Annotated in this window: 35 protein-coding genes and 2 pseudogenes; 26 read left to right on the forward strand and 11 right to left on the reverse strand. The window is 68.9% G+C overall.

The features are described 5' to 3' along the window. A partial coding sequence (locus ACZ4QV_RS40445) for a helicase associated domain-containing protein (protein WP_467764340.1) occupies positions 1-966 on the forward strand: 966 nt, incomplete at its 5' end. A 2-nt stretch (positions 967-968) separates the two neighbouring features. Here the strand turns inward: ACZ4QV_RS40445 and ACZ4QV_RS40450 are convergent. Together ACZ4QV_RS40450 and ACZ4QV_RS40455 are read right to left on the reverse strand one after the other, a co-directional pair. After that, positions 969-1,907, reverse strand: coding sequence for an abortive infection family protein (locus ACZ4QV_RS40450; protein ID WP_467764341.1), 939 nt, complete (start codon positions 1,905-1,907; stop codon positions 969-971). A gap of 35 nt (positions 1,908-1,942) precedes the next feature. Further along, positions 1,943-2,863 carry an abortive infection family protein gene (locus tag ACZ4QV_RS40455; RefSeq protein WP_467764342.1) on the reverse strand — a complete coding sequence of 307 codons (921 nt, stop codon included), beginning with the start codon at positions 2,861-2,863 and terminating at the stop codon, positions 1,943-1,945. Positions 2,864-4,014: 1,151 nt separating this feature from the next. On the opposite strand from ACZ4QV_RS40455, the gene ACZ4QV_RS40460 reads away from it, so the two are divergent. The 16 genes and pseudogenes from ACZ4QV_RS40460 (at position 4,015) to ACZ4QV_RS40535 (ending at position 30,190) form a co-directional block, all read left to right on the forward strand. After that, a complete protein-coding gene (locus ACZ4QV_RS40460; protein WP_359329200.1) occupies positions 4,015-4,569 on the forward strand; it encodes a GNAT family N-acetyltransferase in 555 nt (184 codons plus the stop codon). A gap of 299 nt (positions 4,570-4,868) precedes the next feature. Continuing rightward, on the forward strand, positions 4,869-5,849 hold the full coding sequence (locus ACZ4QV_RS40465) for a DNA-binding protein (RefSeq protein ID WP_467764343.1): 981 nt from the start codon (positions 4,869-4,871) through the stop codon (positions 5,847-5,849). A 451-nt stretch (positions 5,850-6,300) separates the two neighbouring features. Next, positions 6,301-7,290 carry a TnsA-like heteromeric transposase endonuclease subunit gene (locus ACZ4QV_RS40470; RefSeq protein ID WP_467764344.1) on the forward strand — a complete coding sequence of 330 codons (990 nt, stop codon included), beginning with the start codon at positions 6,301-6,303 and terminating at the stop codon, positions 7,288-7,290. Beyond that, positions 7,287-9,455, forward strand: coding sequence for a Mu transposase C-terminal domain-containing protein (locus tag ACZ4QV_RS40475; protein WP_467764345.1), 2,169 nt, complete (start codon positions 7,287-7,289; stop codon positions 9,453-9,455). Before ACZ4QV_RS40470 ends, ACZ4QV_RS40475 begins: the two co-directional genes overlap by 4 nt. 41 nt (positions 9,456-9,496) lie before the next feature. Continuing rightward, positions 9,497-10,504 carry a TniB family NTP-binding protein gene (locus ACZ4QV_RS40480; protein ID WP_467764370.1) on the forward strand — a complete coding sequence of 336 codons (1,008 nt, stop codon included), beginning with the start codon at positions 9,497-9,499 and terminating at the stop codon, positions 10,502-10,504. 159 nt (positions 10,505-10,663) lie between these two features. Then, entirely contained in the window at positions 10,664-14,074 is a 3,411-nt protein-coding gene (locus tag ACZ4QV_RS40485; protein ID WP_467764346.1) for a helicase associated domain-containing protein, read from the forward strand. Positions 14,075-14,126: 52 nt separating this feature from the next. Next, entirely contained in the window at positions 14,127-14,480 is a 354-nt protein-coding gene (locus ACZ4QV_RS40490) for a hypothetical protein (protein ID WP_467764347.1), read from the forward strand. After that, entirely contained in the window at positions 14,473-15,330 is an 858-nt protein-coding gene (locus ACZ4QV_RS40495) for a hypothetical protein (protein WP_467764348.1), read from the forward strand. The genes ACZ4QV_RS40490 and ACZ4QV_RS40495 overlap by 8 nt, the downstream gene beginning before the upstream one ends. After that, positions 15,327-17,807 (forward strand): Mu transposase C-terminal domain-containing protein, encoded by a 2,481-nt coding sequence (locus ACZ4QV_RS40500; protein ID WP_467764349.1) that lies wholly within the window; start codon positions 15,327-15,329, stop codon positions 17,805-17,807. Before ACZ4QV_RS40495 ends, ACZ4QV_RS40500 begins: the two co-directional genes overlap by 4 nt. Beyond that, positions 17,804-18,862 carry an ATP-binding protein gene (locus tag ACZ4QV_RS40505; protein ID WP_467764350.1) on the forward strand — a complete coding sequence of 353 codons (1,059 nt, stop codon included), beginning with the start codon at positions 17,804-17,806 and terminating at the stop codon, positions 18,860-18,862. The genes ACZ4QV_RS40500 and ACZ4QV_RS40505 overlap by 4 nt, the downstream gene beginning before the upstream one ends. Positions 18,863-19,080: 218 nt before the next feature. Further along, the gene (locus ACZ4QV_RS40510; RefSeq protein ID WP_331786455.1) at positions 19,081-20,913 is read left to right on the forward strand and encodes a coiled-coil domain-containing protein; all 1,833 of its coding nucleotides are present in this window, start codon (positions 19,081-19,083) and stop codon (positions 20,911-20,913) included. Positions 20,914-20,990: 77 nt separating this feature from the next. Further along, a complete protein-coding gene (locus ACZ4QV_RS40515) occupies positions 20,991-23,237 on the forward strand; it encodes a hypothetical protein (RefSeq protein WP_467764351.1) in 2,247 nt (748 codons plus the stop codon). Between the two features lie 243 nt (positions 23,238-23,480). Continuing rightward, positions 23,481-24,788 (forward strand): annotated as a pseudogene (locus ACZ4QV_RS40520) (helicase associated domain-containing protein); the annotation flags it as partial. Between the two features lie 809 nt (positions 24,789-25,597). Then, complete coding sequence (locus ACZ4QV_RS40525) at positions 25,598-26,965, forward strand: DNA-binding protein (RefSeq protein WP_467764371.1); 1,368 nt, start codon at positions 25,598-25,600, stop codon at positions 26,963-26,965. A 145-nt stretch (positions 26,966-27,110) separates the two neighbouring features. Beyond that, entirely contained in the window at positions 27,111-28,049 is a 939-nt protein-coding gene (locus ACZ4QV_RS40530; protein WP_467764352.1) for a TnsA-like heteromeric transposase endonuclease subunit, read from the forward strand. Continuing rightward, on the forward strand, positions 28,046-30,190 hold the full coding sequence (locus ACZ4QV_RS40535) for a Mu transposase C-terminal domain-containing protein (RefSeq protein WP_467764353.1): 2,145 nt from the start codon (positions 28,046-28,048) through the stop codon (positions 30,188-30,190). Before ACZ4QV_RS40530 ends, ACZ4QV_RS40535 begins: the two co-directional genes overlap by 4 nt. Before the next feature lie 943 nt (positions 30,191-31,133). Here the strand turns inward: ACZ4QV_RS40535 and ACZ4QV_RS40540 are convergent. Further along, on the reverse strand, positions 31,134-32,351 hold the full coding sequence (locus ACZ4QV_RS40540) for an IS110 family RNA-guided transposase (RefSeq protein WP_467764354.1): 1,218 nt from the start codon (positions 32,349-32,351) through the stop codon (positions 31,134-31,136). A 320-nt stretch (positions 32,352-32,671) separates the two neighbouring features. Next, entirely contained in the window at positions 32,672-32,893 is a 222-nt protein-coding gene (locus ACZ4QV_RS40545; protein WP_467764355.1) for a hypothetical protein, read from the reverse strand. Here ACZ4QV_RS40545 and ACZ4QV_RS40550 point away from each other — a divergent pair. Further along, complete coding sequence (locus ACZ4QV_RS40550) at positions 32,882-33,145, forward strand: hypothetical protein (protein ID WP_467764356.1); 264 nt, start codon at positions 32,882-32,884, stop codon at positions 33,143-33,145. The genes ACZ4QV_RS40545 and ACZ4QV_RS40550 overlap by 12 nt on opposite strands. Positions 33,146-33,534: 389 nt before the next feature. Here ACZ4QV_RS40550 and tpg read toward each other — a convergent pair whose 3' ends face one another. Next, a complete protein-coding gene (gene tpg / locus ACZ4QV_RS40555) occupies positions 33,535-34,125 on the reverse strand; it encodes a telomere-protecting terminal protein Tpg (protein WP_467764357.1) in 591 nt (196 codons plus the stop codon). A gap of 791 nt (positions 34,126-34,916) precedes the next feature. On the opposite strand from tpg, the gene ACZ4QV_RS40560 reads away from it, so the two are divergent. Next, a complete protein-coding gene (locus ACZ4QV_RS40560; RefSeq protein ID WP_467764358.1) occupies positions 34,917-35,162 on the forward strand; it encodes a hypothetical protein in 246 nt (81 codons plus the stop codon). A gap of 36 nt (positions 35,163-35,198) precedes the next feature. Here the strand turns inward: ACZ4QV_RS40560 and ACZ4QV_RS40565 are convergent, their stop codons facing one another. From ACZ4QV_RS40565 to ACZ4QV_RS40580, 4 genes are all read right to left on the reverse strand, one after another. Beyond that, a complete protein-coding gene (locus ACZ4QV_RS40565) occupies positions 35,199-35,699 on the reverse strand; it encodes a glutathione peroxidase (protein ID WP_467764359.1) in 501 nt (166 codons plus the stop codon). Positions 35,700-35,709: 10 nt separating this feature from the next. Then, a complete protein-coding gene (locus tag ACZ4QV_RS40570) occupies positions 35,710-37,722 on the reverse strand; it encodes a hypothetical protein (RefSeq protein WP_467764360.1) in 2,013 nt (670 codons plus the stop codon). After that, the gene (locus ACZ4QV_RS40575) at positions 37,715-40,741 is read right to left on the reverse strand and encodes a glycine--tRNA ligase (RefSeq protein ID WP_467764372.1); all 3,027 of its coding nucleotides are present in this window, start codon (positions 40,739-40,741) and stop codon (positions 37,715-37,717) included. Before ACZ4QV_RS40575 ends, ACZ4QV_RS40570 begins: the two co-directional genes overlap by 8 nt. 181 nt (positions 40,742-40,922) lie before the next feature. Then, the gene (locus ACZ4QV_RS40580; protein ID WP_467764361.1) at positions 40,923-41,123 is read right to left on the reverse strand and encodes a hypothetical protein; all 201 of its coding nucleotides are present in this window, start codon (positions 41,121-41,123) and stop codon (positions 40,923-40,925) included. A gap of 239 nt (positions 41,124-41,362) precedes the next feature. Between ACZ4QV_RS40580 and ACZ4QV_RS40585 the strand changes: the two genes are divergently transcribed. The 5 genes from ACZ4QV_RS40585 (at position 41,363) to ACZ4QV_RS40605 (ending at position 46,023) form a co-directional block, all read left to right on the forward strand. After that, the gene (locus tag ACZ4QV_RS40585; protein ID WP_467764362.1) at positions 41,363-41,713 is read left to right on the forward strand and encodes a hypothetical protein; all 351 of its coding nucleotides are present in this window, start codon (positions 41,363-41,365) and stop codon (positions 41,711-41,713) included. A 106-nt stretch (positions 41,714-41,819) separates the two neighbouring features. Beyond that, a complete protein-coding gene (locus ACZ4QV_RS40590; protein ID WP_467764363.1) occupies positions 41,820-43,139 on the forward strand; it encodes a radical SAM protein in 1,320 nt (439 codons plus the stop codon). Next, the gene (locus ACZ4QV_RS40595; RefSeq protein WP_467764364.1) at positions 43,139-44,032 is read left to right on the forward strand and encodes a radical SAM protein; all 894 of its coding nucleotides are present in this window, start codon (positions 43,139-43,141) and stop codon (positions 44,030-44,032) included. The genes ACZ4QV_RS40590 and ACZ4QV_RS40595 overlap by 1 nt, the downstream gene beginning before the upstream one ends. Then, positions 44,029-44,868 carry an aldo/keto reductase gene (locus tag ACZ4QV_RS40600; RefSeq protein WP_467764365.1) on the forward strand — a complete coding sequence of 280 codons (840 nt, stop codon included), beginning with the start codon at positions 44,029-44,031 and terminating at the stop codon, positions 44,866-44,868. The genes ACZ4QV_RS40595 and ACZ4QV_RS40600 overlap by 4 nt, the downstream gene beginning before the upstream one ends. A 441-nt stretch (positions 44,869-45,309) precedes the next feature. Next, on the forward strand, positions 45,310-46,023 hold the full coding sequence (locus ACZ4QV_RS40605) for a phytanoyl-CoA dioxygenase family protein (protein WP_467764366.1): 714 nt from the start codon (positions 45,310-45,312) through the stop codon (positions 46,021-46,023). A gap of 72 nt (positions 46,024-46,095) precedes the next feature. Here ACZ4QV_RS40605 and ACZ4QV_RS40610 read toward each other — a convergent pair whose 3' ends face one another. Beyond that, positions 46,096-46,965 carry an LmbU family transcriptional regulator gene (locus ACZ4QV_RS40610; protein WP_467764367.1) on the reverse strand — a complete coding sequence of 290 codons (870 nt, stop codon included), beginning with the start codon at positions 46,963-46,965 and terminating at the stop codon, positions 46,096-46,098. Between the two features lie 238 nt (positions 46,966-47,203). Here ACZ4QV_RS40610 and ACZ4QV_RS40615 point away from each other — a divergent pair. Next, a protein-coding gene (locus ACZ4QV_RS40615; protein WP_467764368.1) for an IS5 family transposase occupies positions 47,204-48,045 on the forward strand; the annotation gives its coding sequence in 2 pieces (ribosomal slippage) (positions 47,204-47,584 and positions 47,587-48,045; 840 coding nt in all). Here ACZ4QV_RS40615 and ACZ4QV_RS40620 read toward each other — a convergent pair. Beyond that, positions 48,037-48,662, reverse strand: a pseudogene (locus ACZ4QV_RS40620) (nucleotidyltransferase family protein). The gene ACZ4QV_RS40615 and the pseudogene ACZ4QV_RS40620 overlap by 9 nt on opposite strands. A gap of 315 nt (positions 48,663-48,977) precedes the next feature. On the opposite strand from ACZ4QV_RS40620, the gene ACZ4QV_RS40625 reads away from it, so the two are divergent. Then, positions 48,978-49,820: an IS5 family transposase gene (locus tag ACZ4QV_RS40625; protein ID WP_467764369.1), complete on the forward strand. Its 843-nt coding sequence runs from the start codon at positions 48,978-48,980 to the stop codon at positions 49,818-49,820. The last annotated feature ends 153 nt before the right edge of the window (positions 49,821-49,973 follow it).

The raw sequence follows: 49,973 nt of genomic DNA on the forward strand, positions 1-49,973 counted from the left end.
CGTGTCATCCGGCCCCAGTCCCTCGTCTGGCTCGAGGGCTACCAGGCCCTCATCCGGTGGCGGAAGGAGACCGAGATCACCGGCCTGTACGCCGTCCCCTACGACACCGAGACCGAGGTCGGGACGACGAAAGCGTTTCCGCTTGGGCGATGGGTCCACCAACAGCGGAAATCACTGCGGGCCGGAGAACTCGACCCCCACCGCAAAGAACTCCTCGACGAGGCCGGGATGGTCTGGGAACCCGGCGACGAAGCGTGGGAGAACAAACTCGCCGCGTTCCGGTCCTACCGGCGAGCCACCGGGCACCTCGCACCCCGACAGGACGCCGTCTGGGGCGAGGGCGAGGCGATGGTGCCCATTGGGCAGCACTTGGCGAACCTCCGGCGGAAGGGGCCGAAGAACAGTCTGGGCAAGGACCCGGAGCGAGCGGCGGTGCGTGCCGAGCAGTTGGCGGCGATCGACCCGGACTGGAACTGCCCCTGGCCACTCGACTGGCAGCGGCACTACCGCGTACTCGCCGACCTCGTCGACGCCGACGGGCCCACCGTCCTGGCCGAGATCCAACCCGGCGTGCTCTTCGACGGTGACGATCTCGGGCGGTGGCTGGAGCGGCAGGCGAACGCGTGGGCGGAGCTGTCGGAGGAACAGCAGCGGCGGCTGTCCGAGCTGGGCATCAAGCCGTTTGAAGCCCCCTCCCCCGCCCCGGCGGCTGCGCGGTCCACGAAGGGTATGAGCAAGACGCAGCAAGCCTTCCAGCGTGGCCTCACGGCCCTCACACAGTGGATCGAACGGGAAGGCCAACGGCCTGTGCCGAGGGGGCACGCCGAGGAGATCTCGGTCGACGGCGAAGCAGACCCGGTGACCGTCAAGCTAGGCGTATGGATCTCCAACACCAAAACCCGGCGCGACAAACTCACCCAGGAACAGCTGGACGCGCTGCGGGAACTGGGCATGGAGTGGGCGTAACGCTATTGAGAACGAGGCGGGAGTTTCCCTCGCTCGATGCGATCCTGCCAAGTGTCAAGCACGAACTCCGTCACGGTCACCGTGCTGTTCAAAGCCAGCCGGGCGTGGCGGGTAAGTGCCGGGCTCGGTGCGGTTCGCCCGTGGCCGAGTCCTAGCTGGTTACGCAACTCGGCCAAGCCCTGCACCGTCGTGGTGAGGGTGCGTAGGAGCTTGACCACCGTGGCGCTGGCCTTGGCGTGGTCGGCGACGGCGTCGGCGTTCAGGCCCAGCAGCGTCGTGACGCGCTTGAACAGCGGTGGCAGGTCTTCTCCTGGCGGGAACTCGATGTCCTGGTGTTCCAGGATGATCTTGCAGAGGCTTTCGACGAGTTCTTTGCAGGAGGCGATCGCTGCGGCGGGGTCGCGTTCCAGGCCAGCCCTGATGCGCTCTTGGTGTTCGTGGAGCACGCGGGGGTCGGTCAGTAGGGGGCGTGCTTCGAACTTCAAGTCAGGTCGGGCGCCGTGGAAGGACGCGCGGGGGCCGCCGGCGTAGACCGGCAGCCCGCTGATGTATCCGGTCGGGTAGAGCTCGAAGCCGTCCTTGGCAGGGATGCCGTTGAGCTTCTCGGCCAGGCGTTCGACTTCGGCCGGGTCGCGTCGCACCACGGGGTGGAGCATTTCGGCGAGGAAGTTCAACAGCGGCTGCGGGGAGGGGCCGCTGAGCCCGAAGCGGGCGTCGGTGAACACCCATCCGGGCGGCCAGTCGTCGTTGTTGATGCAGTGCTGCCAGATGTCTTCCCTGGCCGTAGGACGCCGGTAGCCGTCGCCTTCAAGGACGTCCAGGTCGTACAAGCGCTCCAGGAACCTCACCTCGTCCAGAGCGCCCCACCACCAGATCTTCTCGACGACCAGTAAGTCGAGGAGGCGCTGGCGAGTGACGACAGTGAGCTGCTGTGGTGCCACCGGCTGCCCTTTCCTGTGTTCCAGCTTGTGCGGGCTCAGAGCGAGGCTGCGGGCTCGCTGTCCGCAAGCGGGGCTGGTGTCGAAGGAGCCTTGCGCCAGGGGGCATTGGGGTCAGCGAGGGTGTCGAGCATCAGCTCGCACCAGGTGGCGGCCGTGCCGACGGCGAAGCGGGCGTGCCGGGATCCGAGGCCTGTGGGTGCGGCCAGCCGTCCGTGTCCGGTCCCGTAACGGTTGCGCAGTTCGGCGACGCCGATGGCAGCCGAGGTCAGTGCGCCCAGGATGCGCTTGATGCTGTCGGCGTTGTCCGGGCTGCCGCCGGTGCGGGCCGGCGGCACTGCCGCAGGGTGAAGGTGAAGCGCTTGCTGCGCCTGCTTGATCAGCGCGGGGAGGTCCTGACGCTCGTCGACCGGGAGGTTCCGCTTGAGCAGTACAAGCTTGGCGGTCGCCTCGATGAGCTGCTTAGCCGCGCCGATCGCGTCATCGGGGTAATCGGCTCCGAACCTGCGCACCCGCTCCAGCTCGGCCTGGATGCCCGACGCCTCAGACAGGGCGTCGGCATGGACAACCAGATGGGCGACGCGTGCCGTGTGCAGGCGTAGCTCATCATCCAGGCGACAGCCGTCCCGCGCGAACGCCTCCCGCAGATCCGCCACCGTGTCGGCAGGCAAGCCATCCCCGTCGTACTTCCGGCTCTCCCGGTCCAAGCGGCGCAGCATGCTTTCGAACACCCTCAGGGCCCGGGTCACATGGTCGTGGTCGGTCCAGTCGACGGACGCAGCGTAGGAGTCGAAGAGCTGCTTGCGGACCCCGCCCTCGCCGGGAATGAAGCCAGGGGCCGGGGCGAAGTGCTCGTTCTCCCAGTACTCGCCGATCGCCCCCGCCACGAGACCGCTCATAAGCCCCCGGACAGCGTTACGGGCAGTCCGGGAGAGCAGTTCACGATCAGCAGCGGCCATGTAGGCAGATTACGGGGCTGGCGGTAGAACGAGCCGGCATTTTCTACCTTGCGGCTCCAGCAGCGTAGGCATGGAGGCGTCGGTCCAGGATGGGCTTGTGGCGTCCGGCCCGACTCTCCAGGATGTGTTCGCATGTTCGGGCTCCCGCCGTGAACTCGGCGCCGGTGCGCGCCGACACCGCTCGGAAGAATGCCCGGCCATCCGGGGACTGGCTGCTCGTCGTCCACCGGTAGCCGGGACCCTCCATGAGTGCCCTGTCGATGAGGAGTGTGCCGAGACCTTGCCGCTGCACTTCTGGGGAGAGTGAGATCTTCGAGATGACGCCGCGCTTGCACTCGTGGCACACCTTCCACACGAGCCGCGCATCGGATATTCCATCACGTCCGTAGACGCGAATGTCCTGGAAGCCTGCAGGCCGCGTCGCGGCATGCAGCAGAAAAAACCTCTCGGTCCTCGGGTGACGGACAAGCATCCACCGCCAGCGCCATTCGTCCAGCCCGTCAGGTGTCCTCACCAAAGCCCCTTCGCCCGTCTGCAGGAAGCCCTCCGCTCACGACGCGACGTAAGCACCGCCGCGCACCCACACTGCCCGCCGATGTCACCTCCGCGGAAGGACTGCCCATGCACGCCACCCCACCGGACACGACAACTTACGCGTACCGTCGTATTCTTGACGAAGCCACCCTCGGGCAGAGCCATCGGGTTCCACAGGGACGACGTTCTCAATTGCGGAGGCGTCGGGAAGACAGCCGACCGCGCGGTGACCACCCCCGCGGACGACGGCCACCACGCCGTCCACCTCTGCTTCCCTTCCTCTTGCTCGAAGGAGCATCCCCATGTCCCACAGGGACGACACCGCAGTCTCCATCCCGCCTGCCCGCGACGAGCCTCCCCAGCGCCCGGAACACGGCCGGCGGAGCGCATGACGGTCCAGTAGGGCGCGACCTCCGACAGGGCCTCGCCCACAGCGCGGGGCTTCACCTCGGCAACGCGCTCGTGCACGTCTTCAGAATCTGGCTCGGTGTCTAGGAACAACTGGCCGGTCATACGGCGTTCCCGTCCAGGTACTCAGCGCGAGCTCGGCCGGACAGCCTTGGCCGTTGGTTCTGCATTGCCAGCGAGGTACCGCAGTTGCCCTACTCTGGGGCCGCATGAGCACTGCAGTGGCGATATCTGAGGCGATAACCGACGCCCAACGGGCGGAGGCGCAGGCGCTGTTTGAGGGTTCGTTCAATGACATCGCCCCGACTGCGGTCCCGAGGGTGAAGCACGATCCCCTCTACGCGCCACTGGTGCTGTGTTACCGCGACCCCGGCACCGGCGAGCTCGCAGGGGCCGCCCTCACGTGCAGGTCACAGGTCGCAGTCTCCATGACGATGATGCGGCGACCGGAGTACGCGCCGGTCATGGACCTGCACAGCGAACTGGACCTCATGGCAGTCGTGCCCGCCTTTCGGGGGCGGGGCATCGGGGGCATGCTGATCCGGGCAATGGAGGATCGGCTGAGGCAGCGGGGTGTCCGGAGCTGGTTCGGCAACGCCACGAGAGATCTGGAGACCGCGAAGCTCCGCGAGTTCTACACCCGGCACGGCTTCACGGTGCTCCCCGACGGGCAGCCCCTGCCTGACCTGCTGGGCAGATCGTGGGCGCTTCCCACCGCCGAACAGCCCGCGTTCTTCTTCTACAAACAGATCAAGAGGGGCTGAGACCGTGGACTGCCTCTCCGTCGTATCCAGCCTCGTTGCCCCCCACTCAGAATCGAGTGGCTGTCCGCTGTGGCCGCACAATCCATGAACCCGTTACCGGTGTAGCCGGTGGTCGGATATTTGAGGATGCCACGCCCAGGGGCGCTCCGAGTCGCTCCGGTCGCCGCGCAGACGACGTGGTCATACCTGTCCCGAATCGCTGGCCGCTACGGCTTGGACCGCGGCGCACTGCTGTCGCTGTGGACTTGGTCAGGTTCGCGGCCGCGGGACGAGGCCGGTCCGCGCGAGGATGCCGAGTGATGCTGAACCCGGTCGGCCGGCAGTTGCTGGCCCGACTGGGCGGGGTCGACGAGCAAGTCCTGTTCCGGGCGCTGCCCGCGTTCGGTGACGGGCCGCATCCGACCCCGCCCGGCATGCCGGCCGGGCCCGGTGAGGCTGCGTGGCCGGACACAGCGGCAGGACGGTGGAAGGTCGCGTCGGCCGGAGAGTACGGGCCGGTGGCGTATGGCTGTCGGCTGTGCACGGCGGCGCGCACCGGTCACGACACCGTGGTGGTGCGGTACGTGGCACCGTGGCAGCGGGTCTGTGCCCGCCATCAGAGGTGGATGCAGATCTGCGGGGACAGGCACCGGCACCGCAACCTCGACCTGCGGGCGAGCCCGGAGGTTGCCGCGGCGCAGCGGGTCTGGCCGAAGGTCGCCCGGACCGCGGCCGCGGCCGGCGCCGATCCGGGGCGGGTGTTCGCTCTCACCCACGCGGTGGTGTGTGCGTGGTGGGAGCAGGCCCTGGGGTGGGAGCGGGAGCGGATCTGGCCGGCCCGGCTGCATGCGGTCGCCGGAGGTGACGCGGGACCGCGGTTTTGGTGGTGGCGAGTGGTCGCCCGCGACGCGGTGACGTTCCCCGAGACCGTCACCCTCGCCGCCGTGCTGCTCGACCCCGGGATGCAGGAACGGATCTGGGACGATCACGGGCGCGGCGGACCGGTACGGCCCTTCCGGCCGGACGGGACGTTCTTCCGCGAACTCGCAGTACTGCTGGAGCGGCCCTGGCTGGCCGACTGTGAACAGGCTGCGCGGCGTGGGCTGGCGCTGGAAGGCCCACTGCATGCCGGGCCGCTGCTGGACTGCATGGGCGCATTCACCCGTGTCCGGCGCGGACAGCAGCACCCCAACCGGTACGGGCTGGATCCATGGTGGCTGCGCGCGGAGCACCGCCCCGCCTCGGCGCGGGTTCAACTGCGCGCCCTGGCCGAACGAATTGGCCGCACGCCGCGCCGGTGAGGACCGCGCTGCCCGGCCCGGTGGCGGTACGTTTGCGGCCCGTCGGCTGTTCCGCGACCGGTACGGGCGCGCGACCACTGCGTACTACCGCGCCCGGTGACCGTACTGGTCCCGGCGCGGCTGGCGGAGCGGGCTCTCACTGCCCCGTCGGCGGAGCCGCAGCCGGCACAGCGACGGCCCGGGCCGCGGCATGGATCACGCGTTCATACTCCTCGTCGCCCAGGAGGATCGGGAGGCCGAGCATGGTGGCCCAGCGACTTTGACCTCTTCGGGCGCGTCGTCGCCGTGCCGCCGGTACAGCGCCCTTCCCCGGGTAACCGGAGTGAAGATCATGCGGCCGGATGCGCGCCCGGTCGGCAACGTCATCGGAGGAGCGAGGCGAGGCGCTGCGCGCTGTGGAGGTTGGCTGATTTCGGCGGTTCGCGCGCGTGGGCGCGCTTGAGTGGAGCGCATGATCGACGAGCATCACCCGCCGGCCGCTGGCAGCACTGCCTTGCCCGCATCGCCATGGCAGAGCGCGGGAGCGCAGGGTGGTGCGCGGGCCGCAGTGGAGACAGGTACTCAGGTATCCGGTCCGGCAGACGGAGGATGTGACCAGTCGCCGCTCGTGGCGGTCCGAAAGCCGGCTGGTGCATCCGGGGACTTCGCCGGGCTGCCGGGCGAACTGTCGGATGGTGAGACGACCGCGGATTTACCGGTCGGGATCGGCGACCGGCTGGAGGCTCGGTTCGTTGACCAGGCGGGAACCGAGCAGCGGACGTTGTGGCTGGAGGCCGCGCGTGGTGTCTGCTTGGAGGAGTGCGTCCCGGTGCGGAGGTTCCCGGTGCGGCACGGCAAGCGGATGGCGCCGGGGTGGTGGTGGTCGGCGACCAACGGACGACTGGTGCACTACGGGTCCGGGGTCATGCGGACCCAGGTGATGCTGCTGGACTGGGATTCTTCGGTCGTGGCCATTGCGTGCCGCCCGGTGGAACTTGCCTGGTCTGAGCGTGACGGGGGCTGGGTGCGGCACTCACCGCATCTGATGGCCCGGCTCGCGGACGGCAGGGGTCTGCTTGCGGACTGCGCAGGGCACGGCGACATCTCTCCGCGCCTGTCCTGTCGGGCGGCGGTGATGGAGGCTGCCGCCGCGGCGGCGGGGTGGCAGTACCGGGTTCTGCGGCCCCCGGATCCGGTTCTGGCGGCCAATCTGCGCTGGCTGGCCGGGTACCGGCACCCCCGCTACAAGGGCGGAAAACTGGCCAGGCGCGCGGCCGAGGCATTCCGGCTGCCGCGGCCCCTGATCGAGGGGGTGCATGAACTCGGCGACCCGATCCAGGTCTTCCCGGTGGTCTTCCACGCACTGTGGCACGGCGACTTGTCGGCTCCACTCGGCGTGCCCCTGCACGAGCGGGTGACCGTGACGGCGGTTGCCCGAGGGCGGGGGCGGGGGCAGGGATGAGCGGCACGGTACTGGAGCCCGGAGCTCAGGTGCGCTTCGCGAAGCGGACCTGGACGGTCGTCATGCTGGAAGGCCTGTCCGTAAAGCTTATCGACGCGGACAACTCCGTCGCCACGGTCCTGGTGAACTACCTCTTCGCCGACCCCGACTTCGAAGTGGTGGGCTCCCCGCGGCGCAGCGTGCCGCCGTTCGGGCTCCTGGAGGAACTGCCGGAGCACGTGCGCGAGCAGGCGTACGCCTGGGAGCGGCACGTGCGCGAGGTGGAGACCGGGTACCCCGTTCCGGGACAGGACCAGGTGCCGCGGGCCGAGTTCGATCCGGCCCTGCGCAGCATGGCGGAGCGGGAGGAGGCCAAGGCCGCCGAGCTGACGGCGGCCGGGCAGCCGGCCAGTGCGGTGACGGTGCGGCGGATGCGGGCTCGCTACCGGGAGCAGGGCCTGTGGGGGTTGGTGGACGGCCGGGCTGCCCGGCGGCGCTCGCCGGTGGGGCGCGCGGACGAGCGGGTGGTCGCCGCGATCGAGCAGGCACTCCAGGCTCAGCGGGAGCGGTCGACCGGGACGCTGAGCCGGCTGCGGCGCACCGTCGGCTGGATCCTGGAGGACGCCCACGGCGCGGGGGCGGTGAAGGTACCGCCTGCCTCGACGTTCAACCGGCTGGTGCACGCCCTCGCAGACCGTCAGGGGCTGCTGGGAACCGCGGCGCAGCGGCGCCGTCATTCCTCACGGCCGGCTCCTCCGTTCACCCCGACGGTGGCGTTGCGGCCCGGTGAGCTGGTGATGCTGGACAGCACGCCTTTGGACGTGATGGTGGTCCTGACCGACGGGGTGGTGGGTAAGGCCGAGTTGACCATCGCGCTGGATGTGGCGACGCGCAGTATCTGTGCGACCGTTCTGCGGCCGATGGGCACAGGGTCGGTGGACGCGGCGATTCTGCTGGCGCAGATGGTGACGCCCATGCGGATGCGCCCTGGGTGGGAAGAGGCGCTGGCGATGTCGCGGTCGGTCATCCCCTACGAGCGGCTGGTGTCTCTGGACGCGCGGCTGGAGGGGGCGGCGGCCCGTCCGGTGATCATGCCGGAGACGGTGGTCGTCGACCAGGGCCGGGTGTTCGTCTCCGCCTCGTTCGTCGCGGCGTGCGACAGCTTGGGGGTGTCGGTGCAGCCGGCGCCTCCGGCCAACGGCCCGGCCAAGGGAAATGTCGAGCGGATGTTCCGCACCATCGGCGACCGGTTCTCCCAGTACGTGGCCGGTTACACCGGCTCCGACGTCACTCAGCGCGGCTCTCACGTCGAGGACGAGGCGTGCTGGACGCTGCCGCAGGTGCAGGATCTGCTGGAGGAGTGGCTGGTCGCGGACTGGCAGCACCGTCGGCACGCATCCCTGCGTCATCCTCTGGCCCCGAAGCTCGCGGTGTCGCCGAACGAGATGTGGGCCGCGCTGGTCGGCGTGACCGGCTATGTGCCGGTACTGCTCAGCGAAGACGACTACGTCGAGCTCATGCCGGTCAAGCGGGTGGGCATCAACGACTACGGCATCCGCTTCGACTATCGCACCTACGACCACGAGGTCCTCAACCCGCACCGCGGGCGCAGGTCGACGGCCCCGGACGGGGTGTGGGAGGTGCACCACAACCCTTATGACCCCCAGCAGATCTGGGTGCGGCTGCCTGGCGGCTGGGAGGAGGTGCCCTGGATCCACAAGGGGCGGGTCAGCCTGCCCTTCACCGACTTCACCTGGCGGCACATCCGCGCGACCGTCGAGCGCCGCGGCGACCGCGATGAGCACGAGCAACAGCTCGCCCAGGCCCTGGACGGTCTCCTGCGGCGGGCCGGTAACGGGGAAGGCACCCGCCGCGAGCGGACCGTCGCGGCACGCGCCAGCGCCGCAGCATCCCTCGCCGGGCCCGCCCCAAACCAGCAGGAGCCGCCCGACCCCCTCACCGCCCCGACCCTCTCCTACGGCCTGGTCGGCGCCTTCACCCCAGCGGACCTGGATGAGCCCGACGACGAAGAGTTCGAGGACGGCTGGGACGAGGACGAAGACCCGCTCGGCACATCAGACGATGCCGGCGACGGCCCCGCCGGAGACGAACACCCATCCGGGCGGGCCGCAGTCCCCCGCCCGTCGCGGATCTACGATGCCCGCCAGGAGGCAACCCAGTGGTAGCAGTCCCCGAAGCCGGTTCCGTCCCGGACGAGGAGCAGCAGATGGCGGCCTATGCGCCGCCGACCACGCGGGAGGGCTGGCAGCAGTTCGTCGGCACTCCCCCACTGCAGCCCCCAGGCGCCGGCGAGGACTGGTCGCTTGAGGAACGTCTGGACTACCACTCCCGGTTCGTCGTCCTGACCACCCCGGCCATGGAACGCATCTCGCTGTCGGTTCGGCGGTTGATGCTCCTCAACCGCCGCCAGCAGGGCACCGCGCGCCGCGGACTGATCGTGTCCGGGCCGCCCACCACCGGCAAGACCACCACCCTGCTGGAAATGGGCCGCACCTTCGAACTCGCCGAACAACGCCGCCACCCCGGCCGCACCGACCGCCTGCCCGTCGCTTTCCTCGCGGTGCCGCCCGCCTCCACCCCCAAGATGCTGGTATCGGAGTTCGCCCGGTTCCTCGGCATCCCCATCGCGAACCGCATGAACCAGGCGCAGATCACCGACGCCGTCTGCCACCTGCTGTGCCAGCTGGGCACCGCGCTGGTCCTCGTTGACGACGTCCACCTGCTCGACACCCGCACCCGGTCCGGCGCGGAGACCTCCGACCAGATGAAGCACCTAGGCGAGAGGATTCCGGCGACCTTCGTCTACGCAGGCGTCGACGTCGAGGCGTCCCCCCTGCTCAACGGGCCGCGCGGCGCACAGTTGGCAGGCCGCTTCGCCCTGGTGCGCAACACCGCCCTGTCCTGCGGCACCGCCGAACAGTGCGCCGTGTGGCTGGACCTGGTCACCGACATGGAAAACGCCCTCCGCCTGCGCCACCACACTGGGGGCACTCTGGCCCGGCACGCCGACTACCTCCACCAGCGCACCGGCGGAGTCATGGGAAGCCTCTCCCACCTCATCCGTGAAGCCGCTCTCACCGCACTCCTCGACGGCAGCGAAAAGATCACCAAACGGCTCCTGGCCAGCATCCAGCTCGACATCCGCGCGGAGCAGCAAGCCCGCCCGCCCCGAAAACGCCTCCCGCGCCCCCGCAACAACGGCACTGGATCCTGACGAGGCGGACCAGCCGTGAAGAAGACCACCAGCCCTTTAACTGCCGCCAGGGATTATTCGCAGCCACCACAGCGCGGGCAGAACGAACTCCCCCTGCACAGATCGCCTTTGGGCGCGGTACGTGTCGCACCGTTGAACGGTGAGACGACGCTGTCGTTCATGAGCAGAGTCGCCTCCCGGTACAAGCTCACGGCCAAAGAACTCATCGGCGCGCTCGTGGACGTGGGACGGCGGCCCAATCTGTTCACGGTGCGGCCCGACGGGGAAGTGGTCTTCAACGCCGAGGCCCGGGCGGTGGTCGCCGCCTTCTGCCGCACGCCCGAAGAACATCTGCACCGTGCCCTGCCGGCCTGGGGCAGGGACGTCCCTTTGAGCAGGCTCGGCAGCGGGCCGGCCGCCTGGGTCCGCACCGCAGCCACGATCCCGCCGACCGGCCCCGGATGCCGGGCCTGCACCGCGACCGCCACACGAGGCCGGGAGGAAGCACGCCGCTACCTGCTGCCGCACGGCCGGGTATGCATCAAGCACCAGTGCTGGATGCTGGAAGCACCCGTCGTCGACGGGGCAGCGGCCGTCCTCGGGCAGTTGGACCTGCGGTATGTGCCGCAGACCGGGGCGGCCCAGCGCCGTCATGTACGGCTGCTGCAGCGCAGCCCGCACGCCGGCGAAGCGTTCGCTGTTGCCCAGGCAATCATGGCTTCGTGGTGGGACGAGCCCTGGCCGGAAGAGATCCTCTGGCCCGAGCGGCTGCGGCTGATGGCACCCGGCAACGGCCTCGCTTGGCGTGCCGCGGCGCGGGATGCGGTGACCTATCCCGAAGCCGTCACGCTGGCCGCAGTTCTCGCCGACCCAGGCCTGCAGCAGCGGCTACTCGACGACGCGGGGCGGCATCAGCCGCACGCGCTCGCCGATGTCCCCAGCCTCGTGGACGAACTGGCTCGGCGCCTTGAGCGGCCATGGCTCGCCGGTCGCCTCAGCGCCATCACGACAGGCCCGCTGAACGCCTGGGTGCGCGCCTGCGTACGCACCCAGGCCGGGCACAAGCCGAAAACACGCAGCATGTGGCACGTCTCCCCGCCCCACCGGCCCGCACCGATCACCCGGCTCCTGGCCGAAACCCGGCCCGTCGACGAAGCGCCCGGAAAAACGGAGTCGGAGGGGTCGTCGGCCTCAGACGTGGCCGAGACCGCCAAGGGGTTCGCGCGCGGCCTGCGCCACGCCCGCACCTACGCCACCGAACACGGCCACCTCTGCATCCCTTACCGGCACGAGAAGGACGGATTCCAACTCGGCCTGTGGCTGGCCAACCAGCGCGCCGCAGGCCCTCAGCTCTCCCCCGAGCGCAGCCAGGCCCTGGCCGCTCTTGACCCGTGGTGGAATCCTGCGTGGAGCACACTGTGGCAGCGCATCTACCTGCGCGCACGACGGCTGCTGGACTCAGGCACCGACATCAGCCCCAAGCAGGGCTTCCCCGGCACCAGCGAGAATCTCGGCACCTGGCTGTACCGGCAGTGCCAGGTCTACAGCAGCCTCCACCCTCAGCAGCGCAGACTACTGGCACAGATCGGCATCAGTGCCGAAGCTGCCCGCCACGCACTGCCGCGGCGTCGCAACCTCGCCGAGGCCCGTGACCAGGGCCTGGCCAACGCACGCGCCTACTGGAAGCAGCACGGGCACCTTTGCGCGAGCGCTACTGATACGTACGCCGGCTTCCCCATCGGCCAATGGCTGACCAACCTCCGCGTACGCGCCCGACGCGGCATTCTCGATCCCGCCCTCACACAGCAGCTGGACGCAATGGATCCGTGGTGGGCACCGCCCTGGCCCTCCGACTGGCAGCGATCCTGCTACACGGTGCGCGATCTTGTCCGCTCCGGCCACGCCCTCGACCCCGAAAGCGCCTTTGCGGCCTTCGAGGACGAGCTCGGTCAATGGCTATACACCCAATGTGTGTCCTACCCCGGCTTGGCAGTGGAACAGCGCCGACAGCTCGCGGCCGTCGGACTGACTGAGCAGACTGTCCAAACCGCCCGCCCCAACCCCGCCACCCACAGGCCGTCCCTGGAGACCGGTCTCTACTACGCCCGCTCCTACGCGGCACTGCACGGCGACCTCAACGCATCACCCTCCGACCGGCACGAGGGCTTCCCCGTCGGAGGCTGGCTGGCCCGCCAGCGGCACCAGGCCGGCCTTCATACCGCCAAGTTCGCCGCGCCCTACCCGGCCGGCCCACTGCTGGCCGCCATCGACCCATGGTGGAACGGGGACTGGCAGATCAACCACCGCGCCGCCCGCAGACTCGTCGAGAACGGGATCAAACTCCTCCCTGCACAAGGCTTCCCCGGCACCCCCGACTGGACTGGGCAGTGGCTCTACACCCAGTGCGTCACCTACCAGAACCTCCACCCGGGGCAGCAACAAAGGCTCACGCAACTCGGCATCACCACCGCGAACTCCTGCACCGCACAGCCCCGTCGCGTCACCCAGCAAGCATCATTCGACACCGGTCTTGCACACGCCCGCTCCTACGCCGCCCAACACGGACACCTCGCCGTACCCAGAAGCGCGAACCACCACGGCTACCGGCTGGGGACATGGCTCGCCCACCAACGCAAACGGGCCGCCAACGGCCGACTACCCCACCGTCGCGCCGAGGCCCTCGACGTCCTTGACTCATGGTGGAACCCGTCCTGGGGCCTACCATGGCAAATCGCCTACCATGCCGTCAGAAACGAGATCCACGGCCACATTCTGAACGCGGCCGCAGGTTTCCCCGGACTCCCTCCAGCCGCCACCAGATGGCTGCTCACCCAGTGCACCAACTATGGCGACCTCCACCCGGGCCAGCAGGAACTCCTGACCGGACTCGGCATAACGCCCCAGGACGCACACGCCGCCCGCCCCCAGCGGGGAACACGCATGCGCCGCCGAACCGGCACCAACGGGCCGCGCCCCACAACCGTCTCGTCATCCATCGACGGCGGCCTGCCCTACGCCCGCTCATACGCACACACTCACGGCGGACTCGGCACCGCCCACTACACCACCGAACACAACGGATTCCCCCTGGGCTGGTGGCTATACGAGCAGCGCAAACGCGCCGTCGCCCACCTACGCCGCACCGGCCGGCCCTGGCCCCACGACACACAGCTCACCGCACTCGACCCGTGGTGGAACCCACCCTGGCGGGCCTCCTGGAACCACAGCTACCACCAAGCCCACACCCACCACACCGCCAGCCGCCCATTCCCTGGCACCACGACCAAGTGGATCCGCACCCAGCAACGCACCTGGAACCAACTCCACCCCCACCAACAACACCTCCTGACCACCCTCGGCATCCACGGACCCACACCCCTGATCAGCTACAACAGCCGTCCAACGAAACTGACCGGCCAACCAATAGAACTGACCAACGGACCTACGGCCACCCTGAAGCAGGAAACCCACAGCTCACAAACCCCGCCCAGCCCCAGCCCGCAAGCAACGTCAAGCCCCTCGCCAACGCAGAGCACACCGCCAGCCCCAACCAGCCAACTGATCAGACCAGCTCAACACCCCGGACACTGATCAGATCGAACGAGCCGCGACATTCGGGGTCCTGGCGCACGAGAGCACAGGCGTGCCCCGGCTCGGTGAACGGCGTACGACGCCGCTGCGGCTGCTGCCGTTGGTGATGAAGGTGGCCGGTGCGATGGTCTCGGTTGAGCGGCGGCGGCTTGCCGGCCGGCTCACCCGCGCCGAACGCGATCGGTGGCTGGGCGAGGTGTACGGGAAGTTCGGCTGGCGGGTCGGCAAGGTGATCGAGATGTGGAGCAGGAAGCATCCCCCGCTCAGCGACCCGGCCGGCGGAGAGCGGGGGACGCATCTGCCGCTTGCCGTGCCACATGAGCAGGTCGGCGGCATGAGTTCCGTCGACGAGCTCACCTGTGTGCCCTGGAACGTGCTGGCCGTCATCGAGCGCCCCTATGGCTGAGCGGGCGGGAAGCGGCGAGGCCGCCTGTGCCGAGGAGCTGGCGGGCCGGGGTGCGCCAGCTGGGCCCGCGGCCGACGGGCCGGCCGAGCTTTTGGTGCGGGTGCGCTATCGCAGCGCGGCCGGCCGGCGCGTGGTCCAGGAGCCGGAGCAGATGCGCGGTGTCCGGCTGGAGGAGCATCCGCCGCTGTCCGAACCGGTGGCCTACAAGGGGCGCGCATCCATCCTGACCGAGTGGTCGGCGGCCACGAGCGGGCTGAGCGTGTGGTGTACCAGCGCGGCACAGCGGGATGCGGCGATGCTCCTCGACTTCGACGAGGACATCGTGTGCTTCCAGTCCCTGGTGGCGGAGCTGCTGTGGGAGGAGGACGGCGGGCAGGGGCGGCGCGGGGTGGTGCGGCCCGCGTTCTTCGCCCGCACCCAGGGCGGACAGCGTGTGGTCATCGTCCACCCTCCCGCGGCCGGAGAAGAAGGAGCTCTGGAGGAGCGAGTGGTGCGCGTCGCAGCGCGGGCCGCTCGGTGGCAGGTGAGGCCGCTCGAGGTGCCCACCGGGGTGCTAGCCGAGTCGCTGGAGTGTCTCGCGCACTTCCGTGGCGCCGATCTCGCGCCCGATCCCGAACTGCGCAGGGAGCTGCTGGAGTTGTTCGCCGCGCCGTGCTCCTTGTTGTCGGGCGCGGCCGCCTGTTCGAAGGGGACGACGGCACTCGGGCACGTCTGGCATCTGCTGTGGACGGGCGAGCTGACCTGGGACCGGAGCGTGCCGCTGCTGCCCTCCTCGACCGCGTGGACCAGCAAGGCGGCAGCACAGCAGGCGAACACGACGACGGCGAAGACAGAGGTGGAGGGCGCGTGACGGACGCCGGGGAACAGACGCAGGCGGCTCGGCAAGACTGCCTGGCGCCGGGGGTGCGGTTGCGCTGGCAGGGCGGCACCTACCGCGTGCTCGCACTTCAGGGCCCCGAGGTACAGCTGGGCTGCCTGGACAAGCACGGGCACGATGCCCGCGCGCTGGTCGCGGCCGTGGTCGGGGCCGAGGACTACGCGCTGCTGAACGAGGACAACACCGCCGTACTGCCCGCGGCCACAGTGCCCGACACCAGCGGGCTGTCACTGCTGACGGAGGAGCAGCGCCGGCTGGTGCGGGACTGGGAGCGGCATCTGATCGAGATCGACGACGGCGTCCCGCCCGATGCCCCCGCCGGCACCGTGCCCCGCCCCGGCTATGACCCGCAGTACTTCACGGTGCGCCAGCGGCTTACGGCCAAGGCCGCGGAGCTGAAGGCGCTGGGCTTCGCCAGCGCCTCGCCGGGCACAGTGGAGCGGCGGCGGCGCGCCTACCGGGCTCGCGGCGTCTTCGGCCTGATCCGCGAGACCGTGCCCGGCTCGCCGTGGGGGCGCACTGACGAGCGGGTCGTGAAACTGCTGCTGGCCGAGATCAAGGCTGGGCGGTACGAGTCCGACGGGTACGGCAGCCGGCTCTACGAGCGGCTGCAGGCCGCGGTACGCAACGCGCATCCGGGCGAGTACGAGGCGCTGATGATCTCCCCGGCCACCTTCTACCGGCTGCTGAAGCGGCTGGGGATCGGCGTGGACTCGCTGCGGTGGTCCACCGAGCGCCGGATGGACAGCACGGTCGGGCCCGTCGCCCCGTACACGCCGACCCGCGCGCTGCGCCTGGGCGAGCAGGTACAGATCGACTCCACCGGCCTGGACATCCTCGCCGTCGGCGACGACGGGCGGGTGGTGCAGGTCGAACTGACCGCGGCGATCGATGTCGCCTCCCGATCGATCATCGGCGCGATGATCGTGCCCAAGACCCCAGGCCGCGGCCCCCGCGGACGCCGCCTGGGCGGGCGCGCCACCCGCTCCTTCGACGCCGTGCTCATGCTCGCCCAGGCCCTCGCCCCGATGCCGGGCCGGCCCGGCTGGCCGGTGCTCGCGTACGCCGAACACTCCGAGATGCCGTACACGGACCTGGTGGCCTGCGATCCGCGGATCGCCGGGGCCGCGGCACGGCCGGTCATCCGGCCGCGCACCGTCGTCGTCGACCACGGGAAGATCTTCAACAGCGAACACTTCGGTGACGTGTGCCGGATGCTCGGCATCGACGTACGCCCCGCCCGTGTCCGCACCCCCACCGACAAGGCGATCATCGAGTCGACGTTCAGCGCGATCAAGAAGCGGTTTGGCCAGCACGTCGCCGGCTACACCGGATCCGACCTGGCCCGCCGCGGCAAACACGTCGCCGACCAGGTGCTGTGGAGCCTGAACGAGCTGCAGGACCTGCTCGACGAATGGATAGCCCTGGACTGGCAGCAAACCCCGCACGACGGACTGCGCAGCCCGTTCCTGCCCGGCCTGGCCATCAGCCCGAACCGGATGTACGCCACCCTCGTCGCCGCCGAAGGCCACGTGCCCGTGCCGCTGAGCGCACACCACAATCGCAAGCTGCTGCCCTTTGTCCGGGTGAAGGTCACCGACAAGGGCGTAAAGATCAACAACCGGACCTACAACAGCGCGCAGCTGCAGGATTACAAGGACCGGCACACCGGCCTGGCCGGGCAGGGCATGCGCTGGCAGATCCGCTACAACCCCTACGCGCCCCGCTATGCGTGGCTCTACGACCACCGCGAAGACGACTGGGTCCAGGCCGAGTTCATCCACCAGCGGCTCATCGCCGACGCCTGGACCCAGTGGACCTGGGAGGCCGCCACCCTGTCCGTGATCGAGGACGGCGGGACCGAGGAGGACCAGCGGCGTATCGCCCGCGCCGTCTCCGAGCTCCGCGAGAAAGCCCGCCACGGACCCGAACCTCTGCACCCGCCACGGGTGCCCGAGCTGTTCACCGGCCCCAAGCTGGACCTCGCGATACCTGAGGCCGACCCGTACGCCGGGATGCCCGACCCCGACCCCGACACCGTGGTCCGCGCCCCCGCCCTGACCGGACACACCACACACCTCATAGCCGCAGGTGACACCGTTGCTCCGCATCCACCGGCTCCGGCAAGACCATCCGGGGGAGGCCAGCGGCCGAATCTGTCCGACGCCGCCCCAGACGGCGTCCAGGAACACTGTGTCCGACCGGATTTGGAAGACTCCGCGCACCCCGGCCCGCCCGACGCCCCAGGTCCTGTGACCAGTGACGACGAGAGTGAAGACGCGGACGGGAACGTCGAGCACCCCGGCCCGCCGCAGGCGGGAGCGTTCAGTCTGCGCGGCAGCGCGGCCGACATCTTCGGCTGCGCCCGCCCCACTCCCCCGCCCCCAGAACCTGGTTCTGGCACCACCCAGCCCGACGGCCCGCACCACGACAACGGAGACGCCCGGTGAGCCGAGAAGAACTCATCCGCACCTTCAGCCCGCACGTAGCCGACGCGGTCACCCGCCCCTTCGAGATACCGCTGCTGACTCACCGTGAAGGATGGGACACGGGGGCGCGCCGTCTGCTGGCCGCGCCCGACCTCGCCGACAGCGCCCCCAAGGGAACTCCCGTCGGGCCCCGCGACCCACGGCTGATGTACCACGCCGAAATGCTGCCCGTGATCACCCCAGCCCTGCGCCGGGGGCTGCACGACGCGCGGCGTCAACTGCGCAAGAACCGCTTCAGCAGCGTCGGCCGCGCCACCAACATGATCATCGACGGAGACCGCGGCTGCGGGAAGACCACCCTTCTCGTCCAGATCGGCCGCGGCTACCAGGGTCTGATCGAGACCGATCTCGGCCCCGACGCGAACCGCATCCCCGTCATCTACATCACCGTCCCGTCCGAACGCGAGAGCACCCTGCACTGGTCGCTGCCCTTCGCCGAGTTCCTCGGGCTCAACCACACACTCAATCCCACCGACCGCACCCGTCGGCCCTCCGACATGACCGAACCTGTCACCCACGTCATGCACAACGCCCGCGCCCGGCTCGTCCTCGTCGACGGGCTCGACCGCCTCGCCGACAACGAGATCCACGGCGCTTTCGACTACTTCGAAACGCTCCAGGACCGCACCCGCGCCACCTTCGTCTACTGCGGCACCGGCGCCGCCGACATCGTCCACGAAGCCCGCTACGGCCGCCGCCGCAAGAACCTCCCCAACGCCGTCAAGGGCACCGTGCGCCCCGACACCCAGCCCGTCCTGTGGGCCGGTGCCATCGACTACGGCGACGACTGGCACTCCGTCGTCAAGGGCTTCGACGACGACCTGCGCCTGTACGACCACATCCCCGGCACCCTCGTGAAAATGTCCCGCTACCTCCACAAGCGGACCGGCGGCTACATCAACACCCTCAACGACCTCATCTGCACCGCCGCACAAGACGCCATCGAAACCGGCACCGAAACCATCACCCGCCCCCTCCTCGACACCATCCGCACGGGACGCCACGACACCTGGTAACGGCCTCTGGCAGCGGCCCTTCACACCCTCCGGACAAAGGCTGATGTATGCCGCTTCGGCGCCGATGCAGCCGGATGGATCCGACGCGTCTGTGCACGTCATGCGCCGCTGCTGTCACACCACGCCCTCTTCGCCCCCAGGGGCGTCACTTCACCCCGCAGTCCTCGTTGCACAGGAACGGACGTAGCAGGCACACCGCAACCAACGGGAGTCTCGGCGTGGGACCGCTGATCAGCATCACGAAGCTACGGTTTCTGCTCCAGGACGACATCTGGCGCGAGCGGCGCCTGTCCGCACCGGTGTGCGCCGTGACCGGACCGATCGGTTCCGGAACCTCTACCGCACTGGAATGCCTCTTCTACGTACTCGGGCTGAGCAAAGGCGACGTGGCCGAGATGCCGCCCATGACCGCCTGCAAGGAACTGCACCTGCTGTGCATCATCAGCGGCGTCCCCTGGACCATCACCCGTGCCCCAGCCTCGGGGAACGTCGTCTTCCGCGAGGCCCGCGACGGGGGCATCGTCAAACCGTTCCCCCTCACCGGCAGGAGCGGCAAGCCTTGCGCGGGCGACTTCGTACTCGAGCTCCTCGGCATCCCCCGCGCCCAGCGCAGCGGTGCCCGCCTCGGCCTGCCTCAGCTCATGCGTGCGATGTACCTGCAGGAAGGCACCATCTCCACGCACTTGTTCGGCGGTCTGAGCACCGAGGAACGCAAGCTGGTGTTCGATGTGCTGCTCGGACTGCGCGACGAGGAACTCACACGCCTCGAGGACGCGTACACGGAAGCAGACCGCGCCCATGCCGCGCCGTCACGGCTGCTGAGCCAGCTCACCAAGCGCCGCGCCGAGCGCGGCCTGGACCATCCCGACCTTGTCCTGGCCGAACAGAGCCGCAAACAAGACGAGTTGGAAACCGCCCGCAAAACGGCCCAGGACTACCAGGAGCAGCTCAGCGACATCGCCGCGCAGCGCGGCCGCCTCGAGCTGGCCGTGGGCCAGGCCCGCCAGCAGGAGAAGACTGCTCGTAAGGCCGCCGAGAAGGCCCAGCAGGAGGCCGAGCAGGCAGCCACTGAACTCGCCGGGGCACGCGGGTACCTGCGTGGCCTCAAGCACCGCGCCGCCCGGCGTACCCACTGCAGCGAGTGCCGGCAGGAACTTCCCGCCCGGCCGGCCGGGCACTGCTGTCAGTGCGGGCAGCCCCTCGCCGACAGCGAAGGCGGTATGCGTCAAGACGAGCTGGACGAGGCCCAGGCCCGCATCGACCTGGCAGCCCTGACGGCCAGCCAGCGGCGCGGCCACTATGCCCATGCCGTTCAGCTGGCCCGGCAGGCCGAGGAGAAGACACAGCAGACGGAAGCCGATCTGGCCCGGCACGAGCGTGACCAGTGGAAGCCGCACCACCAGCGCACCCTCGACGCCGAAAACCGGATCAACTACCTCGCCGGCGAGATCGCCCAGCTGCAGGAGCGGCTCAAGGAGATCCAGCTCCTGATCGACCTCACTGCCCAGGTGGAACCGCTCAAACAAGCACGTACCAAGGCCCGCGAAGCACTCGACGCCGCCCGGAGGGAACGCGACACCCGACGCAAGGACCGCATCCTGCTGTGGTCTCAGCACCTGCTCAAGCACGCACGCGCCATCCTGCCCGGCGTGGACCAGGCGCATATCGACCCCGACAGCTACACCACCGTGATCGGGCACAAGCGCTTCGACATCTGCAGCGTCGCCGGCGGCGAGCGCATCCTGCACAACGTGTGCGCCCTGCTCGCCCTCCAGGACGTCGCACACGAGGTACCCGACACCCTCATCCCACCGCTGCTCGTCATCGACTGCCCCGGCTACGGAAGCGAGACCAACGACCTCGACCGCACCACCGCCACCCGCCTGATCACCCAGATCCTCGGCCAGGCCCACGACGACCGCACCCAGACCCTGCTCGCCGCCCAATCGCTGCCCGCACAAGACACTGCCACTGGCGTACGCCGCATCCCCCTTACCCACGAGCACCGCTTCTTCGACCACGCGCCCCACAGCACCGACCAAGGCGCCTGAAGGACATCCGCAGAATGCCGGACACTGGTGTCAGCGGCAGGAGTTAGGCTCCAGCATCCGCAACTGAAGGGGATGCGATGCGAGACACCCGGCTGACATCAGACGTTCCGCTCGGCCCGTTCGAAGGCGCGGCAATGACGGTGTGGTCGGCTCCCGGTACGAAAGCCAAAATCCATGCCTCACCGTCGTGTGCGTCCCTGCGCTCCGCTCGCGCGGCCCAGAAGGAGATCAGACTCGAGGCCGCAACGATCGACCGCATGTGCCCCCAGTGCACGGCATACGGCAGGTGGGCCCGCCCGGGCACCAGCCTGGGCATCTTCCTCGATGCCATGACAGGCCCGGGGCTGCCGTATGAACTGCACTGCTACACCGCAGCGGACGAGGACACCTACAGCGACGACGAAGTCGACCAGGCAGCAGCGCTGCTCCACACCACCCCGCACAACGACCCGCAGCCCGCAGACAACGAACCCACATCCCCCAAGGACCTGGACGAGGAGGCCGAGAAGGCAGAGGAATCCGCCTGGGAACAACGCCAGGATGCCCAGCATCTGCGGGAGTCCGTCTTCAGCCAATGGCGCGCGGCCGTCACCAGCATGCACCGCGCCCACACGGCACTGGACCTGTTTCCCTGGCTGAGGCCCTGGGCCGCTCCCCAGGTACAGCGCAAGAATGACCACCTCGAGACACTGCGTGCTCAAGCCGCACAGCTGGTCGCCCGGGAAGCCCTCGAGACGGCGGCCGCTGCATCGGCCCTGGACCCCGCCCTACCCGCCGATGACCCGGCCTTCGCCCCGCTGGGCACACCCGCCCAAGCGAAGGCTCAACTAACGAAACTGTGGCAGCGATGGCGCTGCGGGGCAGAAGCAAGCTGGGAGCATCCGCGTGAGCACGGCTACCTGACCCACTATCTGACGGACGAGATAGGCGGCCGCCGCAAAGGACGCCAGCAGATGCTGGACCGAGCGCAGCACTTGCTGGCCCAATGGACGGCTGACGCCCAGGCGCACGCAACCGACGTGCGCGAAGAGAAGACCCTGGCAGCGCAGCTTCCCGAACACGGCCTCCGGAGCAGCCGCGCTCGCGACTCCCTCCTGGACCGCGTCGACCAGTGGGAGCTCGCGGTCCTTGCCTCGTACCTCGTCACCACCGACTGGACGACGCGCACCCTCACCCTGCGAGTCCCTGACACTGTGGCCACACAGCTGATGTCCCACCACTCCACACCGGACTACACCGAGGAGCAGGACCCACCTGCTCCCCCGCCCGCCGGCGAAACGCCTTTGCGCCCAGGGATATTCGACGACACCCCGGTCAGCGGCCGGCACCCCGTGACCGCGGCCGCTCTGCGGGCACTGCGCAGCACGACCATGAACCCGGACCAGTTGTACCTCGTCTTCTCGGCCGAGACGGGAGCGGACGTCGTCCCGCTGAACGTCCTGGAGCAACGCTGCACCGCAGGCTGGCAGGGCGTCATCATCGCCGGCGCCAGCGACCTTCCCGACGCGCTCTTCGACAAAGGCGCACCAGTGCACGACGAAAGAGACGAGCACGGCAGCGTGTGGCTGCCGCACGTGGACGATCCCCACGCCGAAGAATTCGGCCGCCACCTGGGCCTCGCCGAAGGACGACGAGTCTGCATCCGCCTGACCTACGCCCAACGGGACGTAGATCACACCCTGCGTACACTTGCCCTGGCCCGGTCCGTGACCGACCTTCGCACCCTGGACAGTGACGGATACGACGAGCACGGCAATCCACTCAGGCCCGTTCCGAACGCGGTCTGGCACGGCCTGCTGGCTATGGACCAGCTAGACCTGCAGCCCTTCACACCAGACACAGAAAAAGGATGGCGCCGCGGCTCAGGGCTCCCCCTAGGCATCCTCGCCACCGTACAGGCCTACACCACCGACGCCCGAGGCCTCTACCAAGGCCGCGCACACTCCCCCGGCTGCACCCACCGCAGAGCCGACCGCGGCATCCACTCGGACGACGAACTGGTCACCATCGAAGAACTCCACACCAACGAACACTTCGACCCGTGCAGCAAATGCGGCGGCTACGCCATCCGCCGCCTCACCAACACCCAAATCGCCTACTACCAGGCGGCCCACCAACTTCACGACCTCACACAACACAGCCACCGCACAGCCTCGCACCCAACCGACACAGCCGAGGAACCAGCAGCAGTCCTGGACAAACTCGACGATCACGAAACCGTCCGGACCTGGCTTCCTTCACCAGACCAAGCCCGCCACTGGCACCAGCACATCACCCACCTCCGCCGCACACTGCAAGACCCACACACTCATAACCGTCGCTGAGCAGAAAATCCACCCCGATACCACCGCCAAGGGACACAACTCCGCCCAGCCACAAAACGTCTCAATGAACCTGCTCCTCCCTCTCACACACTGCATCCCCACAGCTCACAGCCCTGCGCACACGCCACAACACACCCCAAAGCTGAAACTCACCAGGCAGTCCACCCTTCTCACAAAATGCATCCCTGCAGGTCATAGCTATCTTCTAGAAGCAACCGGCTGCAGAATCACTGAGACGACACACCCGTCTTCCTGGAGCCCGGCGAAGACCCGACCGACATGGTCGCCAGCGCCAGCTTCCGCCCGCTCGTAGCCGTCCTCCAGGGCCTGCGCTCCCACGACGAGCGCATGGTCGAACAGCTCGCCTCCCGCGCGCTCACCAGCGGCAAGCGCAAGGTCCACATCCAGCGCGACGAGGACGGGCGGATCGTCGGGGCCGGCGGCGCCAGCGACGGCGACGACCAGGAGCAGGACGACACCGACGCCGCTGCCGAGTCCGCGCTGCTGCACTTCTCCAGCCCGCGCGACACCGCGACCATCGCCGCTTTCCTGCGGACCCGGGTCTACCGGCCCGAGACCCTCGTGTGGCTGACGGGCTACCAGGCCCTCATCCGCTGGCGGAAGGAGAACCAGATCACCGGCATCTACACCGTGCCCTACGACGTCGAGGTCGAGGTCGGCGTCACGAAGGATTTTCCCCTCGGCCGCTGGATGCACCAGCAGCGCAAGGCCCTGCGGGCCGGGGAACTGGAGGAGCGGCGCAAGACGCTGCTGGACGCGCCGGAGGCCGGAATGGTCTGGGAGCCGGGCGAGGAGGCGTGGGAGAACAAGCTCGCCGCGCTCCGGTCCTACCGGCGGGCCACCGGACACCTTGCTCCGCGTCAGGACGCGGTGTGGGGCGAGGGCGAAACGATGGTGCCCGTAGGACAGCACATGGCCAACCTCCGGCGGAAGGGCGGCCTCGGGAAGGACCCGAAGCGGGCCGCTGCCCGCGCGGAGCAGCTGACCGCGATCGACCCGGACTGGAACTGCCCCTGGCCGCTCAACTGGCAGCGGCACTACCGCGTCCTCGCCCACCTCGTCGACACCGACGGCCACCTGCCCTACATCGCGCCGGACGTCGTCTACGACGGCGACGACATCGGCACCTGGAGGTGGCGGCAGCAGGAGCCAGGCACCTGGGCACAGCTCCTGCCCGAACAGCGCGAGCGGCTGACCGCGCTGGGCGTGCGGGGCGCCACCCTCCCCCTGACTGCCGCTGCCCCGACAGAGCTTGCTCCGGCGCCGGCCGACACGGCCAAGGGGCCGAGGAAGGCAGGGGGCAAGGCTGAGGCGGCTTTCCAGCGGGGCCTGACGGCCCTGACGCAGTGGGTGGAACGGGAAGGGCAGCGGCCCGTCCCGCGTGGCGCCGTCGTGGAGATCACGGTCGAAGGCGAGGCGGAGCCAGTGCCGGTGAAGCTGGGGGTCTGGCTTTCGAACACCAAGTCGAGGCGGGACAAGCTCACCGCGGAGCAGCGCGCCGCCCTCGCCGCGCTGGGCATGGACTGGGCGGGCGCGGTCCCTGCCGCCGAGGCCGTCCAGGAGTCGCCAGCCCCGGAGTTGCCCGCGCCGCCGGCCGCCCCGGCGAAGCGACCGGTGCGGGAGGGAGCACCATGAGGAGTGTGACGAGGAGCTGTACGAGGGCGGGAACTGCACCTGCTGGTCCATCAAGCGGTTCGGGCCGCCCTCCGAGCGCGAAAGCTACTGGGACAACCTCTGACCGCTCCCCCGCCGCCGTGAGACTCCGGCCCCGCCGACAGGGCCCGGGGTCTCGTACGTCAGCCGCGCGGCGGCCAGCTGCTACCGGTGGCGCGGGATGGTGGCTGGGGCGGGCGCAGCCTGGCTGTCTCCGCCACGCGCAGCAGGTGCGCACAGTCGCCTGGCGCGGCGAGCAGCTCCTGGTCACAGAAGATCCGGCAGGAAGCAGGTCCGGCGGTCCTCCTGGACCTGCCGCAGCGCCTGGGCAGGGTGCTGTGGGCCGGTTGCGGAAGCTGCTGGACGGGCCGGGGGTCGGGCCGGCGCAGGGGTGCCGGCGGCCGTCCTGTGGGAGGCTGCTGCGGCCGAAGCATGAATGAATTAACCGATTTTACTAATCAAACCGGCCCCGGCTTCAGATCTGCAGCGGACGGCTGCTTGCCCCGGCCGGCTGCCGCCTCGCCCTGCCACGGCAGCAGGCCGCGGCGTACGCGGCCGGAGAACTGCAGTGCTGGTGGGCAGCGGACGGTGGCCGACGGCTTCGCGAGAAGGGGGACACATCAGTGGGAGCCATCGCCGGAGTGGTCCACGTGGGCCGACCGCGGGGCGCTGGGGTCTTGCGCATCGTGCCCTTGGCCGGGGAGACGACAGCGTCGCTGATCGCTCGTGTCGCCGCCGGCTACGGGCTGGAGAGCAGAGCGCTGCTGTCCGCCTGGCGGTGGCTCAACCACCGGCCGCGGCATGACGGCGGTGCGCCGCGGGCGGATGCGGAGGTGCTGCTGAACGCGCCGGGGCGGCGGATGCTGGCCGGCATGTGCGGGGTGGACCCGCAGGTGCTGGCGCGGGCGTTGCCGTCGTGGGGGTGGGAGGATGCCAAGCTCGCCACGGGCGGGGTCGGGGAGCCGCGGGCAGTGTGGCGGGTGGGTGGTGCGGTGGTGGGGCCGGTGGCGTTCGGGTGCCGGTTGTGCGTGGCGCGGCGGACCGGCGCCCCGGTGACGGCGGTGCGCTACGTGCCGCGGTGGGATCGGGTGTGTGTGCGGCACGGGCGGTGGGGCCTGGATGCGGATGCTGATCAGCGGCTGGAGTATCTGGACGTGCGCGGTGTGCCGGAAGTGGCCGCGGCGCAGCGGCGGTGGGCCGGTGTGGCGCGGCGGGCGGTGCGCGCCGGAGCCGGACCGGAGCGGGTGTTCGCGCTGGCGCAGGCGGTGGTCGCCCGGTGGTGGGAGCAGGCCCTGGGGTGGGAGCGGGAGACGACCTGGCCGCGGCGCCTGCACCAGGTCGCGGGTGGCGACGCCGGCGGTGACCTGGAACGGTGGCGGATCGTGGGGCGGGACGCGGTCGTCTTCCCTGAAGTGGTGGCCATGGCCGCCGCACTGCTGGACCCGGCCATGGCCGAGCTGGTGTGGGCAGACAGCGGCGCCGGACGACCGCGGGCGCTGCCCGCCGACGGGGCGTTCTGCCGGGTGCTGGGCGAACGGATGGGCCGGCCATGGCTGGGAGCGGTGATCGCGGTCGACCACGGTGGGCCGTTGCTCGCCTGGATGGGCAGCGTCATCCGTCTTCGCCGCGGCGCCGGCGGTCCGCCCGGGTACGACAACGACCCCTGGTGGCTGCGGCGGGAGCACCAGCCCGCGTCGATGGCCGCCCATCTGCGGGTGCTGGGCAAGGAGAAGAAGGCGCCCGGTTCGGGGACGATGTGGCGGGCTGCGGTGCCCGCCGAGCAGCGCATGATGATCAGTAGTCTCGTCGATGGCGCCCAGGAACAGCTCATCCAGACGCGCAGGGCGCAGACCGGTGCGAGTGCGGAGGCGGCCCGGTCTTTGCTGCGTTGTCTCAGCCACGGCGCCGCTCTGCTCGACCAGGCCCTGCAGCGCACCGTTGTGGCGGCCGTGAACGCCGGAGTGCCGCCGCAGGACGTAGTCCAGTGGGCGAAGCTGCCCCCCGGTGCTCTGGCGGACGCGCTCAAGGCGTACCGGGACGCGGAAGACGGATAGGCGTCGGCCCGCCCGGAAGTGACGGGCCAGGAGTAGCTGCGGGGTGTGGTGCGCCGGTGCCCGGCGGTACCGCATCAGGCGGCGCCGGGATGCCGGAACAGCGAAACCGCTCCGGACGGCTGCCGGGCTGGGTTGGGTGGGCCGAGTGAGCGGAACGAGCGCGGCGGTCGGATCCGGCGGCAAGCCGGGACGGGCGAAGGTGGGGGCAGGGTTCGAGGCGGTCTTCCGCGATCCGGCCGGGCAGGCGGTGCAGCAGCGGTGGTCGGACGCCGCCCTCGCGGTTGCCTTCGAGGACCTCGATCCCGTCGCGTCCTTCCCGGTCGTGCCGGGCCGGCGGTGGGGGCCGGGCCTGTGGTGGTCGGCCACCACAGGCCGGCACGTGGCCTGCGGCTCGAATGCGATGCGCGCCCAGTTGATGGTGCTGGACCGCGATCCGCAGGTGGTAGGTCTGTCCGGGCGACCGGTGCGGCTGCTGTGGCGCAATTCCCGTGGGCAGGTGCGCTCGTGGGTGCCGCAGTTGTTCGTCCGCCACGCCGACGGCAGCGCGCTGCTGGCCGACTGTCCCAGCCACCCGCAGGCGGGCGGGGAGCGGGCGCAGCAGGCCGCCACGGCCATGACGGCCGCGTGCGCACCGGTAGGCTTCGCCTACCGGCGTCTGCAGCGGCTGGATGACACGCTGGCGGCCAATGTGAGGTGGCTGGCCGGCTACCGCCACCCCCGCAACCGTGGCCGGCCGGGTCTGATGACCGCGGTCTGCGAGGTGTTCACCCGGCCGCGGCCGCTCATCGAGGGCGTCGAAGCGGCTGGTGACCCGATCGAGGTTCTTCCCGTCGTCTTCCACGCGTTGTGGCACGGCCGTCTGAGGGTCCCGCTGGATGCGCCGCTGCACGAACGTGTCCTGGTCAGCCTCGGCGCCCCGCACAGGGGCGGGGGCGCCGCCGGTCCGCCGGGCGGCGACGCCGACCGTGGTGCCGACGGGGCGTTCGGGGACGCCCTCGGCACAGAGATGCCCGGCGGTGCGGGGGTCGTCCGCGGTGGCACGCCGCGGGGCGAAGCGGACCGCCCGGACGGCGGCGTCCGGTGAGCCGGGCGCGGCCCGGCGGGCGGCCGGTGGTGGCGGTCGGCGCGCAGGTTTGCTTCCGTGGCCGGCGCTGGCAGGTGGTGGGCCTGGCCGGGCAGCACGTCCACCTGAGCGACGAGGAGAGCAGCGAAGCTGTGCTCGCCGGGCATCTGTTCGCCGATCCCGGCTTCGCGGTGCTGGGCACCGAAGTGCCGCAGGCGGTGCCGCAGTGGGGCCTGTTCCAGACCGCGCCCGAGGCCGCGCGCCAAAAGGCGCTGGCCTGGCAGCGGCACATCCGCGAAGTGGAGTGCGGCTCACCCGAGGGGCCCGGCAGTAGCGCGGTGATGCGGGAGCAGTACGATCCCGGGCGGTTCACGCTGGCCGAGCGGGAGGCGGCCAAGGCCGAGGAGCTGACCGCGCTCGGTTTCGGCCGGGTCACCCGCTCCACGGTGCAGCGCATGCGCCTGGCCTACCGCAAGCAGGGCCTGTGGGGCCTGGTCGACCACCGCACCACCCGCAGCCCCAGCCCTACCGGGCGCGCCGACGAGCGGGTCGTCGCCGCCGTCCGTGAGGCGCTGCGCCGCCAGCGCGGCCGCTCCAGGGGCACCATCGGCGCCCTGATCCCGCAGATCGGCCGCATCCTCGCCGACCGGCACGGTGCCGGCACGGTGCCGCTGCCGGGACGGTCCACGCTGTACCGGCTCATCCGCGCCGTCGCCGCCCCCGGCGACCTGCCCCACGCCCCTGCCCGCCCGCTGGCCGCCGACGGACGGGCACTGGTTCCCACCGTCGCGCTGCGTCCGGGCGAGCAGGTGCAGATCGACACCACCCGCCTGGACATCCTCGCCCGGTTCGAGGACGGCACCCTGGGCCGGCCCGAACTGACCACCGCCGTCGACGTCGCCTCCCGCGCCATCGTGGCCGCTGTGCTGCGCCCGGCCGGCACGCAGGCCGTGGACGCCGCCCTGCTGCTGGCGGAGATGGCCGTCCCCCACCCCGTGCGCCCCACCTGGCCCGATGCCCTGCGCCTGGACCACGCTGATGTGTTGCCGCACGCACGGCTGCTGACCGTCGACGAACGTCTGGACGGCGCGGCCGCCCGGCCGGTCGTGGTCCCCGAGACGATCGTCGTCGACCGCGGCAAAATCTTCCTCTCCCAGACGTTCATCGCCGCCTGCGAGACCCTCGGGATCAGCGTGCAGCCCGCCCCGCCCCACGCCCCCACCGCCAAGGGCATCGTGGAGCGCACCTTCGGCTCGATCAACGCGCTGTTTTGCCAGCACGTGGCCGGCTACACCGGCTCCGACGTCACCCGCCGCGGCCGCACCGCCGAGACCGAGGCCTGCTTCAGCGTCCCGCAGCTGCAGGACCTGCTGGACGAGTGGCTCATCCACTACCACCACCGGCCCCACAACGGCCTGCGCCATCCCCTGCTGCCCAAGACGGCGCTGTCACCGAACCAGATGTGGGCCGCGCTGATCGCCGTCGCCGGTTACGTGCCCGTCCCGCTGAGCGGCCACGACTACCTGGAACTGCTGCCGATGCGCTGGCAGACCATCACCGAGCACGGCATCCGCGTGCAGCACCGTACCTACGACCACGACGTCCTGGGCCCCTACCGCCGCCAGCCCTCCCCCCACGCAGCCCGCGGCGGCAAGTGGGAGATCCACCACAACCCCCACGACGCCCGCCAGATCTGGGTCCGCCTGCCCCACGGCCGGCTCGTGGAGATCCCCTGGATCCACCGCGACCACACCCACCACCCGTTCAACGAACGCACCTGGCAGTACGTGCAAAGCATCACCGCCCGCCGCACCGACCCCGCCACCCACGAAGCCGACCTCGCCGACGCCCTCGACCAACTCCAGCGCCGCGCCCGCACCGGCAGCACCACCCGCACCGAACAGGCCCTCCTGGCCCGCACCGCGCCCGCCCGCACCCCCACCCCCTCACCGCACCCCAGCCGGCCGACAACACCGAGCACACCGGCCACTCGACCGCGCAGGCCCCGCGCGACAGCATCGACGACCTTGACGACTGGGCCGATGACACCGACCCCACCGAACACCCCGACCCCACGCACGGCAACACAGAGGAAACCGCAGACGAGGTCCCGGAGGCGCCCGCCCTCCCCTACACCGGGCTCGGCCTCTACGACGCCCTAGCAGAAGCGGACACCTGGTGACCCCACCCACCCGCCGCTCCCCACACACCGACCCGCCTGCCAAAGGCCGCACCACCGGCACTGGTGCGGACACCCCCTGGGCCGACACCACCACCGAGGTGCAGACGGAGATTGCCTGGCCGGTGACCACCTGGCAGGGCTGGCACCGCTTCGCCACCACCGAGCCCCCACCCCGCCCCAGCCCGGCCAGGCGCCCCGCAGCCGCGAGCAGCGCCTGGCCGGGCTGGGGCGGGGTGGGGGCTCGGTGCAGGCCGCATCCAACCGGTCGTACGGCCAGACGTTGAAGCACGTGAAGTCCGTGCACCAGGAGTCGAAGCCCTCGGTGGGTCGCGCGCGTGACTTGAGGGTGCCGCCGTGCTCAGGGCACACGCCCCACGGCACGGTGCAGCAGGTCGGGTCGGCGGCGGTGCTCCGCAGGGCCTGGGCGTAGAGCGCAGCGGTGGCGCTGTCGGTGGTCACCCCGGGGATTTTTCCGCACCCGCCCGCCCTCCCGCGTAAGGATTCGCCACGGTCACCTGAATCGGCTTGCCGCTGCGGGCTGTAGTCGGTTCAGGAGGGGTGTCACGTTGATCGGCGCGAGGCCCGAAGCCGGGGTTCGGGCCCGTGATTCCGGGCTGAACGGAGAGCGTGACAGCCGGATCAGGGGCGCGTGACACCCCAGGCGTGACAGCGTGACAGTCACTCCTAGTGATCGCAGGTACGGGTGTCCCCCAGCTGCCTCCCAGCTCACTAGCCACCCCTCAGCAACATGTCTGCCTGGGCAAACAGTCCCCCATTCCTCCAGACATCACAGTCATTCCAGGCATTTCAGGCCCCAGTCCCCCAGGTCCTCACAGGTCTGTCCCCCAGGTACTGGGGGGGTGCCTCTATGTCTTCCGTCAAGGCATCCCTGTCGGGTTTGGGGTGGTTCAGGGTTGCTGGGGTTATGCGGCGAGCTCGACGTCTTTCGGTGTCCGGGATTCGTAGAAGGTGCCGTCGCGGAGCATGGCGAACAGGACGCTGATGCGTTGGCGGGCGAGATGGAGGAGGGCTTGAGTGTGGGTCTTGCCGCGGGCTCGCTGACGGTCGTAGTAGGTGCGGGAGGCGGGGTCGGCGTTTATGCAGGCGAAGGCGGACAGGAACATCGCCCGTTTGAGCTGCCGGTTGCCGCCTCGGGGTGCGTGTTCACCGTGGATCGAGGTGCCGGACGACTTCGTGGTCGGGGCGAGTCCGGCGTAGGAGGCGAGGTGGGCGGCGGTGGGGAAGCTGGTGCCGTCGCCGACGGTGACCAGCAGGACGGCGGCGGTCCTGACGCCGACGCCGGGCATCGACGTCAGGACCGGGGAAAGAGGGTGGGCCTCCAGCAGGGTGTTGATCTGGGTTTCCATCGCCCGGCGCTGGGTGTGGACGGCGGCCAGGGAGGCGGCCAGAGAGGGGATGACGATGTCGAGGGTGCCGGTGCCGGGGACGATCACGGTCTGTTCGTCGAGTGCGTCGAAGACCTCGTCGATCAGCCGCTGGGCCATGCGCGGGGCCTTGGGTCGGATGAGTTCGGCGAGTCTGCGGCGGCCGGCCTTGCGCAGGGCGGCCGGAGAGCCGTAGCGCTCCAGCAGCCAGGTCACGGCCTGGTGGTCCAGGCGCGGGCCCAGGACACGCTCCAGGCTGGGGTGGAACTGGGTGAGCAGGCCGCGGATCCGGTTGAAGGTGCGGGTGGCCTCGGCCGCGAGGTCCTGGTCGAAGCCGACGAGGACCGTGAGTTCGGCGGTGATCTCGTCGGTCAGATGAAGGGAGCGCAGGGTGTGCGGCATGGTGCGGGCCGCGTCCGCGATCACCGCGGCGTCCTTCGCGTCGGTCTTGGCCTCGCCGGGGTAGAGATCGGCGATCCGGCGCATGGCCAGTCCGGGCAGGTAGGCCACCTGGCAGCCCGCGTCGCGGGCGACGGTCAGCGGCAGGGCGCCGATCGAGGCGGGCTGGTCCACGACCACGAGGACGGTGCCGAACTTGCCGCGCAGCTTGTCGAAGACGGCCCGCAGCCTGGGCTCGCTGTTGGGCAGCGGCTTGTCGAAGACCTTCTTCCCGGCCGGGGTGAGTCCGTGGCCGTGGTGGGCACTCTTGCCGACGTCCAGGCCCAGGAACACGCCCACGTCTTCCATCTCGAACATTGTGCCCCTTCCCAAGGGGTGTTGACGGTGCCGGCCCCGGCTCGGGTGTCGTGCTCGCGCATCCACGTTATGCAGACCTGCCGTCCGCGAACTGTCCGGCATTGCGCCGGATCGGATGGTGGCCGGACCTCTGATCAGCGTCTCCGACAACACCTCCCGGGCCCGGTGACACCCCCCCAGGTCATCGACTTCGACAGGGGGCAACAGTCATACCGGGCCCGGAGGCCAGCAGCCCCGTTGCAGGACCGTGGAAAACATAACGGGGCAGGGGGCAGCGGAGCGTGACCGGAGGCGTCGGAGCGGGCCGTGCAAATGCTGCGCTACGACCGGGCGCGGGCGAGGAACGCGGCCAGGGCGCCGGTGGCTTCGGGGGCGGTGGTGGCGAGCCGGGCCGCGAACGCCAGCTGGTCGGCGTCGGTGCCGGGGAGCAGGCGGGCGAGTTCGGCGAGCAGCGCGGCGTGGGCGAGGACCGGCTGAGGCAGAAGGCCGGCGGCGGCTTCGCGGGCGGCCGGGGTGCGGTAGTGCCCGAGGTGCGCGGCCAAGGCGCGGGCGAGCCAGGCGTCGACATCGGCCTGGACGTACCCGCCGGCTCGCCGGGTGAGCTCCGCGCGTACGGCTTCGTCCCCGTCGCGGGGCTGGGCCTGCTCCAGAGTGCCGACCTGCGCAGCGCCTGGAGCTCGTCGGCGCGGGCCGCGATCCGGGCGGCTTCGCGCAGCTCGGCTTCCCGGGCGGCGGCGGCCGCGGCGTCGGCGGCGAGCTCGGCCTGGACGACATCGTCGGTGTCCGGGTCGTAGACCGTGCCCGGGACGGCGGCGAGCAGTTGGTCGATGCGTTCCCACTCCGCCCGCTCCGCGCGGCCGCGGACGTCGTCGGCCAGGTCCTCGTGCCGCGAGTCCTGCCGGGCGTCGAACAGGGCGTCCTCGAGGGCCGCCGCGACGGCGCCGGCGTCCATGCCCTTCGCCCGGCGCCGTACGACACGGCGGCCGATGCGGGCGGGGTCGACCGGCTCGCGGGGCGCGGCGACGTGCGGGGCGTACGGACTCCGTGCGGTGCGCCGGGGCGGCCAGGGCGTGGTCATCTTCGGCCTCGTATTCGTGGTGCGGATTCGGGAGCGGGCCACCGTCAGAGTGCTGGACGGCGGCCCGCTGAATACGATTCATAGCAGGCTCTGGTTTCGGCCGGGTCAGAACCGGAATTCTATTGATTTCACGTCCGTGAAATCTGCTCGCAGGCCAGCGGCGCGGGTGCCCCATTCCGTGAAATAGGACTCGGTGATGGCCTTCGCGACGATCGGATGCAGGTCCTCCTCCGTCGCACCGGCCTCCTGGAGCTGGAGGATCTGAGCGGCGTAGGTGGGGGAGATCGCCGTGGTGATGGTGCGCTCGCGGCCGTCGTCCGAGCTGCCCTTGCAGGTGAATCCGAAGTGCGCCGTCACGTCCACCATCATGCCGCCGGAGGTGGCTGCCAGCTCGCGGGCCTGTGCTCTGACCTGCGGTTGCCACGCTGATTCGGTCTCCTCCGCCAGAGCGGCCCGGAGACGCTTGTGGGGTGTGGTCAGCGTCCCCGCCCGGTAGCGCTCCACCGTCCGGCGCGAGACGCCCAGGCGCTCCGCCAGGGCCTTGGTCGACCCCTTCACCCGCGTAAGAAGGAATTTCACCTGCGCCTTTGCCGATTTCGGTGCGGGCCGGGTGAAGACCTTCCGCTCCGCCCGCGCGAGGGCGTCCAGGACCCTGCCGCGCCGCGGGGCCGGCCGCTGCTGCTCGTGATCGCTCATACCTCCAGGAATCCATGGTTCGCCTGGGGACAAGATCCTGACGGCCACGCAGGTGAGGCCACCTTCTGGCGCGAACCCGGCCGGTTCGTACCCAAGGCGCGGCAGACTGAGCGGCACAGTCACCGCCCCCGGGTCCTACCCGGCCGACAGCACTCTGGGAGATCACGTGACGCCCGAGCCTTCCGCGAGCCGCGGCCTGACGGAGGCCATCGGCCACTACATGAACGCCGTCGCCGCCGAACTGCTGGCCGATGGCATCCCGGTCATCGACGTACGAGGGTCCGACCGTGTGGGTGTCCTGACCGACGACGACTTCGAGACCGACGTCGACGGGGACCTCAGCTTCAACACAGCCTTCGAGCGCGGCCTGTACCCGGACTCCGAGAACGTCCTTTTGCACTGGTCGGGCACCTCGGGCTGGTGCCTGCTCCCGTTGAAGGACGATGACGCCGACTACTACGACCACGCCCGCTGGTTCGGGATCGGCCTGGTCCCACCCGTCGACCGCGTCGTCTCCTCCGTGGCCACGGCCAGGCTTTCGCCGACAGAAGCAGGGAGCAGCGAGCGGCCGTTCTACCGGACGCCGGGCAGCGACCTCACCGAGCTCCACCAGCGTCTGGAGGCGTTCGTCCCGGACCCGGAAGCCCTGCGGGGCCGTACGTACGGCATGTGCTTCGACCACCTGGTCGACAGGGTCTACACCGGCAGAGTGGACGGCGCCCTGAACTCGGCGGACGACACCGAGGTCCCGGTGGCCCTGCGCCCCGGGGAACTCGACGCCCCTGGACCTGATGGCCGCCCTGGAGGACAGCGTCCGCGCCGCCAGGGACTCCCGCGGCGAAGACGCCGGCGGTGCGCAGGCGTCGGTGACGCCGCTGCGGGCCATCGAGGACAAGGTCACCGGAACCGCGAAGCGCTCCCCCGCCCGCAAGAGCGTCCGCGCGCCGAAGGAGACGGGCGGCAAGAAGACCGCCGCCAAGGCGCCGGCGAAGAAGAGCGCGGCGAAGAAGAAGGCGACCGGCCGTCGCGCCGGCTGACTGCCGTACCGGGAGCGATCCGCTCAGCCAGTCGCGTCAGGCCGCCCGGGCCCGGGCAAGCGTCTCCTCAATGCGGTCGGTGACTACGGGAGCGTCTGGTGACACCTGCGAGCGGAACCGAATTGGATCCGCACCATCGGGGCCTACGAGGAACTTCTCGAAATTCCATTCGACATCCCCCGCGCGACCAGCTTCGTCAGCGATAGCCGTTAGCGCTTCGAATAGTGGGTGCCGACCTGTCCCGTTGACCTCGATCTTCTCGAACAAGGGGAAAGTGATCCGGAAGGCCGTGGAGCAGAACAGCTGAATCTCAGCGGGCGACCCTGGCTCCTGTCCGCCGAACTGGTTGCAGGGGAAGCCCACCACACTGAAGCCTAGCGAAGCGTACGTCTGCTGGAGTAGCTCCAGGGCTCTGTACTGCGGTGTGAAACCGCAGCGTGAAGCTGTGTTCACGATCAGCAAGGTGTGCCCCCGGCGGGACTCCAAAGTCACCTGTTCGCCCCCCAGAGTGTGTAGCGGAATGCCGTAGATGTTCATGGTTCGCCTCTCAAGTCCGGGAGGTGACGGTGAACGGGCGCCGGGCCACCCACAGTTGTCCGTGGAAGGCGACCGCCGCGTTGAGCTGGTAGGTTCCCGGCGGTGCTGCTGCCGGGACGGGCAGCGCCAGTTCGGTCCCCGGCAGCGTCGAACAACCGGGTGGCAAGATCTCTTCGGTGACATCACTACCGGGGCCCATGTCCCAGGGAACGTGCTCGAAGACAACCCGGGTCGCGGCGAACCGCCAGTCCCGCGCGGTGTCGGCGACAGAGCCGCGCAGCCGGAACCGGACCGTGTCGCCCTGTCGGGCGGAAGCCGGGCCTTCGAGACGGAGCTCCTGCACGTCGGCGGACGTGTCACCGATGTACGAGCACCGGTAGCAAATCGTTCGCCGTCGGATCACCCCATGACGCGGCAAGGACACGTCATTGCTCTCCACCGGCATTCCACAGTAGGGGCACTCGGTGTCAAGCCGCTGGTGGCCACCGGTTACGGATTCCTGTTCGTACGCGAAGCTCAGCACGCCCCCCAGCCGGGTGCAATATGTGGCGAGGAACGCGAGCAACGCGCGGTTGAGCGATACCCACCGTGCGGTCTCCGTGTCCGCCGCAGCGTCGAGCGCTTCCCATGATCCGCCCAGGACCGGCTGCTCACGGGAGGCGGCAGCCAGCACCTTGGTGTGGTACTCAAGCTGCGCGGACAGTGCGTCGCCCAGCCCTCCGGCACCGGAGGCGATACCGAACCGCGGGTAGCGTTGGGCAAGTTCAACGAAACGCTGCGCGAAGGAGAGTTGAGGGACGGTGTTCCAGAGGGACAGCAGCCGGTTGGCCGGTTCGACGGTCCGTATGTCCTCATGGGCGGTCAATTCCACTTCGACGGGTGCTGCTCCGGTGTGCAGGATCACCGCTTGCTCCGTTCCTGGTACCGCCCTGACCAGCAGCGAGTCCGAGGCATAGGTCGCACGGCCCGCCCGCCTCGCGGTCAGCGTGGGCAACGATCCCAGGGCTCCTCCGGAGACAGCAGCCAGCCGGAGCTCGCCCGCACCAAGCTCCAAGACCTGGGGAGTGGAACGCAGGTCTACTGAAGAACCTCTGGCCGTGGCAGACACTCGCTTGACCGGGTCACCGAGGAGGATCCACGGGGTGCCCTCCCCACGGCCTTGCGCAGCACGGTTGAGAAGCAGGCACACCTCACCCAACGGCTCCCCAGCTCGGAGCAGGGCCAGCGCGTACACCAGGGAGACATCGTCCGTAACACTCACCTTGTACGTCGTGAGGAGGTGCCCCACGCGCTCCGACCGCAGAATGTCCTGGCTGACCATGCCCCGAGCACCGAACACACTGCCCGTGGGCGGAGCACCGAAGCACGTCTGCCACACCATGACGTCCGCGGCGAACCCGCGAGGGTCCACGAGGACCGGCGTCGCGGCCGACGCCCGCATGCACGGGCCTCCGTTGCTGCACGGCGCGAACTCCTCGCCCATGTCCGCGTCGCGCTGGGGCGCCATACTGCACATGATGCCCGGACCCAGTTGAGCGTCGATGCCGTTGGCGTGGTTGGAGAGCCCGACCAGTTCGTGGCCCTTGGCGAGCTCCGCGAGAACGTCCGGATCGTCGTGCGGCATGAGGACCAGGTCCGTCGTCCGGCATGTCTCCGTCCCGGAGAATCCGAACTGGCTGATCGCGAGCGTACTTTCGCTTAAGCCACGTTCGACCGCTGACTGCGTGCCCGCCATACGCCGGGACTGGGCGTCCGCCACCTCGGGATCGCCCCATGTCGGCAGAAACCCGAGACGCGCGCCACTCTCGGCGGACGCCTCGGTCACGAGCGTGAGATCACGCACGGACGTGGCCGAGTCCAGGACGAGCAGCAAGTCCGCCGGCCCCTCCCGGACGACGGACAGGACTCTGGCGAGATCTTCGACGTGAATCCACTCGCATGCGTGCCGTTCCGCGTGGGTCTTGCCAGCCTGCCTCCCGTCGCCGCTGGACAGAACCCGGGTGCGACTCGTCGTCTCAGTCATGGCCGAGCTCCCCGGCCAACGCGGCACCGATGACGGACCAGTCCAGAACGCGCGAGGCCAGCTCGCCGATCTCGGACAGCAGGCGCAGCCTGGCCGCCCTCAATGCCGGATCCTCGGCCATCACTAGCACCTCGTCGAAGAACGTGGCCACCGGCTGCACGAGGGCCTGAGACAACTCGACGAACCTCCCCAGATCCACTGCCCCGGCGTCCATATCCTTGGCGAGCTGGCGGAAGGCGTCGTACAGCCCGAGTTCGGCCGAACCAATCAACAGCGTGAGTTCACCGTCGGCGTACGACTCGGGCGGAGCGCCCGCGACGATCTGCTGTACCCGCTGCAGCGCGCCTGCGACAGCAACGAAGTCGGGCGTGCCGATGTGCAGCTCCAGTTCGGCGAGGGTGCCGTCGGCTACTGCGGGTGCGTCGGCGAGCCTCAGCACCGCCGCTACGCGTCGGTGGTCGGTCCCCTGGTCCAACAGCTGCTGTTCATAGCGCTTGACAATGAACTCGTGTGCCTTGGCGACCTGTTCGTCGGACACGTCGACGCCCTGAGCGCGCAGCCTGGTCGCGGCGGCGGAAAGCCCTCGGCTCAGCGTGAGATCCCGGACGGCCGGCACGTTCCGCAAGATGCTCACCGCCCCCAGAGCTGCCCGCCGCAAACCGAACGGGTCCGAACTTCCGGTGGGATTCGCACCCACCGCGAACAGCCCGACCAGGAGGTCGAAGCGGTCCGCAAGGGCAAGGACCGCGCCCGGGGCCGTGACTGGAAGCGCGTCGCCGGTCGAACGGGGCAGTTCCATCTCGTACAGGGCCCGTGCGACGGGCTCCGGCTCTCCAGCCCGCAGGGCGTACTCGCGCGCCATAGTTCCGGCCAGGCTCGTCAACTCGATGACCAGTTGTGAGGCAAGGTCGAACTTGGCCAGCTCACCGGCTCTGCGTACGACACTCTGCCCGTCCCCGGTCAACGACACAGCTGTACCCGGAGCCACCAGGGCCTGAGCCACGTCCGCAATGCGTGCCGCGCGGTCGGCCATGGAACCGAGGCGCTCCTCGAACGCGAGTTTCCCGAGTCCCGACTTCATCTCGTCCAGGGCGGTCTCCAGATCGGCCCGCCAGAAGAATGCGGCGTCCTCGTAACGGGCCCGCAGCACCGCCTCGTTGCCACCCCTGACAGTCTCCTCGTCGCAGGCACCGTTAGCCACCGCGACGAAGTAGGGCAACAGTCGGCCGTCCGTGCCCCGCACCGGCAGGTAGCGCTGGTGCTTGCGCATGACAGTCGTCAGAATCTCGGCGGGCAACTCCAGGTAGGACTCATCGAATCGCCCCAGAATGGCCGTCGGGTGCTCGACCAGGTTGGCGACCTCGTCCAGCAGCCCGGCTTCGGCATCAGCATCGAAGACACCCCCCACCGACTCGGCCAGCCGCTGCGCCTCGGCGACGACGAGGGCACGCCGTTCGGCACCGTCCAAGGTGATGCCGCGCGCAGCGAGGAAGGCGGGATACTCGTCGGCGGTTGGCACGACGACGACAGGATCCGTGTCATTTCGGTACACCCGAGTTGTCCTGCCACCGGTCAGGGACGACACAGCGAGCGGGACTTCCACATCACCGAGCAAGGCGAGCAGCCAGCGCACGGGACGCGAGAACGACAGCTCTGGATCGTTCCAACGCATGTTCCGCGCAGCGCGCAGCTCGGCGACCACCTCTCCCAGAAGTTCGCTGACAACCGCAACCGCGGAACGCCCCGCGACGTGCTTGCGCGCCTGTACGTACTCGATACCGGCGGCCTCCGTCCGTACCAGCTCCTCGACCGGAACCCCTTGACCGCGGGCGAAGCCGAGTGCGGCCTTGGTGGGGTTGCCGTCGGAGTCGTAGGCGGCTGACACCCGCGGACCACGCACCTCACGTTCTGCGTCAGGCTCCCTTGCTGCCACCGCGTCCACGACGGCGACCACGCGCCGGGGGGTGGCGAAGGTGCGGATCGGGCCATGCTCAAGACGTGTGGCCGCCAGCTTTTCCACCAGCGCGGACCGCACGGCTTCGGCGGTACGGGAGACCTCCGCGGCCGGCAGTTCCTCAGTGCCGATTTCGAAGAGAAGCGTCGCCTCCCCTGTCGTCTCCGGAAGCCGCTCAGGCAACCGCGCTGCCGACGGAGGTGTGGACACACCCAAGGGATGGCCGAGTTCGGCACGTACCTCGGTCCACAGCTGGGAGACCTCGCGGGAAAGCGCGCGCATCCGAGTGAAGGCCCGGGCGCGTTCCGTGGTGGACACGGCCCCCCGGGCGTCCAGCACGTTGAACGCGTGCGAGCACTTCAGCACCTGGTAGTGGGCCGGGACCGGCAGCTTCACGTCGAGCATGCGGCGCGCCTCGGCGGCGTACTCCTCGAACAGCCTCTTGGCGGAGTCGACATCGGCGTCGTCGAGGTAGTAGCGGCTCATCTCATACTCGACCTGCCCGAATGCCTCGCCGTACGTGATCCCCGGCGCGTACTCGATCTTCTTGAAGTGGTCGACCTTCTGCAGAGCCATGAGGATGCGCTCCATGCCGTAGGTGATCTCGACCGACACTGGGTTCAGCGTGGCTCCGCCCGCCTGCTGGAAGTAGGTGAACTGCGTGATCTCCAGCCCATCCAGCCACACTTCCCAACCGAGCCCCCAGGCGCCCAGCGCGGGCGAGGCCCAGTTGTCCTCGACGAATCGGACGTCGTGTTTGCGCACGTCGATGCCGATCGCGGCAAGGCTTCCCAGATACAGCTCCTGCGGGTTCCCGGGATCGGGCTTGAGGATCACCTGGAACTGGTGGTGCGTCTGCAGGCGGTTGGGGTTCTGCCCGTAGCGGGAATCGTCGGGCCGGACGCTGGGCTCCACGTAGGCCGCTCGCCACGGCTCGGGGCCGGTCGCCCTCAGCACGGTGGCTGGGTTCAGAGTTCCCGCGCCGACCTCTGTATTGATCGGCTGCACCGCGATACAGCCCAGGTCGGTCCAATACTTGCTCAGCGCGAGCAGCGCGCCCTGCATAGTCAGCACAGAGTGAACCTCAGGTGAAGAAAACGGAGCCATTCGGTGCCAAACGGCACACGCCGGGGCTGATTGCAAAACAGCAACATAGCAAAGCCGAGAACGGCCCGAGCCATAGTTAGCCCGGGCCGTCCACCTCTTGAGACGCGTCATCGGGCTAATGCGGCCCGACCGACGGATGTCACCAGTAGCAGAGCGGACTGGCGACGGAAGAGCGGTCGAGCTGGCCGACAATTGAGGTCTGACCCGTCTTGGCGGCAGCCGTTGCCGAGGTGTTGTCCGCGGCCTGGGCCCCGGCAACCGGGGCAATCAGTAGCGCGGCAGAGGCGCCGGTGATCGCGGCGGCACGCAGAGCGCCATCCCTGATGTCCTTCAGATTCATCCCTTGGACCCTCCCAAATTTATGCCCTGTTGATGTAGCCCCCAATGGCTACGGCATGCGGACGCTAGCAGCGACTTCGAAACAGCGTCAATGGCACCGATGTCCCGCCGGCGGGACAAGGTCTTGCGGCCCGCCAGATTCTTGTTTACGTTCCCTTCCGCAACAGCCCCGGAGATCTTAGAGTTACAGCGACAACACATTCCCGATCCCGGGGCCACCTCTCAAACCAGGAGGTTCAATTGCCCACTCCTCGTCAGCACAAGGACAACCACATTCTCTATGCGGATGCGGTGGGTTCCACCTGCAAGTCCGGCGTGTGGTTTGCCGAATCCGATTCCTTCAAGGGGCAGCAGAACGCCGTTCTCGAAGCGGTCAAGGAAAAGATCGACTGGATTCCGGTCGAGAATGTCGTGATGGCGGTGAGCCTGAACCCCCCGGGGATCGTGCTGATCGCGCCCAACCCTTCGCTGCCCGGTGTCATCGTGCTGGCCGATGGCGCCACCCCGGCCAGCACTGAGGAATTGCGGGCTCGCTACGTCGAGATCGTCCGTGAAGCGACGAACGAGGCCGGCGTCCCCGTGGAGGTCTGACGGATCAGGGGCCCGGCCGTGGCAACCCACGGCCGGGCCCGATTTCTCGAATGGCCGCCGACGGACTACGGCCTTCCTCTCGGCGACTTACGAAGGGTGAATTTCGGTGACCGTGCCAGCCAGCTCAGTCGATTCCATCAAAGTGGAACAGAAGGAGGACGTCTGGGGCAGCTATTTCCTTTACGGGCTCTCCGGCGGTTCTGCGGCTCTCTTCGATCCAGTGGCTCTGGAGAGCGTCTACCTGTCCCCGTCGGAGGTGGGCCGGCTCCGGGCCGACGACCCCGGCCTTGCGGAGGAATTGCAGGCCCACGGTTTCAACCGCACAGCTCAGGTGCCCGACCGGCGGGAAGCCGTGATGAACAGGGCCGGGACGGAGCTGGCCGGCGCGCCAACGCACATGTCCGGCTACCGGATCGTAGTGACCGACAAATGCAATATGAAGTGCTCGTACTGCTTCGTCGACACCAACACCGGTAATCCCGACATGAGTCAAGAGGACTTGCGCGAGGGTCTCGATCTGCTACTCACCACGAACAAGGGCAGGGAGCGGCTCAGCATTCAGTGGTTCGGCGGCGAGCCCACCATCAGGTTCGACCTCATGAAGTGGGGTGACGAGTACGCTCGACGGCTGGCGAAAGAGTACGGAATCGGCAAGGTAACGCCGGTGGTTGTGACCAATGGTGTGCTGCTCACCGATGAAATGCTCGACCACTACAAGGAGTTCCAGTACGGCGTCGGCGTTTCCATCGACGGCCCTGCCAGCGCCGAGCGAACCCTGCTGTCCGGGAAACCTGCGGACCCCCGGATCCACCGCAACATCGCGCGTATGGTGGAAGCCGGGGTCGATGTCGGAGCCAATCTGACACCCACCCAGTACAACGTGGGCAGGATGGTGGAGGTCGTCAAGTACCTCATGGATCTCGGCCTGCGCTTCATTTACATCAACACGCCCATTCCGATCTCCGGCAAATGGCACGTCCCCGGGGCCGCACTCGCCAAAGCCCTCTTCGACGCACGACTCTACGCGGCTGGGCGGGGCGGGATGGTGTTCTCCCGGCTCGATCGGGTCTACCAGGGCATTGACACACGGCAGCCTCGGATCTACGAGCATATGCAGCGGGACGGAGGAGTGAGGGTCGCTCTGCTTCCTGGGCGACGTATAAGCGTGCTCGACCTGAACTGGCGCGATCAGGAATTCATTTACTCCATCGACGACATACGCAGGGACCCAGGGCTGCTGAATCTGGCTCGCAAACCCCTTTTCCCCTCACCGAGTTGCGAGACCTGCCCGGCACTCGCGCTGTGCGGCGGCCCGAGTCAGAACGACCGCGCGCTGCGCCACACCGGGCGACCGGACCCGGAGTTCTGCGACTTCCACGAGCAGGCGCTGGCGCTGGCGCTGTCTGACAACACGGGGCTGCAGTGATGGCGGCCCCGCCTGCCTTGGCGGACCCATCCACCGCCCTACGGACGCCCACTTCCGTCCTGGTCTCGACCGCCGACGCTTGCCGGGTGGGATGTCGTTTCTGCTTCCGGGCGGACCGAGGTAGTGACGTCTTGGACCTGGATACCTACGCCCGCGCTCTGTCCCGGCTCAAGGAGCTGGGCGTCGTCGAGGTGTGCCTCAGCGGCGGCGAACCCACCGATCATGAGGAGTTCCGGCAACTTGTGCGGATCTCCCTGCAGTTTGGCCTGCCAGTGTCCACGGTTAGCGCGGCGCGCGAAGGCGTGAGGGCCGAGCGTCTGGAATCAGCGGCGGGCATGCTGAGCTGGATCACTCTCTCCGCGGACAGTGTCGAGGCCGGCCGACTCGGCGGGGTGGACCGCTCGCCTGCATCCGCCGTTCCGCTCATTCGTCAGCTCCCGCAAGGACGAGTCAGCCTGCACGTGACGTGCTGGAAGCTCAGCGAAGAGGAGGTGGACGAATGGGCGGACATTGTGCAACGGACAGGAGTCCGTCTAGAGATCAGTCCGCTGCTGCCCACCGAGAAGTTTTCACCAGCCGCGGACCGGGACTCGCTTCCAGCCCAGTGGGCAAGCGACCAGAAGGTCCTGTTGTCGCGATTCGCGCTGTCGGATGTTCTGAGGAAGAACCTGGAGGGTTACGCCTCCACCTTTGACGCCGCCGCGCCGGTCTCGGTGTGCGCCAGCTCCCGGCTGTACCTGTCAGCCAACGGTGAGATCCGTCGCTGCCCCTACGACCAAGATCGTGGCGTCAGCGTCTGGGCCGACCGTTCTGAGGTGCGGACGAGCGTCCAGCAACTTTTCACGCACCCGTCCCGGACGGCGCGTTCCTGCCTGGGGATCTGCCGACCGTGAACACGACCACTCGCGTGAACGGCATCGCCCCGTCTATCGCCCTCGGCACCATGCGCGTCTCCGGCACCTTCAACGGTCTGATGGTGCTCGCCAGGGACGAGTCCCTGGCGGTACGACTGCTGCGCCGCGCCTACGCCACCGGCGTACGCCTCTTCGACACAGCGCCGATCTACGCCCGCGGCTCTGCGGAGCAGGACCTGGCCCTGGCTCTGCGCGACCTGCCGGACTGCCGGATCTGGACCAAGACTGGCGTAGACATCAGCGGTGTGCTGCCACGGCTCGACTATTCCCTATCCGGCCTCGTACACAGCTACACGACCAGTCTGGACCGGCTGTCGGGTCTCACGCCCGAGGCCCTGTTCGTCCACAACCCGCCCGTGAATGTACTGCGTGACATCGATTTTCCGAGGCTGCAGAAGGAGTGCTCCCTGCTCACCCCTCGCGTGCGTGTCGGCGTCTCCGTACTGACGGGGGCACATCTCGCGGACGTGCTCGAATCGAATCTCCCGCCGGGGGCACCGGTCATGGCGGAAGCAGTCACGCTCATCGCGGAACCAGCCATCGCCGCCGAAGTGCGGCGCCGATTCACCCTCGTCGTACGCAGTCTCTTCAACGGCGGAGAGCTCATCCGCGCCGTGGCCGAACCGCAACGACCCGACGTCATTACAGAGTCGGTGTGCGAGCTGCGGGAAGAGTTGCGACCGGCCGCCCTCGTGATCGCGCCACGCACGGAAGCACAGCTCGACCAGTACCGGCCGCTGCTGCAGGAGATCGGGGCAGTTTCGGACACCGTCGGCCAACAGGGCGAGAAAGAGAGGAACGATGCCCACCACTGAACAGGCGCTCCGTGCTCTCGCTGCGTTCGGAGTGTGCCGGCTGCCGGGATGCGCCGACGAGTTGTCGCTCGGCGCCGGTCAAAGCAGAGTGCACCCAGGCAGCCCACTGGACGACCTGCTCGGCGCGGCCGTCGGCAGGGATTACGAGGTCGAAACGGGAGCGGACCGACACCGCCTCTCCTGCGGACCGGGGTCGCGGCTCCTCCTGCTCAAGCCCCGCCTCAGCTCGCACGACGGTCTGCCAGTACTCCCCGGGGGCCACCGGCCTGGCAACGTGCCGCCAGAGGCACGCCGCCATTTCACGGAGCACCACGACGGGGCGGTAAGCCGACTGCCACATGGACCGAAGGACTTGATCGTGCTTTATGCCGGTACCGCGCCGACACAACTCAACGGTTATCACTGGGCGACAGCCGTGCCGGGCGCTGGCGAGAGGCAGCGATGAACCAGGACCAGACTGGCGCCGAGCCCATCGCACCTCGTGGCTACTTTGTGTCACAGGACGCGATCGAGAAGTTCCGAACCCTAGGGTACGTCCGTCTCGACGGACTATTGAATCCGTACGAGGACCGGCTGGACTCAGCGTTCGAGGAACTGTTCGCCGACAGCACCCCGCGCCGCGGCCAGATGGGAAGGCTGGGTGTCCCGCGCGCCGGGAGCAGACATCCGCTTCTGCGGGGCCTGCTGACAAGCCTGATCGAGCCGGTCACCGAGCAGGTTGTCGGCAAGCCGGTCACGTACCTCGGAGGCGACGCCGTGGTCTACGGGGGAGACTCCTACTGGCACCGGGACGGCAACCATGGTGCAGCAGTGATCGTCAAAATGGTGACGTATCTGGAACCTCTTGACGCAACCTCGGGTGCGCTACGCGTCCTTCCTGCCACGCATGGGAAGGACACTGCCTGGACCCAGCACCTCCGCTGGCTCCAGGAACCTGAGAAGCATCTGGGAGTCACCGGAGACGAGCTTCCGTCGGTCGTCATACCCACGCATCCGGGCGACGCGATCGTCTTCGACACCCACATCCTGCATAGCGCCTTCCACGGTGGCAGCCGCAGGCGTCAGATCACTTGGACGTTTGCAAACCCACCGGACAGTCCGTCAGCCAAACAGGAGATATCTCAGTACGTCCTGGCTGATCAGGGTGTTGTATGAAGAGAGCGGCAGGCACGGATAACCGGACATCTGTTCATGCTCCGCCGTGAACTGCCGCTCTGCTTCTCACGCCTAGTCGATCGCTCGCGCTGTCTGCTCAACGATGCTGCGCGAAGCGGCCTCGTTCAGGGACTCCAGAATCCATTCGGACAGCGTCTTGCCAGCCTGGGTCGCCGCCTGAGCCCAGGCTCTCTCATACTCCTCTGTCGTGCTCAGGCGCACGTGTATCTCTCTTTCCTCAACTGAGTCGGCGTCGGCCGCCGCCCGTTTGATGGCGCTGCGCAGATCGCGCCGGGTCCACCGTGACTCCTCTGCCAGGGAAAGCCACTTGTCCTGTTCACCGGGCTGCAATGCGGCGACCTCAGCATGGTGTTGGAAGCTCAGACGTGCTCGTCGGCGGGTGATGGGCACCTTCCCTGCCACCCAGGCGTAGTTACGGAGCGTCTTATAGTCCAGTCCAGTTTCGGCCACCGCCTTCCTGTAGCGATCCGGATACCGTTCGCGGCCAAAAATTAGCCAATCTCCCAGCCACCAAGCGGACGAGTCCGAGATGAGGAACAACTGTCGGCCGAAGCTCTGCCACCGGGAGAACGTAAAGTCCTCCGGAAGCAGAAGACCCGTCCTCCTGGTGAGCGCAGCTCCCGGAAGTAGTAAGCGGTTGCCCGTCCGCTTGTCGCCGTCATCATGGCCCACTCTGCTTTCGCTTTGCATCCGTTCTTCCTTGCGAAGTCCCCCTACCCGTGCATGTTGCGGGATGCATATGCGCCAGGCAACCAACTGATCATTATTTAATGCTGCGTACACACAGCAGCGGAGGGGCACGTGCGACGACTGGCTGAATCCGAAGCCGGGTGTGGCCAGGCGGATCGACCATGCAGCCAGGCGATAGACGGCTGCGTACAGGGCGGCCTTGCGGTATTTCGGTGGCGGATTTGCGTGCACCGGGTCTCCTGGCTGGGCCAGCAGTTGATATCCACGCAGCCCGACGGCAGGCTCAGGCGAGGACGGCGAGCAGGGCGGCCAGCGCGCTGCCGTCGGGGCTGGTGGCGGTGTGGACGATGTCGCGGACCGTTCTGCGCAGTGCGTGGGCAGCGCTGTCCTCAGCTCGGGCGGCCTGCGAGCGCTGGGCTCGAGCGAACGCCTTACTGATCGTTTCAGAATGAGTTGAGCCGCACATCTTGTGCTCTACGATCTTGGTCGGCAGGGTGTCCGGGAGCGTGCTGATCTTGTGCCCGATGACCTGTGGGAGCGCATAGCTCCACTGCTGCCTCTCGCTCCCGAGCGGCGCCATCGATACCCCGGGCGCCTGCATATTCCGGATCGGACGGCACTCGCGGGCGTCATGTATGTGCTGCGGAACGGTGCCGCATGGCGTGACGTTCCCGCCGAGACCGTCGGCTGTTCCGGGATGACCGCCTGGCGTCGGCTTCGGGACTGGACCGAGGCCGGCGTCGGGCCACGCCTGCATGCCGCTCTGCTGACCGAGATGCGCCGCGCGGACCTGCTGGATGTGAACGACTGCGCTGTCGACGGCTCGCATGTACGGGCCCTCAAAGGGAGGATCATGTCGGTCCATCACCCGTGGACCGTGCCCGTCCCGGCTCCAAGCACCATCTGCTCGTCGACCGCCACGGCACTCCACTGGCCGTCACGCTCACCGGCGGCAACCGACACGACGTCACCCAGCTCCTTCCGCTACTGAACGAGGTTCCGCCGATTCGAGGCCGGCGTGGCCGGCCCCGCTGCAAGCCCCGACGCGTGTATGCCGACCGCGGCTACGACTTCGACAAGTACCGCCGCCTGCTGTTTAAGCGCGGCATCAAGCCGATGATCGCCCGCCGCGGTGTTGCCCACGGCTCAGGACTCGGCAAGGTGCGCTGGGTTGTAGAGCGCACCTTCGCCTGGCTTCACCACTTCAAGCGCCTGCGAATCCGCTACGAACGCCGGGCCGACCTCCACCTCGACCTGCTCCAACTTGCCTGCAGCATTATCTGCCTGCGTCGGCTCCGCACCTCAGGATGAAGAAGACGCCAGGGTGGCAGACTCCGACGGCCAGCCGAGCACAGTCAGCTCAGGCCACTGCTGCTGCCAGCGGGCCGCCTTGGTCTCGTACACCTTGCGCGGGGCAAGCACCGGGTTCGGGCGCACGACGAGGTTGAACACGTCGGAGAGCCCGTGCGGTGCATAGACGCGCCATTGTCCGTCTGGCTCCAGGCGCACGCCCAGGCAGCAGGTGGTCGCCGCAAAGCTGTCGATAGCCGCCTCCGTGGAGGCGTGAGGAGCGCAAGGGACACCGAACTTCTGCTCGTACCAGAGGTGGACGCGAGCCTCGTTGCGTACCTCGACCTCTGCCGGCAGCCCCGTGAACGCTTCGTCGGCTGCCTTGATCACTGCGTCCTCCGCTTCCCAGGACAAGTCCCGGTCGTCAAAGTAGAAGACGTCGTAGTCCTTGATCCCGCTGGTGGGATGCCTGTCCGTGACTACGTTCCAGACAGTCTGGAACAGACAACCCGCCGTCACGTACCAGTTGGGCAGCCCAGCTCTGCCGTGCGGTTCAGCACCTCCACCAGCACCTCGTTACGGGCCAGCACGGACTTCAGAGCGGCAAGCTGCTCATCGAGAGGAAGGCGACTGATCATTGCCCATGCCTACTACGTGAGGGCCTACAACGCCTCCGGCCTCTCCTTCTCACGGCTCTCCCGATCGATCTGATTCTGAAACGGTCAGTTAGAGGGCGTTTTGCCGCCTTTTGCGGGTTTCTACGATGAATTCTGGTGAGTGATAGGTGAGGTGAGTGCGGCGCGTGTCACTCGCGTGGCAAATGAGGCCGAGATCCGGTTGTTGCGCGCCGCCTGCTCCTGTTTCGTCGCAAAGTGCGCCGGTTGGGTTCGAATGCCCCTGCCCGTCCGGCCCACGCCCTGACCGGCGGCCCGGTCCTCGGCTACTCCGGAGGCATGAGCGCGCGTCGCCGCTATCCCAGTGACCTGTCAGCTGCCCGCTGGGCCCTGGTCGAACCGCTGCTGACCAGCTGGCGGGAGGGCATCGTCCGCCGGGGTCTCAACATCGGCCACCCGCCCCGCCATGACCTGCGCGACCTCCTGGACGCGGCGCTCTACGTGGCCCGCACCGGCATCCCCTGGCGCTACCTCCCGCACGACTATCCGCACTGGAACACCGTCTACCACTACTTCGCCCGCTGGGAACAGGACGGCATCTTCGAGCAGCTCAACGCCCTGCTGCGGCGCCGCGTCCGCGAGGACGAAGGCCGCACGCCGGAGCCGACCGCGATGGTGATCGACGCGCAGAGCATCAAGACGTCCGCCAACGTCCCCGCGGCCGGCCAGGGCGCCGACGTCGGCAAGAAAATCGTGGGCCGCAAGCGGAGCGTCGTGATCGACACGACCGGCCTGCTGCTGGCCGTCCTGGTCACCGCCGCGAGCATCCAGGACTCCACCGCCGGCGAGACCCTGCTCGACCGGATCGCTGCCGCCCACCCCACCATCCGCAAGGGCTGGGCCGACCGCGGCTACCGCGAATACCTCGTCGACCACGCCGCCCGCCTCGGCATCGACCTCGAAATCGTCCGTCGCACCCCCGGCGCCGCCCGCGGCTTCACCGTGCAACCGCGCAGGTGGTGCGTGGAGCGAACCCTGGGGTGGCTGATGTTGAACCGCCGTCTGGCCCGCGACTACGAAGCCCTCCCGGCCCGCTCCACCGCCATGATCTACATCGCGATGATCGCCCTCATGGCACGACGCCTCACCAAAGAATCCACACCAACCTGGCGAGGACTCTGAAACCTCGCTAACGCCGCACATCAGGACGAAACATTGGGAGAAAACGCCCTCTTAGGCACAATGCCGTTGTTTTATGGATCTGCGCGTTGAGGTCGTTGGATGCGTACGGCTCTGACACCGGTGCGGGTGGGCTGGGGCCAGGTGTGGTGTCCG

This window comes from Streptomyces sp. NPDC026394, from assembly GCF_055567735.1.

Coding starts and splice junctions, on each gene's coding strand:
- ACZ4QV_RS40455 (WP_467764342.1), bottom strand. CDS start 2,863: ATGGCCGCTGCTGATCGTGAACTGCTCTCCCGGACTGCCCGTAACGCT.
- ACZ4QV_RS40460 (WP_359329200.1), top strand. CDS start 4,015: ATGAGCACTGCAGTGGCGATATCTGAGGCGATAACCGACGCCCAACGG.
- ACZ4QV_RS40465 (WP_467764343.1), top strand. CDS start 4,869: ATGCTGAACCCGGTCGGCCGGCAGTTGCTGGCCCGACTGGGCGGGGTC.
- ACZ4QV_RS40470 (WP_467764344.1), top strand. CDS start 6,301: ATGATCGACGAGCATCACCCGCCGGCCGCTGGCAGCACTGCCTTGCCC.
- ACZ4QV_RS40475 (WP_467764345.1), top strand. CDS start 7,287: ATGAGCGGCACGGTACTGGAGCCCGGAGCTCAGGTGCGCTTCGCGAAG.
- ACZ4QV_RS40480 (WP_467764370.1), top strand. CDS start 9,497: ATGGCGGCCTATGCGCCGCCGACCACGCGGGAGGGCTGGCAGCAGTTC.
- ACZ4QV_RS40485 (WP_467764346.1), top strand. CDS start 10,664: ATGAGCAGAGTCGCCTCCCGGTACAAGCTCACGGCCAAAGAACTCATC.
- ACZ4QV_RS40495 (WP_467764348.1), top strand. CDS start 14,473: ATGGCTGAGCGGGCGGGAAGCGGCGAGGCCGCCTGTGCCGAGGAGCTG.
- ACZ4QV_RS40515 (WP_467764351.1), top strand. CDS start 20,991: ATGCGAGACACCCGGCTGACATCAGACGTTCCGCTCGGCCCGTTCGAA.
- ACZ4QV_RS40540 (WP_467764354.1), bottom strand. CDS start 32,351: ATGTTCGAGATGGAAGACGTGGGCGTGTTCCTGGGCCTGGACGTCGGC.
- tpg (WP_467764357.1), bottom strand. CDS start 34,125: ATGAGCGATCACGAGCAGCAGCGGCCGGCCCCGCGGCGCGGCAGGGTC.
- ACZ4QV_RS40560 (WP_467764358.1), top strand. CDS start 34,917: ATGGCCGCCCTGGAGGACAGCGTCCGCGCCGCCAGGGACTCCCGCGGC.
- ACZ4QV_RS40565 (WP_467764359.1), bottom strand. CDS start 35,699: ATGAACATCTACGGCATTCCGCTACACACTCTGGGGGGCGAACAGGTG.
- ACZ4QV_RS40570 (WP_467764360.1), bottom strand. CDS start 37,722: ATGACTGAGACGACGAGTCGCACCCGGGTTCTGTCCAGCGGCGACGGG.
- ACZ4QV_RS40575 (WP_467764372.1), bottom strand. CDS start 40,741: ATGCAGGGCGCGCTGCTCGCGCTGAGCAAGTATTGGACCGACCTGGGC.
- ACZ4QV_RS40580 (WP_467764361.1), bottom strand. CDS start 41,123: ATGAATCTGAAGGACATCAGGGATGGCGCTCTGCGTGCCGCCGCGATC.
- ACZ4QV_RS40595 (WP_467764364.1), top strand. CDS start 43,139: ATGGCGGCCCCGCCTGCCTTGGCGGACCCATCCACCGCCCTACGGACG.
- ACZ4QV_RS40605 (WP_467764366.1), top strand. CDS start 45,310: ATGAACCAGGACCAGACTGGCGCCGAGCCCATCGCACCTCGTGGCTAC.
- ACZ4QV_RS40625 (WP_467764369.1), top strand. CDS start 48,978: ATGAGCGCGCGTCGCCGCTATCCCAGTGACCTGTCAGCTGCCCGCTGG.